The sequence below is a fragment of the Pseudoalteromonas sp. GABNS16E genome (assembly GCF_028598715.1).
Taxonomy (GTDB): domain Bacteria; phylum Pseudomonadota; class Gammaproteobacteria; order Enterobacterales; family Alteromonadaceae; genus Pseudoalteromonas; species Pseudoalteromonas atlantica.
Map to the genome: position 1 here is coordinate 115,344 of NZ_JAQREZ010000001.1, position 57,671 is coordinate 173,014.

50 protein-coding genes (2 of these 50 cut by a window edge) are annotated in these 57,671 nt (G+C 42.0%); 20 read left to right on the top strand and 30 right to left on the bottom strand.

Going from position 1 to position 57,671, the window contains the following annotated elements; genetic code table 11:
• On the bottom strand, window positions 1-127 hold the 5' end (the start) of the coding sequence (locus PSI06_RS00505) for a cysteine hydrolase family protein (RefSeq protein ID WP_273602917.1). Its footprint begins 470 nt before the window's first position; the window shows 127 of its 597 coding nt (coding positions 1-127); the start codon lies at window positions 125-127; the stop codon falls past the left edge of the window.
• A gap of 51 nt (window positions 128-178) precedes the next feature.
• Window positions 179-1,180 (bottom strand): response regulator, encoded by a 1,002-nt coding sequence (locus PSI06_RS00510; RefSeq protein WP_273602916.1) that lies wholly within the window; start codon window positions 1,178-1,180, stop codon window positions 179-181.
• 261 nt (window positions 1,181-1,441) lie between these two features.
• On the opposite strand from PSI06_RS00510, the gene PSI06_RS00515 reads away from it, so the two are divergent.
• From PSI06_RS00515 to PSI06_RS00525, 3 genes are all read left to right on the top strand, one after another.
• Window positions 1,442-1,705, top strand: coding sequence for a GrxA family glutaredoxin (locus PSI06_RS00515; protein WP_004587283.1), 264 nt, complete (start codon window positions 1,442-1,444; stop codon window positions 1,703-1,705).
• A 162-nt stretch (window positions 1,706-1,867) separates the two neighbouring features.
• On the top strand, window positions 1,868-3,685 hold the full coding sequence (locus PSI06_RS00520) for a DEAD/DEAH box helicase (RefSeq protein ID WP_004587284.1): 1,818 nt from the start codon (window positions 1,868-1,870) through the stop codon (window positions 3,683-3,685).
• A gap of 387 nt (window positions 3,686-4,072) precedes the next feature.
• Window positions 4,073-4,408, top strand: a complete 336-nt coding sequence (locus PSI06_RS00525) for a hypothetical protein (protein ID WP_248531111.1) — start codon at window positions 4,073-4,075, stop codon at window positions 4,406-4,408.
• An 80-nt stretch (window positions 4,409-4,488) separates the two neighbouring features.
• On the opposite strand, the gene PSI06_RS00530 is transcribed toward PSI06_RS00525, so the two are convergent.
• From PSI06_RS00530 to prmB, 8 genes are all read right to left on the bottom strand, one after another.
• A complete protein-coding gene (locus tag PSI06_RS00530) occupies window positions 4,489-6,045 on the bottom strand; it encodes an AbgT family transporter (protein ID WP_121637194.1) in 1,557 nt (518 codons plus the stop codon).
• Between the two features lie 151 nt (window positions 6,046-6,196).
• Entirely contained in the window at window positions 6,197-6,472 is a 276-nt protein-coding gene (locus PSI06_RS00535) for a YfcL family protein (RefSeq protein WP_004587288.1), read from the bottom strand.
• Window positions 6,473-6,476: 4 nt separating this feature from the next.
• On the bottom strand, window positions 6,477-7,607 hold the full coding sequence (locus PSI06_RS00540; RefSeq protein WP_273602915.1) for an ATP-NAD kinase family protein: 1,131 nt from the start codon (window positions 7,605-7,607) through the stop codon (window positions 6,477-6,479).
• The gene (locus tag PSI06_RS00545) at window positions 7,597-8,151 is read right to left on the bottom strand and encodes an elongation factor P hydroxylase (RefSeq protein WP_273602914.1); all 555 of its coding nucleotides are present in this window, start codon (window positions 8,149-8,151) and stop codon (window positions 7,597-7,599) included. Before PSI06_RS00545 ends, PSI06_RS00540 begins: the two co-directional genes overlap by 11 nt.
• Window positions 8,152-8,252: 101 nt before the next feature.
• Entirely contained in the window at window positions 8,253-8,900 is a 648-nt protein-coding gene (locus PSI06_RS00550) for a glutathione S-transferase family protein (RefSeq protein ID WP_273602913.1), read from the bottom strand.
• Between the two features lie 119 nt (window positions 8,901-9,019).
• Window positions 9,020-9,397 carry a DUF4112 domain-containing protein gene (locus PSI06_RS00555; RefSeq protein WP_024031891.1) on the bottom strand — a complete coding sequence of 126 codons (378 nt, stop codon included), beginning with the start codon at window positions 9,395-9,397 and terminating at the stop codon, window positions 9,020-9,022.
• 119 nt (window positions 9,398-9,516) lie between these two features.
• Complete coding sequence (gene aroC / locus PSI06_RS00560; protein ID WP_273602912.1) at window positions 9,517-10,614, bottom strand: chorismate synthase; 1,098 nt, start codon at window positions 10,612-10,614, stop codon at window positions 9,517-9,519.
• A gap of 58 nt (window positions 10,615-10,672) precedes the next feature.
• The gene (prmB, locus tag PSI06_RS00565) at window positions 10,673-11,608 is read right to left on the bottom strand and encodes a 50S ribosomal protein L3 N(5)-glutamine methyltransferase (protein WP_273602911.1); all 936 of its coding nucleotides are present in this window, start codon (window positions 11,606-11,608) and stop codon (window positions 10,673-10,675) included.
• A 151-nt stretch (window positions 11,609-11,759) separates the two neighbouring features.
• Here prmB and smrB point away from each other — a divergent pair, with 151 nt between their 5' ends.
• Both smrB and PSI06_RS00575 read left to right on the top strand, forming a co-directional pair.
• The gene (gene smrB, locus PSI06_RS00570; RefSeq protein WP_024031888.1) at window positions 11,760-12,317 is read left to right on the top strand and encodes an endonuclease SmrB; all 558 of its coding nucleotides are present in this window, start codon (window positions 11,760-11,762) and stop codon (window positions 12,315-12,317) included.
• A gap of 15 nt (window positions 12,318-12,332) precedes the next feature.
• Entirely contained in the window at window positions 12,333-13,265 is a 933-nt protein-coding gene (locus PSI06_RS00575) for an AEC family transporter (protein ID WP_273602910.1), read from the top strand.
• A 6-nt stretch (window positions 13,266-13,271) separates the two neighbouring features.
• On the opposite strand, the gene PSI06_RS00580 is transcribed toward PSI06_RS00575, so the two are convergent.
• Both PSI06_RS00580 and sixA read right to left on the bottom strand, forming a co-directional pair.
• Window positions 13,272-13,622, bottom strand: coding sequence for a RidA family protein (locus PSI06_RS00580; RefSeq protein ID WP_004587297.1), 351 nt, complete (start codon window positions 13,620-13,622; stop codon window positions 13,272-13,274).
• A gap of 15 nt (window positions 13,623-13,637) precedes the next feature.
• A complete protein-coding gene (sixA, locus tag PSI06_RS00585) occupies window positions 13,638-14,108 on the bottom strand; it encodes a phosphohistidine phosphatase SixA (RefSeq protein WP_004587298.1) in 471 nt (156 codons plus the stop codon).
• 183 nt (window positions 14,109-14,291) lie between these two features.
• On the opposite strand from sixA, the gene PSI06_RS00590 reads away from it, so the two are divergent.
• Together PSI06_RS00590 and PSI06_RS00595 are read left to right on the top strand one after the other, a co-directional pair.
• Window positions 14,292-17,015, top strand: a complete 2,724-nt coding sequence (locus PSI06_RS00590) for an insulinase family protein (protein ID WP_273602909.1) — start codon at window positions 14,292-14,294, stop codon at window positions 17,013-17,015.
• A 55-nt stretch (window positions 17,016-17,070) separates the two neighbouring features.
• The gene (locus tag PSI06_RS00595; RefSeq protein ID WP_273602908.1) at window positions 17,071-19,329 is read left to right on the top strand and encodes a sensor domain-containing protein; all 2,259 of its coding nucleotides are present in this window, start codon (window positions 17,071-17,073) and stop codon (window positions 19,327-19,329) included.
• 393 nt (window positions 19,330-19,722) lie between these two features.
• Here the strand turns inward: PSI06_RS00595 and PSI06_RS00605 are convergent, their stop codons facing one another.
• The 3 genes from PSI06_RS00605 to yjgA form a co-directional block, all read right to left on the bottom strand.
• Window positions 19,723-21,051 (bottom strand): IS4 family transposase, encoded by a 1,329-nt coding sequence (locus tag PSI06_RS00605; protein ID WP_273604968.1) that lies wholly within the window; start codon window positions 21,049-21,051, stop codon window positions 19,723-19,725.
• Between the two features lie 172 nt (window positions 21,052-21,223).
• Entirely contained in the window at window positions 21,224-22,597 is a 1,374-nt protein-coding gene (hemN, locus tag PSI06_RS00610) for an oxygen-independent coproporphyrinogen III oxidase (RefSeq protein ID WP_004589314.1), read from the bottom strand.
• Window positions 22,598-22,709: 112 nt separating this feature from the next.
• Complete coding sequence (gene yjgA, locus PSI06_RS00615) at window positions 22,710-23,243, bottom strand: ribosome biogenesis factor YjgA (RefSeq protein WP_004589315.1); 534 nt, start codon at window positions 23,241-23,243, stop codon at window positions 22,710-22,712.
• A gap of 144 nt (window positions 23,244-23,387) precedes the next feature.
• Between yjgA and pmbA the strand changes: the two genes are divergently transcribed.
• The 3 genes from pmbA (at window position 23,388) to PSI06_RS00630 (ending at window position 27,663) form a co-directional block, all read left to right on the top strand.
• A complete protein-coding gene (gene pmbA / locus PSI06_RS00620) occupies window positions 23,388-24,737 on the top strand; it encodes a metalloprotease PmbA (RefSeq protein WP_029773391.1) in 1,350 nt (449 codons plus the stop codon).
• Window positions 24,738-24,854: 117 nt separating this feature from the next.
• Window positions 24,855-25,337 (top strand): DUF721 domain-containing protein, encoded by a 483-nt coding sequence (locus tag PSI06_RS00625; RefSeq protein WP_004589317.1) that lies wholly within the window; start codon window positions 24,855-24,857, stop codon window positions 25,335-25,337.
• 250 nt (window positions 25,338-25,587) lie between these two features.
• Complete coding sequence (locus PSI06_RS00630; protein ID WP_004589318.1) at window positions 25,588-27,663, top strand: M13 family metallopeptidase; 2,076 nt, start codon at window positions 25,588-25,590, stop codon at window positions 27,661-27,663.
• A gap of 154 nt (window positions 27,664-27,817) precedes the next feature.
• Here the strand turns inward: PSI06_RS00630 and PSI06_RS00635 are convergent, their stop codons facing one another.
• The 4 genes from PSI06_RS00635 to PSI06_RS00650 form a co-directional block, all read right to left on the bottom strand.
• Complete coding sequence (locus PSI06_RS00635) at window positions 27,818-28,885, bottom strand: phosphotransferase enzyme family protein (RefSeq protein WP_273603429.1); 1,068 nt, start codon at window positions 28,883-28,885, stop codon at window positions 27,818-27,820.
• A 5-nt stretch (window positions 28,886-28,890) separates the two neighbouring features.
• On the bottom strand, window positions 28,891-29,289 hold the full coding sequence (gene mutT, locus PSI06_RS00640) for an 8-oxo-dGTP diphosphatase MutT (protein ID WP_273603430.1): 399 nt from the start codon (window positions 29,287-29,289) through the stop codon (window positions 28,891-28,893).
• A 60-nt stretch (window positions 29,290-29,349) separates the two neighbouring features.
• Complete coding sequence (secA, locus tag PSI06_RS00645; protein ID WP_273603431.1) at window positions 29,350-32,058, bottom strand: preprotein translocase subunit SecA; 2,709 nt, start codon at window positions 32,056-32,058, stop codon at window positions 29,350-29,352.
• Window positions 32,059-32,489: 431 nt separating this feature from the next.
• On the bottom strand, window positions 32,490-34,517 hold the full coding sequence (locus PSI06_RS00650) for a methyl-accepting chemotaxis protein (protein WP_029773386.1): 2,028 nt from the start codon (window positions 34,515-34,517) through the stop codon (window positions 32,490-32,492).
• 116 nt (window positions 34,518-34,633) lie between these two features.
• On the opposite strand from PSI06_RS00650, the gene PSI06_RS00655 reads away from it, so the two are divergent.
• On the top strand, window positions 34,634-35,404 hold the full coding sequence (locus tag PSI06_RS00655; RefSeq protein ID WP_273603432.1) for an NADP-binding protein: 771 nt from the start codon (window positions 34,634-34,636) through the stop codon (window positions 35,402-35,404).
• Here the strand turns inward: PSI06_RS00655 and hutH are convergent.
• The 3 genes from hutH to hutC all read right to left on the bottom strand — a co-directional run bounded on the left by hutH (window position 35,382) and on the right by hutC (window position 39,386).
• Window positions 35,382-36,935 (bottom strand): histidine ammonia-lyase, encoded by a 1,554-nt coding sequence (gene hutH, locus PSI06_RS00660; RefSeq protein WP_273603433.1) that lies wholly within the window; start codon window positions 36,933-36,935, stop codon window positions 35,382-35,384. The two genes, PSI06_RS00655 and hutH, sit on opposite strands and share 23 nt — an antisense overlap.
• A gap of 2 nt (window positions 36,936-36,937) precedes the next feature.
• Window positions 36,938-38,611 (bottom strand): urocanate hydratase, encoded by a 1,674-nt coding sequence (gene hutU, locus PSI06_RS00665; protein WP_024032171.1) that lies wholly within the window; start codon window positions 38,609-38,611, stop codon window positions 36,938-36,940.
• 67 nt (window positions 38,612-38,678) lie between these two features.
• On the bottom strand, window positions 38,679-39,386 hold the full coding sequence (gene hutC, locus PSI06_RS00670) for a histidine utilization repressor (RefSeq protein ID WP_024032172.1): 708 nt from the start codon (window positions 39,384-39,386) through the stop codon (window positions 38,679-38,681).
• A gap of 111 nt (window positions 39,387-39,497) precedes the next feature.
• Between hutC and hutI the strand changes: the two genes are divergently transcribed.
• Complete coding sequence (hutI, locus tag PSI06_RS00675) at window positions 39,498-40,745, top strand: imidazolonepropionase (RefSeq protein ID WP_273603434.1); 1,248 nt, start codon at window positions 39,498-39,500, stop codon at window positions 40,743-40,745.
• A 122-nt stretch (window positions 40,746-40,867) separates the two neighbouring features.
• Window positions 40,868-42,532, top strand: coding sequence for a GGDEF domain-containing phosphodiesterase (locus tag PSI06_RS00680; RefSeq protein ID WP_273603468.1), 1,665 nt, complete (start codon window positions 40,868-40,870; stop codon window positions 42,530-42,532).
• Window positions 42,533-42,670: 138 nt separating this feature from the next.
• Here PSI06_RS00680 and PSI06_RS00685 read toward each other — a convergent pair whose 3' ends face one another.
• Both PSI06_RS00685 and rraA read right to left on the bottom strand, forming a co-directional pair.
• On the bottom strand, window positions 42,671-43,717 hold the full coding sequence (locus PSI06_RS00685; RefSeq protein WP_273603469.1) for a formimidoylglutamase: 1,047 nt from the start codon (window positions 43,715-43,717) through the stop codon (window positions 42,671-42,673).
• A 77-nt stretch (window positions 43,718-43,794) separates the two neighbouring features.
• Window positions 43,795-44,292 carry a ribonuclease E activity regulator RraA gene (gene rraA / locus PSI06_RS00690; RefSeq protein ID WP_273603435.1) on the bottom strand — a complete coding sequence of 166 codons (498 nt, stop codon included), beginning with the start codon at window positions 44,290-44,292 and terminating at the stop codon, window positions 43,795-43,797.
• A 202-nt stretch (window positions 44,293-44,494) separates the two neighbouring features.
• Here rraA and PSI06_RS00695 point away from each other — a divergent pair, with 202 nt between their 5' ends.
• From PSI06_RS00695 to PSI06_RS00705, 3 genes are all read left to right on the top strand, one after another.
• On the top strand, window positions 44,495-45,034 hold the full coding sequence (locus PSI06_RS00695) for a phosphatase PAP2 family protein (RefSeq protein ID WP_024031314.1): 540 nt from the start codon (window positions 44,495-44,497) through the stop codon (window positions 45,032-45,034).
• Window positions 45,031-46,068, top strand: a complete 1,038-nt coding sequence (locus PSI06_RS00700) for an MJ1255/VC2487 family glycosyltransferase (RefSeq protein ID WP_126005648.1) — start codon at window positions 45,031-45,033, stop codon at window positions 46,066-46,068. The genes PSI06_RS00695 and PSI06_RS00700 overlap by 4 nt, the downstream gene beginning before the upstream one ends.
• An 89-nt stretch (window positions 46,069-46,157) precedes the next feature.
• Window positions 46,158-48,038, top strand: coding sequence for a methyl-accepting chemotaxis protein (locus PSI06_RS00705; RefSeq protein WP_138577699.1), 1,881 nt, complete (start codon window positions 46,158-46,160; stop codon window positions 48,036-48,038).
• A 31-nt stretch (window positions 48,039-48,069) separates the two neighbouring features.
• Here the strand turns inward: PSI06_RS00705 and PSI06_RS00710 are convergent, their stop codons facing one another.
• From PSI06_RS00710 to priA, 5 genes are all read right to left on the bottom strand, one after another.
• On the bottom strand, window positions 48,070-48,444 hold the full coding sequence (locus PSI06_RS00710; RefSeq protein WP_273603436.1) for a gamma-butyrobetaine hydroxylase-like domain-containing protein: 375 nt from the start codon (window positions 48,442-48,444) through the stop codon (window positions 48,070-48,072).
• Between the two features lie 62 nt (window positions 48,445-48,506).
• A complete protein-coding gene (gene hslU / locus PSI06_RS00715; RefSeq protein ID WP_121636881.1) occupies window positions 48,507-49,835 on the bottom strand; it encodes an HslU--HslV peptidase ATPase subunit in 1,329 nt (442 codons plus the stop codon).
• An 11-nt stretch (window positions 49,836-49,846) separates the two neighbouring features.
• Entirely contained in the window at window positions 49,847-50,365 is a 519-nt protein-coding gene (gene hslV / locus PSI06_RS00720; protein ID WP_004589336.1) for an ATP-dependent protease subunit HslV, read from the bottom strand.
• A 79-nt stretch (window positions 50,366-50,444) separates the two neighbouring features.
• On the bottom strand, window positions 50,445-50,972 hold the full coding sequence (locus PSI06_RS00725) for an SPOR domain-containing protein (RefSeq protein ID WP_273603437.1): 528 nt from the start codon (window positions 50,970-50,972) through the stop codon (window positions 50,445-50,447).
• Window positions 50,973-50,983: 11 nt separating this feature from the next.
• On the bottom strand, window positions 50,984-53,170 hold the full coding sequence (gene priA, locus PSI06_RS00730) for a primosomal protein N' (protein WP_273603438.1): 2,187 nt from the start codon (window positions 53,168-53,170) through the stop codon (window positions 50,984-50,986).
• A gap of 232 nt (window positions 53,171-53,402) precedes the next feature.
• Here priA and rpmE point away from each other — a divergent pair, with 232 nt between their 5' ends.
• Both rpmE and PSI06_RS00740 read left to right on the top strand, forming a co-directional pair.
• Window positions 53,403-53,618, top strand: coding sequence for a 50S ribosomal protein L31 (rpmE, locus tag PSI06_RS00735; protein WP_004589339.1), 216 nt, complete (start codon window positions 53,403-53,405; stop codon window positions 53,616-53,618).
• 519 nt (window positions 53,619-54,137) lie between these two features.
• Complete coding sequence (locus tag PSI06_RS00740; protein ID WP_029771819.1) at window positions 54,138-55,379, top strand: malic enzyme-like NAD(P)-binding protein; 1,242 nt, start codon at window positions 54,138-54,140, stop codon at window positions 55,377-55,379.
• Window positions 55,380-55,440: 61 nt separating this feature from the next.
• On the opposite strand, the gene metJ is transcribed toward PSI06_RS00740, so the two are convergent.
• Window positions 55,441-55,761 carry a met regulon transcriptional regulator MetJ gene (gene metJ / locus PSI06_RS00745; protein WP_004589341.1) on the bottom strand — a complete coding sequence of 107 codons (321 nt, stop codon included), beginning with the start codon at window positions 55,759-55,761 and terminating at the stop codon, window positions 55,441-55,443.
• Between the two features lie 268 nt (window positions 55,762-56,029).
• Between metJ and metB the strand changes: the two genes are divergently transcribed.
• Entirely contained in the window at window positions 56,030-57,277 is a 1,248-nt protein-coding gene (gene metB, locus PSI06_RS00750) for a cystathionine gamma-synthase (protein WP_024032534.1), read from the top strand.
• A 6-nt stretch (window positions 57,278-57,283) separates the two neighbouring features.
• Window positions 57,284-57,671, top strand: partial view of a bifunctional aspartate kinase/homoserine dehydrogenase II gene (gene metL, locus PSI06_RS00755; protein WP_273603439.1) — the 5' end (the start) only. 1,958 nt of this gene lie beyond the right edge of the window; the window shows 388 of its 2,346 coding nt (coding positions 1-388); its start codon is at window positions 57,284-57,286; its stop codon lies beyond the right edge, outside the window.

Sequence of the window (57,671 nt, forward strand, 5' to 3'; positions counted from 1 at the left end):
ACGTGTTATTTACCACGCCGGTTACTCTTGATGACTCTTCAACCACTTGGTATAAAATGCCATCAGGCGAAAAGTAATCATTTTGAAAACCAATGAGCAGCAAAGCTGTTTTTGATAAATCGTTCATAACGTCCTCCTAAACGGGCCTTTAGGCAGCTTGCCAAGGCTTAATAAACTCTTATAATACAGCTTTTGTTACCGGTTTTTGAAGATAGTGCGTCACCCCTTTTTCGAACAACTGAGCAATTTGCTGCTCCTCAGTAATGCCCGTTAAAATAACTTTTGGCGTGTTGTCGTTTGGGGTGTTTTGTTTAATGAGCTGCTGAGCCACATCACTGCCAAACATACCTGGCATACGCTCATCTAACAGCAGTAAATCGAAAGGTTCTTGCTGGGCAATAAGTAAGGCACTTGAGCCATTTTCTGCACAGGTTACTGCGCAGCCAAGCATTTCAAGCATGACTTTGGTCGCCACTTGGCTTGGCAAGCTGTCATCAGCAACCAATACAGATAATTTGCTGTGGGTATTTAAATTATTAACCGCATTTACTAAGTCAGTATCAAAAAACGGCCACGCCAATACAGGTTGAGAAATAGCGTGATGGCTTTGCAGCTCACTGAGCGCATCAAATGCGCAAATTTTTATACTCTGAGACGCCCCATTATTTAAAAAATCACTCGCAAGTTGCTCTGCAGATAGGTGACGCGCATCTTCAATTTTTAAAGCGTTGGTGTGGTTGCTGTCGGCGACTTTTAAACCATAGTTTTGCGCACTTAAATTAACTAGGTAATGAATGCTTTGCTCTAAGTCGTCTTTACTATTGGCTGCGCTAATAAACTCTTTGTTTGTATCTACCGATGAAATTGGCTCACGAGTTGCAGGTAAACCGTGTATATCAATGGTGTGCATTTCAGGATTCGAATCTACCCAGTAATTTAAATTAATACCCTGTAAATTGGCCTCTACTGTTAGCACAAAATGGCTTTTAGCGGCTTTTAGCGAAGGTAAAATAAACGCTTCACACTGGATAATCATTTGCTCAGGAGACACCTGTAAACAAATATAATTACACTGTAATTTGTTGATGAGTGTAATTGCCACATTTGTGTTATCTGCTTTGCAAAAGCGGGCAATTACCCCTTGAATAATTTCTAAAACATGGCTGTTATTACTCATCATCGTTCCTAATAAGAATGGCTCTGTAGTTAAATATCAATTTACATGCCACTTGCAGCGTCTTTACTAATACGATGAATTCATTAGATTTAAAAATTACACAACCTTTGCATAAATGCGCTTTTGCAAATTGCAATTCAAAATGCATGGCAAATGAGTAATTAAGCGAGTTAACAGTAAAACAGAATTAACCAATCGATTTTTTGCGCTTTAAATTATTAATTAATCGTTTAATATGAACCCAACTAAATTGAGGAGAGTATTATGCTTACAGTAATTTTTGGCCGCGAAGGCTGCCCATTTTGTGTACGTGCTAAAGATGTTGCCGAGCAACTATCAAATGAGCGTGATGATTTTAAGTTTCGTTACATCGATATTATCAAAGAAGGCATTAGCAAAGCGGATTTAGAAAAGTCTGCAGGAAAACCATGCCCAACTGTGCCACAAATTTTTGTAGATCAAACTCACATTGGTGGATTTACTGAATTTGAAGCTTACGCAAAAGAAAATCTAGGCCTATATAAATAACGCTTTGTATATAGCTTGTTAACCAGCTTAAAAAATCAAATATTTAACCTGGTTAAATTTCGACCAACATCAACCACATACAAATTAGTTGTAATTTATACAAGCAATTGCCTCGTATTTCCTATACAATGCGCGCCTCTTTAAATTCGTTGAGGCGTATTAATGTCAGAACCAGTCACGTTTGAATCTCTAAATCTTTCTCCTGCAATTTTAAAGGCAGTTGAAGAGTTGGGTTACAAGACACCATCTGAAATCCAAGCTCAATGTATACCGTTATTGCTAGAAAGAAAGGACGTACTGGGACTAGCACAAACGGGTACAGGTAAAACTGCAGCATTTGCACTGCCGTTACTAAACAATATTGACCCGTCTGTGAAACAGCCACAGATCCTTGTACTCACACCAACACGTGAGCTTGCGATCCAAGTTGCTGAGGCATTTGAACAATATGCAAAAGGTACTCGTGGTGTTGAAGTATTAGCACTGTACGGTGGCCAAAGCTACAGCATTCAATTAAGCGCACTTCGTCGTGGCGCACAAATTATTGTTGCTACTCCGGGTCGATTAATCGATCACATAAACCGTGGCACTATCAAGTTTGATGCTTTACAAGCACTTGTACTTGATGAAGCCGATGAAATGTTACGTATGGGCTTTATCGATGATGTTGAAAACATCATGGAAAAAACACCGCGCGAAAAGCAAACATGTCTTTTCTCTGCGACCATGCCTAAGCAAATTCAAAACATCAGCAGCAAATATATGAATAACCCTGAACAGGTTCATATATCTGCGCGTAACTCAACTGTATCATCTGTTGAGCAAGTGTTTTGGAATGCACACGTACATAAAAACAAAGCCATTGTTCGTTTCTTAGAAGCAGAGCAATACGAAGGTGCTATTGTTTTCGTACGTACACGTAACGACACTGTGCAACTTGCTGAGTTACTAGAGCGCGAAGGTTTCTCTGCTGCGCCACTTAATGGTGACATGAACCAGCAAGCACGTGAACGCACGGTAGATCGCTTAAAAAGCGGTATGCTAAACGTTGTTATAGCAACAGACGTAGCAGCACGTGGTCTTGATGTAGACCGTTTAAGCTTAGTTATCAACTACGATATTCCACAAGACTCAGAAGCCTACGTTCACCGTATCGGCCGTACAGGTCGTGCTGGTCGTACTGGTAAAGCAATTTTATTTGTTAAGCATAACGAACGTTATTTACTTAAAAATATTATTCGCCATACTAAGTCTGAAATTGCACAGGTTGAGCTACCTACAGCTAAAGTAGTTGAAGAAAAACGTATTAATGCGTTAAAAGAAAAGCTTACGCTTGCTCTTGAAAACAAAGACATTACGTTCTTCAATGAAGTTGCTGCTAGCATGGCACAAAAACTAGACTTATCTTTAGAAGACCTAGCGGGTGCATTACTGTGTTTAGCACAGCAACAGTCGCCAATTAAAGTTGAAGAAGTTAAGATTCAACCTCGCAACGAGCGTAATACACGTAACGAGCGTGGCGATCGTAATGACCGTCGTCGTAACGAACGTGGTGACCGCCCTGAGCGTAAACCTCGCGAGCGTAACAGCCGCGATGCAGGCCCTATGGATACTTACCGTATCGAAGTGGGTCGTGAGCACGGTGTACAGGTTAAAAACATTGTTGGCGCGATTGCTAACGAAGCTGATATCTCAAGCAAGTTTATTGGTGACATTCGTCTACACGACAGTCACAGTACGGTTCAATTACCGCAAAACATGCCTAAAGATGTACTTGATCATTTCCAAAAAGTGTTTATTTGTAAACGCCCAATGGGTATGACACTAACACAAGATCAAGGCCCAGCTGAGCCACGTGGTGAACGCGCTGAGCGCCCAAGTGGTGATAAAAAGCGTAGCTTTAACAAAGACAACCAACGCGGTGATAAGCGTGGCGGTCCTCGTAAAGAACGTCGCCCTGTGAGCTTCACATCTAACTAAGCTTTATAGCTTACGTTATTAAAAACCTTGCCACGAAAGTGCCAAGGTTTTTTTGTTTTAAAGCCACTGCTTTTGTAAAAAATAAAAATTCTGTAAACTAAGAAAAAACTATAATTCACGGATGAATTAAAATTGAAAAAATATTATGACAACTTGCTCTTTGCAGCAATAATAAGCTTTCCAATACTGAGCATTGCCATGCTTATGTTAATGGGTTTTACCGATCCGCCATTTATCGAAAATAAAATTTATGAGGCTATTTTTTATATAGCGCTGCCTATTTTTTGCGGGGCATCATTTATCTATCTCCATGTACTTGTAATCAAAAAATATAGACGTTGCAGTGACTATAGAGAGCACCTTAAAGATAGCTTTTCAGATACAAAAATGAAGTTATCATTAATCTTCATCTACCCATTACTCCCTTTGTTAATCTATGCAACTCTCTATTTTTTACTCTCAGCCCCCATTGAGTTATGGGCTTACTACACGCAAGGCGATTATTGGTATAAGGAATATATCCTCACTGATGTACAAGAATGTGGGTCTGATTATGAAGATAGTTGTACTCGTTTATACTTTAAAGACCCTACAACTAACAAAACGCACGACTTTAGATGGTACGACGATAAGTCTACAATAATGAATAACAAAAACGATTATGTGTATATTGTTGGTGAGGCGAGTTTATTTGGCTATATAGTGAGAGAATTAGAAAGGTAATTAACACTACTTTTTACATTGCTGCATTTTTATATAAAAACCTCACTCCAGTGAGTGAGGTTCATAAATTAAGGTTTAAGTTAAGGTAACGCCGGATAAACGTAACTCGCATCTAACCCTAACGGAATACCGAGTGCCCAATACCCTAGCAAGAAAATACTCCAGCCAATCATAAACGCGATTGAGTAAGGGATCATAAGCGCGATAAGCGTGCCTATACCGGTATCTTTTACGTACTTTTGGCAGTACACCACAACCAATGGGAAATACGGCATAAGTGGGGTAATAATGTTTGAGCTAGAGTCTCCGATTCTGTAAGCCGCTTGGGTTAAATCGGGTGATATACCTAGCTGCATTAACATTGGTACAAAAATAGGTCCCAGTAATGCCCATTTTGCTGAGCTTGAGCCAACGAACAAGTTTACAAAGCCGGTTAAAAATATAATACCCACAACCGTTACGGCGCTGGGTAACTCCATTGCTTTTAAAAGCTGCGCCCCTTCAATGGCCATTAATGCCCCTAAGTTAGACTTAGAAAACGCAGCAATAAACAACGCACAAAAGAACGCCATTACAATGTAATAGGCCATGCCACTCATCGCGGTACTCATCGCATCTATCATATCTTTTGAGGTTTTAAAGGTACCAACGGTAAAACCATACACGGCACCGGGTATCCAAAATAATAAAAAGATTAAAGGCACGATAGATTGCATCAGGGGCGATCTAAAATTAGTTAGTGAGCCATCGGCACTGCGCATTGCTGAATCGGCAGGAGCGGATACGAATGCAAGTAAAGCAAGTCCTGCAATCATTACGCTACTGGCTATAAAAAAAGCGCGTTTTTCATCACTTTTAGCTTCATCAAACGCGGGTAAGTTTTGGGTGTCTTCATTAAGTGCTGTGTTTTTTAACCGAGGCTCTATTATTTTGTCAGTGATATACCAGCCTAATAACACAATAAATAAACTCGAAGCAGAAGTGAACGCCCAGTTATTAAGGGGGTTAATCGACATATCGGGGTTAATAATTTGCGCTGCACTTTGGGTAAAGCTTTGCAGTAATGGGTCTATTCCTGATGGGATAAAGTTAGCGCCAAATCCACCACTCACACCAGCAAATGCGGCTGCAATACCCGCTAATGGGTGTCGCCCTGCGGCAAAGAAAATAACACCCGCTAATGGGATCACTAATACGTAGCCAGCATCGGTTGCTGTATGGCTTACAATAGCTACTAAAATGACTGAAGGGGTCAGCAGTTGCCTTGGGGTAACTTTAAGCATTAGCTTAAGGCCTGTATTGATATAACCCGAGTGCTCAGCCACTCCCACACCTAACATGGCAACCAATACCACCCCTAGCGGTGCAAAGCCTGTAAAGGTTTTTACCATGGAAGATAAAAACGAGGCAAGTGAGTCGCCCTCTAATAGGTTATTTACAACAATGGCTTGGCCTGTCCGTGGGTCTAACGCGTCAAAGCTCACCCCCGACAGTAACCACGAGCACAACCAAATAAGTAACATAGCGAATAAGAAAATAATCGCCGGATCGGGAAGTTTGTTACCAACTCGCTCCACAAAGTTTAAAAAACGCGCGATTAACCCTGTAGGTACCGCAGCTTGATTATTATTGTTCATTTAAAGCTCCCAAAATAGGTTTAAGTAACAATATACTATTAATGTGTAACAGTAAATTAACCAATAAATCTATTATGGGCACAAATAGAGCATAAAAAAACGCGGCTTCATTATCGTCGCCGCGTTTTTATAATTGTGAACTAAACAACGATTAAGCGAGGGCTTTCACTTCTTCCCAAAGCCTAACAACCAAGGTTTTATCTTCTTCGTTTAGCTCGCCATTGCGGTATGCTTTAACTAAGCTTTGCTCCACGGTTTCGTTGAGCTCATCAATAGAAATTGTCAGCTCTTCTACTTCTGCATAGCCTACTGCAAGGTCGTAATGTCCGCGCAAGTAACCACCAGCGAACAGCTCATCATCTGTTGCTTTAATTACTAAATCATCAAAGTATTGCTGCGCAGCATCAATATAATTCACTAAACTCATTGTGTTACTTCTCCTGGTTTTCATAACCGACAGCATACATAATATGGTCGTTATAGCCGGTGGTTACTTTAATGTAACCTGTTAATTCATCATCTAAAGCGCTGTCGCCGGTGTCACAAATAAGTGGACGCCCGTTCAACGCGTGTAATTTGGTTTTAGTTGCCACCACAATAATGTTTTCTTTGCCAATGGTGCGAATAAGCTCAGGGCTTAGCTGCTGATTCCCTCGACCAAAAATATGGCCTTGCCCGCCTATTAATGTAATAACTAATTGAGTAGCTTGCCCGTGCGTGTACTCAAGTAGCTGTTTAGCAGTTAAGTCTTGAGCAACTAGGGTTTGATCTTTAATTAAATCTACACCTAATAAAGTATTATCCAGCCCCATTTCTTGCATTATTGCTTCAACAGTTGAGCCACTACCCATAATGTAATAAGTGTCTTCATCCATTTCGCTCACCACATGCGCTGCAATGTCGGCAAGTACTAATTCGTCTGTTTCTTTACCACCATTTTTAACCGCTTGTACATAACGTACTTCGCTTGGTATTTGCATTTCACCGTAGCGCTTAGCTTTTACGGTGCCTTGCCTAAACGCCTCTTCATCAATATCCATTACATCGGCATCTGCAAGTGTAACTAGCTCGCCTTTTACTAGCATTTCTACTACGCGCCCTGCTGCTTTAGGTGTAATTGCATATACGCCAGAGTGAATTTTACAGCCAGCAGGTATACCCAGCACTGGTACGGTATCTTCTATGGCATGACAAATATTGCGCGCAGTACCATCGCCACCAGCAAACAGGACTAAATCTACGCCTAAATTTTTAAGTAGCTTTGCGCTAGCCTCAGTATCATCGGCGCTTGTTACGGTATTGGCGGTATAAATTACCTCAACAGTAAAGCCTAGTGCGCGTGCTGCTTTTTCGCCCATATCGCCATTTACAGTATAAATTGTTAACTGCTCTTTATAGGGTACAAGTACTTCCAGGGCTGCCTGTGTGCGGCTGTTAGCTTTGGCTTGCGCCCCCAGCTCAATTGCCTTTGCAGCAGTGTTTTCGCCATCACTGCCTTTTAAAGCAACGCTGCCACCAAGTCCTGCAACAGGGTTAATAATTAAGCCTAACTTAAACTGCATTTTGTAACTCCTGAGGGTGTTGCCAATTAAATTGTTGAGCGGTTAACGGCCACGGTGTTTTATAAAAATCACTTAACGCTTTTAATAATGCATAAGTACGTGCGTTAACTCCCTGCTCTAATAACATTAATACTTGCTGGTGTACTCGCGCCTGAAAATCAAACCGGCAAGTTTGCTCGCCGTTCAAGTTATCTACCGACACATTAAAATCAAAGCCAGCAGCGGTGCTGAGCAGCCACTCTATGGCTTGTGGTTTTATTTCTACGTTTTCAAATTCAGCTTGCTGGTGTTTATCTCGCCCATCTGGGCAGTACCAATACCCATAATCTTCAAGCTCTCTGCGTTTATTGCCAGCCACTAACCAATGCGCTATTTCATGTAGGGCACTGGCGTAAAAGCCGTGGGCAAATACAATTTGATTAAAACCATGGGTATTATTGGCAGGTAGATAAACAGGCTCATCATCGCCTTTTACTAAGCGAGTGTTATGGCTTTGATAAAAAACACTATCGAAAATAGATATAAGATCGGCTATGTAATGCATAAAAACTGATTAATTCGTCTCGGTTACAGCGCAAAATTAGCGCACTAAAAACGAGACGAATTGTACGGGCTTTTACCTTTAAAGTAAAAGTGATGAGCGAGTTATACCTCTACTCCCGCCTCATCGCACTGCACTATATCGGTTTCTGTAAGTGCTTGGGCTATCCACTTTTGCAAAACAGGGCAACGCATCACAAAATCACAATACTGCTGCGCCGCTGGGGATAAGGTAATCTGATACGTTTTAAAACGAAGTACAATGGGGGCGTACATCGCATCGGCTATACTAAAGTCGCCAAAAAACCATTCATTAGGAAACACATCTTGCTGCTGGGAAAATATCTCATCAATACGTTGAATATCTTTTAGTGCAGCACTTGATAGCGTTACTTTACGTGTGGCTCTTATATTCATCGGCATTTCGTTTCTCAGTGCCATAAAGCCGGTATGCATTTCAGCGCTTAATGCGCGCGCTGTAGCTCGCTGAGTAATATATTTAGGCCACCCTGCTCCCGATAAATAGGCATCGTTAATATATTCACAAATTGCGAGCGAGTCCCACACTTGCAAATCACCATCAATTAACGCCGGCACTTTTTGAACGTGGAAGTGTTGTTTTAGTTCGTCGTAAAAGTCACTGGTGTCGAGCACAAGCTGGGTTTCGTCAAACGGAACATCAAATTTACTCATTAAATACCATGCGCGTAATGACCAGCTAGAATAGTTTTTATTACCGATAAATAATTGCATTTTGTATATACCAAAGTGAATAGGCTTCCCTACCTTACTAGGTGATTAAACAACCAACAACACTTTGTTTTTTATTCTTAATGCTAAATTTAAAGCCTCTAAAATAAACAGTATTACTATCAATTAGCTAACTGCGCATTTAAATGTTTTTTTAATAAACGGGTATTGCGGGTGTTGGCTTTAAAAAAAGCATCAAATATATCGCCAAAAAATGGAACTAAGCCGCCTACAAAATCAATCAGCATATTAATGATCATCTTCGTTTTTATGCGTTTACTTACGCCTAAACGCTGCGCCTCTACCAGTACATAGCTTGATAAAATAAGCCCTGCGGCATCACCTATAACGGGTATTAAACCAATCACAGCCTCTAGGCCAATATTAAATTTAGTAAAAGGGATACCAATGCTGCTGTCTGTAAGCTTACTAAAGCGCTCTAGCCTTGCTATAGCAGCTTGGGTTTCAAGGTGTGTGTTATCGTGCTTATTATCGTTCATGGTTACTCTCCTCCTTAAAACAGTATATAGCGCAAACTTGAACAACCCCTGAAAGGCTTAAAAGCAAATTACAGGCACAAAAAAACGCGGTACTCCGCGCTTTTTTAAAATATTAACGGTTAAACAGAGCCGTTAATTGGTCCATGTTCGTGGTTAACATGTGGGTTTTGCCCGCGCTGGCGCAGTAAATGGTCCATTAAGGTAATGGCCATCATTGCCTCAGCAATAGGAATCGCACGAATACCAACGCACGGATCGTGGCGCCCTTTGGTGATCATCTCTACTGCTTCGTTTTCAGTATTAATGCTTTTACCTGGAATAGTGATACTTGATGTAGGCTTAAGAGCAATTGAAGCGATGATATCTTGCCCTGTAGAAATACCAGCAAGTACGCCACCCGCGTGGTTTGAGGTAAAGCCTTCTGGGGCTAATTCATCACGATGCTCTGAGCCTTTTTGCTCTACCACATCAAAGCCATCGCCAATTTCTACACCTTTAACGGCATTAATACTCATTAGTGAATGCGCAATCTCAGCATCTAGCCTATCAAATACAGGCTCACCTAATCCTACCGGTACGTTGCTAGCCACTACTTTTACTTTAGCGCCCACTGAGTCACCTTGCTTTTTAAGGTCTCGCATGTACTCATCAAGCGCTTCTAGCTTACTTGCATCAGGGAAAAAGAATAGGTTGTTTTCAACTTCATCCCAGTCGTAACTTTCGGCTTTTATTGGCCCAAGTTGGCTTAAACATGCTTTTACTTCAATACCATGAAACTGCTTTAAGTATTTTTTAGCAATTGCGCCTGCCGCTACACGAATTGCGGTTTCACGCGCAGAAGAGCGACCACCGCCGCGATAATCGCGCAGGCCGTATTTGTGCCAGTAAGTGTAATCGCCATGACCTGGGCGAAACACATCTTTAATTTTACCGTAGTCTTTTGAGCGCTGATCGGTATTTTCGATAAGTAAGCCAATGCTTGTGCCTGTGGTTTTACCTTCAAAAACGCCTGAAAGAATTTTTATCTGATCGTCTTCTCGGCGCTGCGTTGTATAGCGGCTTTGCCCAGGTTTACGACGGTCTAAATCAATTTGTAAGTCAGCCTCTGTGATCTCAAGGCCTGCGGGAGTACCATCTACAACACCGCCTAGGGCAACGCCGTGGCTCTCACCAAAGGTGGACACTTTAAACAACTGCCCTATGCTATTACCTGCCATTAACTTTCCTCATTCCTAATGACTACAAAAGTTGCCGAGCATACGCTCGGCCTAAAATTTATTTTGCAAAATACGTATCAAGCTGCGCTTTGCTTATTACAAATACACCTAAGCCGCCTTGCTCAAACTCAACCCACTCAAATGGTGCGCCCGGATACAAAGCATCCATATGTACCATAGAGTTACCAACTTCTACAAATAACAAACCGTTATCAGTTAGATGATTGCTAGCATGCTCTAAAATAGTACGGGTAACGTCTAAGCCATCATGCCCAGATGCTAAACCAAGCTCAGGCTCATGATGAAATTCTCGTGGTAAATCAGCCATGTCCTCAGCATCAACATACGGTGGGTTGGCTACTATTAGGTCATATTTTTGCCCTGGTACACCACTAAATACATCTGACTGAATAGGCAGTACGCGGTCACTTAGCATATAGTCGTTTATGTTTATATCTGCTACTTCAAGCGCTTCATACGAAATATCAACCGCATCTACGTGCGCCGTTTCAAACGCCTGAGCAAGCGCAATAGCAATACAAGCAGAGCCTGTGCATAAATCTAAAATACGGTTAACGCTTTGCGGCTGTTCAAGCCACGGTGAAAACTTATTAGCAATAAGTTCAGCAAACGGCGAGCGCGGAATAAGCACACGCTCATCAACATAAAATGGCATGCCCGCAAACCAAGCAATGTTTGTTAAATAAGGAACCGGAGTGCAGTCGTTTATACGCTCTGCGATTAACCCTGCTAGGCGGTTTTTTTCTGTGCTTGTTAACCGCGCATGCATTAACTCTTTGGGGGCATCAATAGGTAAACTTAGTGCAGGCAGTAATAAGCTAACAGCTTCATCCCACGCGTTATCTGTGCCATGTCCAAAAAATATTCCACTACTTGCAAATTGGCTTGTAGTCCAGCGTAACCAGTCATGTAACGTTGACAGTTCTGCAACAGCTTCATCAAGTGTTGCTTCTTCTATTTGTAAATCACTCATATTTTTTACCTGTTTTAGCTAACTGACTGTTTTGAGTCTTTGCGACGATTGCATTGCCTAACTGTGCTGAGCAAATTACAATTGCCCCTCACCTTTATATTGTACCGCCTTTTGCGCTGCGTTTTTACGTTTTTTTGTTTAGGTAAAATTTATGAAAAAAGACATCTCATCACAATCGTCCCTAAGCAATGACGACATTGACCTTTTTCGCCAAACAATTACAGGCGCTAAGGTGTTTAAACAAGATACCCATAGGTTTGATACAAAACCTAAGGTGTCACAAGCGAAGCAATTTGCCCAGCAAAAAAAACAGGTTGAGTCTGAATTTTTCTTCTCTGACGAATATATTCCCGATATAGACACAAATAGCACCATTAATTACGTGCAAAATGGCCACGACTCTTTTTTAGCAAAACAGTTGCGACGCGGCGACTTTGCGCCCGATTTAACACTCGACCTGCACGGGCTTAATAAAGAACGTGCAAAAGATGAACTTGCGGGACTTATTCACGAGTGCAAAAAACAGCATTATTACTGCGCGTGCATAGTTCATGGCATTGGCGAGCGTGTTTTAAAACACAAAGTACCGCAGTATTTGGTACAGCACCCCGATGTAATTGCCATGCACCAAGCACCGCTAGAATATGGCGGGCGCGGTGCCGTGCTGATTTTAATTGATTTACCACAAAGCGATGAGTTTAGACGCTAATTAAAGGAAGAATACGTGCAAATTTTTTCGATTATTTTTCCCTTAATTTTTATTGTCGCCCTGGGCTACACCTGTTGTTATTTTAAGTTTTTTAATCAGCAGCATATTGCCGGCTTAAGTAAATTTACTTTTTATGTGAGCTTACCCGCCTTTTTAATGCTCAATATGTCGCAAATAAATTTGCATCAAAGTATTAGCCTAGAAGCATTTTTAAGCTTTTATATTCCTGTATTAGCGGTATTTGCTTTGGGCTTACTTATTGATAGGTACTATTTAACTAAACAAGCCAATGCTGGAAATTATCAACAGCATAGTGTGTTTGGTCTTGCCGGTAGTTATTCAAATATGGTGTTAGTGGGTATACCCATTGTTATTGCTTCACTTGGCAAAGACATGATTGCTATCGCCTTTATGATCATCACATTTCATAGCACGCTGCTTTTTGCGTTAACTTATTTAATAGGCGCGAAAGGAAACACAGCTGACTTCTCGTGGGCAAAATTTGCTAAAAACATGGTCCTTAACCCTATAGTGTTAAGTATTGGCTGTGGATTACTTTTAAATGTGTCGGGAATTACATTATTTGCGAATTTAGCCAATGCCTTAGAGCTAATCGCCAGCCCTGCTATTGCATGTGCTTTATTTGTGTTAGGCGCTAATTTGGTGTTTTATAAGGTGGCAGCAAATTGGCAGCCGGCCCTTATTTCTTCACTATTAAAAATACTGATTTTGCCTGCTGCTGTGTGTGTAGCAGCTACGTGGGTGTTTGTACTAGATACGCAAATTCGTAACGTACTGGTATTGCTAAGCGCCTCGCCTGTTGGCGTTAATGCGTATTTAATTGCAAGCCAATTAAATACGCATCAAGTTACGCTCGCCGGTGCAGTGGTGCTTTCAACGGTGCTTAGTGTTGTAAGCTTTTCGTTTTGGCTTGCAGTGCTTTTATAAAATCGCTTATTTAAGTGCCGCCACTACCGAAATTTCTACTAATAGCGCATCGCGCGCCATTTTAGCTTCAACACAGGCGCGTGCTGGTGCATAACCTTCTGGCACCCATGCATCCCATACAGCATTCATATCGGCAAAATATTCCATGCTCTTAACGTAAATAGTTGCGCTTAGCATATGCTTTTTAGAACTCCCCGCCTGCTCAAGTAAGGCCTCTACTTTGTCGAGCATAGTTTGCGTTTGCTCTGTAATGTTTTGCTCTGCATCGCTGCATACTTGTCCGCATAAATAAACGGTACCATTATGTTTAACTATACGGCTCATGCGCGCACCCGTTTCAAGGCGTTCTATACTCATTGTTATCTCTTTTCTCTATATGTTGGCAGGCGCGTTAATATTTACATATTCACTGCGCTGTGATGTTTCGTCATACTGAATTACAGCAACTGCTGCGGTGTTAAAAATAGGCATATTACCCGGGCTGAGCTGATCAACTATATAGCTCACAATAGGCATATGGGCGACCACTAACCAGGTATTACACTGAGGATGCATGGCAATAAGTGTTTCTAAATAATCAGCTGCTATTTGTGGCTTTCCCTCGGGGATTATGTCGCTACAGGTTTCACTAAATTTAAATACATTGTTTTTTTCAACTTCTTTAGCCGTTTGCTGCGCGCGCGAGTAAGGACTTACCAATAACGCATCAACAGAAAAGTGTTTGTGTAGCCATAAGCCCATTTTTTCTGCTTCTGCATGGCCTTTCGGAGTTAGGTTTCTTGCTGCGTCGTTAGCTTGCATCGGTGTCGCTTCGCCGTGGCGCATAATTAAGATTGTTTTCATAAAAAATCAACCGATTAATGAATATAAAACAGTAGCCAGTTTGCCCATTTGTCCGCTATATTAACTATTATTCCAAAGAATAATTCTCTCATGATATTCAGGTAAATCTTTTCGCTATTTTTTCGCTGTCCTGAAGCTATCATCTGTTGTTAACAAGTAAACGTCTAGTTTCAGGAGCATCATTTGAATATCAGCCGCAATGATAACAGAGCATACCGCGCCATTACACTCGACAATGGGCTAAAAGTATTATTAGTGCAAGATAAAGATTCAACTAAAGCCGCTGCTTCTATGGCGGTTAACGCTGGCCATTTTGATGATCCCCTTGACAGGCAAGGCCTTGCACACTTTTTAGAGCATATGCTTTTTTTAGGTACCGACCAATACCCTGATTCTGGAAGCTTTAATAATTTTGTGTCTCAATCGGGCGGGAACACCAACGCCTGGACCGGCACTGAGCACACGTGCTATTACTTTGATATTAATAACCAAGCCATTGAAAAAGCCCTTGCGCAATTTAGCCGTTTTTTTATTGCCCCATTATTAAACCCAGCTGAAACCGAAAAAGAACGTAATGCCATAGAGGCTGAGTTTAAATTAAAAATAAAAGATGATGGGCGTCGTATTTATCAGGCTCATAAAGAAACCGTAAATCCAGCCCACCCCTTTGCTAAATTTTCGGTGGGTAATTTACATACTCTCGCCGATAGAGAGCGCTGCATTAGTGACGAGTTAAGAGATTTTTTTAATAAGCACTATCAAGCGCAGTGGATGACACTGGTAATTTGTGCCAACGAACCGCTTGATACACTCGCGCAGTGGACACATCGTTATTTTAGTGGCATTAATGGCCATAAAGGTGCGCTTAAAGCCCCTATTGAGGAGCCATTATATCGCGCGCAAGATATTGGCAAAGTACTGCACATTGAACCACACAAGCACATGCAAAAACTCATTATTAGTTTTGCTATGCCAAATATCGATGACTTTTATCGCCACAAAACCGTCAGCTTTATAGCCCACTTACTAGGCTACGAAGGCGCAGGCTCGTTGTACTCTATTTTAAAAGAGCAAGGGTGGATTAACGCACTTTCTGCCGGCGGCGGTATAAATGGCAGTAACTTTAAAGATTTTAACATTAGCATGGCGCTTACCGATGAAGGCATTGAATACTTTGAAGACATAATAGAAATTGTGTTTGAGTATATTTGCCTAATCAACGATAACACCGACAAACTACCGCGCCTGTATCAAGATAAAAAAAACCTGTTACAAATTGCGTTTGATAACCAAGAAAAATCGCGCTTAATTGATTGGGTAAGTAACCTAAGCATTAATATGCAGCACTACGACGAAGCTAACTATGTGCAAGGCGATTACTTAATGGAGGGCTTTAATAAAGCCACTCACGAAATGGCGATGCAATGGCTTACCCCGCATAATATGCGCTTAGTACTTATACATCCAGGCGTAGAGGCAGAGCACACCACCGCGTGGTACAACACCCCTTACAAAGTTGAGCCAATTTCGCCGCATTGGCTGGAATCGCTTGCGCACATAAATAAACCGCTGAGCACTATGTTGCTGCCCACAGCAAACCCCTATTTAACAAAAGAAGTGGTGTTATACGAAGTCGAAAAACCTCAAACCAAGCCTTTACTGTTAGTTAAAGAGCCTGGGTTTGACTTTTGGTTTAAACAAGACAACACCTTTAGAGTGGCCAAAGGTCATTTTTATTTAGCAATGGAGTCGCACTTTGCAGTAAAAGATGTAAAGCACATGGCATTAACGCGCCTTTTTAGTGACTTATTTATGGACAGTGTTGGCGAGCAATTTTACCCCGCAGAATTGGCAGGTTTAAGTTATCATTTAACCTCTCATCAAGGCGGGCTTACGTTGCACACTGCTGGGCTATCGACTAGTCAGCTAGAGTTGGTGGAGCAATTACTTGATGCGCTGTTTAATGTTGATATTTGCGCACGCCGCTTTGCCGAATACAAAAAGCAACTGGTAAGGCACTGGCGTAACAGCAACCAAAATAAACCCGTGAGTGAATTATTTAGCGTGTTAGGTGCCAAAATAATGCCATGGAACCCACAACCCGATGAGTTAGCCACTGCACTTAAAAATACATGTTTTCAGCAATTTAACGAATTTAGAGCCGACTTTTTTAAAGCCTTACATGTTGAGTCGTTTTTACACGGTAATTGGCAACAAACAGACGCGAAGGTATTTCATAAAAAAGTGGCAGAGCATTTAAAAAACGCCACGGCTATTGAGGATTTAACACGCCCGCTGTACGAGATAGACCAAGTGACTCGCTGCGAACTTGAACTGTCATGCAGTGATAACGCCATGGTCATTTACTACCAAGCACAAACTGCAGAAGTGGATGAAAAAGTTAAATTAATGGCACTTAATCATATAATTAACCAAGACTATTTTAACGAGCTGAGAACCACACAACAGCTAGGTTACTTAGTTGGCTCTGGCTATGCCCCATTTAACACCCGCGCCGGTATTGCTTTTTATATTCAATCACCAAAATTTGAAGCTCAGACTCTACTGCACAGGCATAATCATTTTGTAAGCCAGTTTATTGCTAACCTAGACTCCCTGGATGAAACAACATGGCAGCAGCATAAACAAGGTTTGACAACTCATATTGCTGAAAAAGATAAAAACTTACGGTTACGCTCACAGCGCTTTTGGCTTGCAATAGGCAATAAAGATCATGACTTTCATATGCAAAAACGCCTGCTAGAGGCACTGCACGCCCTCAGCCTAGAAGAAATGAAAAGCTATGCCATAGCTACTTTTTCTAAAGATAGGCCAAGGTATGAGTTATTAAGTAGCGCAAAAGTAAATAAATCGCAAAAAATGCCCCTTTGCTCGCAATCTCTTTGACTCTGTAAGTGGCATGATTTAAATTATCATTTGTTAATTAGTAGTAATAAAACAAATGATAAAAATAACAACAATAAAATGTGGTTTTTACTGGTTGCTGCTAAGCCTAGCACCCGCAGCGGTTGCCTTTGAACACGCCTTTAATATAAATACCAACACCGTTTTAATTATTGCCAGTGCCCTACTTGCGCTGGCTTTGCCATACCTATTATTTGTAATTTATAAATTAAAGCGCTCTCGGTTACAGCACAGCCTCTCGGAAAAGCGCTTAAAAAGCACGGTTGAAGGCAGTGGCGATACGCTTTGGGATTGGAATATAAAAACTGGCGAAGTTATTCGTATTAACGATAAATACATGATGAATTCAACAACGTTAATGGGTTTCCCGCCAAACAAAAGCTTGATCCACCCACACGATATTGCCTCAGTAGAGCATTTATTAAAAAAACACTTTGCTCAAAAGTCTGCTTTTTTTGAAGCCACTTACCGCATTAAAGACACCTTTGGCCATTGGCACTGGGTATTAGACCGCGGAAAAATAATAGAAAAAGATGCCAACTTAGCGCCACTGAGAATGACCGGCACAGTGCGTGATATTTCAGTGTTAAAATCAACACAAGAGCGCCTCAATTTATTTGCTAAGTGTGTAGAATCACTCACTGATGCACTTGCTATATATGATAAAAACTTTAACTTAGTTGATATTAACCCCAGCTTTTTAACGCTTTTTGGTGGCGTTAGAGAGCAATATCTCAAAAAGCCTTTTAATTTACCTGGTTACGATAAAAGCTACACAGAAAACGTTAAAAATATAGTACGAGAGCGGGAGCGAATTCAACAAGAGGTAAAACTGCGCAATAGTGAGCGAGTGTTACTGCCCATAGAGATTTCTATTGATGAGATAAAAAACGAACAACACCAAATAACAAACTATGTAGTGGTTTATTCAGATTTAACCGAACGTAAAAATGCACAATCGCAACTGCATAATTTATCAAATAGAGACCGTACGACCAGTTTACCTAACAGAAATTTATTTTTTACCGACCTACAAAAGCTAGTAAAACAAAATACCCACCATGCCCTTTTGGTATTTGATTTAGATAATTTTAAAAAAATTAATGATTCATTAGGCCACCAGCTAGGCGACAGCCTGTTAGCAAAACTGGCTATGCGATTAAATAAATTAACCCGTGAGAATGATGTTTTTTACCGCTTAGGGGGTGATGAATTTGCCTTAGTTATGGCAGATACTAATGATATCCATGTTATTACTCGCATGGCAAAGCAATTTTTAGCTGCAATTGCGACCCCATTTAAAATGGCAGGCCACGAGCTCGCTATTACCTCAAGCGTAGGCATAGTGTTATTCCCCGAAGATGGCAGTACCCCAGAGCTGCTATTAAAAAACGCAGATACCGCAATGTATCATGCTAAAAAGAAAGGTAATAGTTACCTGTTTTTTAATGACACCATGAACCGCCAAGCGGTTAAACGCTTACAAATAGAAAACCTAATGCGCTTTGGTCTAAAAGAAAACCATTTTGAAGTGTATTACCAACCAAAAATGAATATTCGCACAGGTAAACTTACCGGAATGGAAGCATTAGTGCGCTTTATAACCCCTAAAAAAGGCGTTATTAGCCCCGGTGTATTTATTCCTATTGCAGAGGAAACCGGGCAAATAATAGAAATTGGTGAAGTGGTTTTAAACAAAGCGTGTCGCGATGTAAAACAATGGCTAGACGATGGGCTATTTAGCGGCCGAGTTGCAGTTAACTTATCGGCTAAGCAGTTTAGCTTGCCAGATTTAACGACCCGTATTGACGTGATATTGCAAAAAAACGAGCTACCTTCTTACTTTTTAGAGCTGGAAATTACCGAAGGCACGGTAATGGACGACCCACAAGAAGCCATTGCAATTATGCGCTCGCTAAGTGCCCGTGGTATTCATTTAGCCATGGACGATTTTGGTACAGGTTATTCATCTTTAGCGTACTTAAAACAATTTCCGCTGAATACCTTAAAAGTAGACAAAGCATTTATTGATGACATGAAAACCGAACGAGGCCGCAACATGGTTGACTCTATCGTGACAATTGCGCAAAACCTCGATTTACATGTGGTTGCTGAAGGTGTGGAGCAAGCAAGCCAAATTGACATACTCAAAACGCTAAATTGTGAAACCGTACAAGGCTTCTTCTATTCAAAACCGCTTTCAAAAGATGAGTTTACGGCCTTTTTGAAACAGCAACAAAGCAACTCTACGCCAAGCCTTATTAGTGCTAATAACCATTTAGCGCAAATAAGGTAAAGTTACGGGCGCCATATACACGCACCAGCTCCTACGTTGCGTATAAAAGCACGCCTGTAATGCAAACCAAATAAGCACCATGCGCCAGGTCCGATTAGCGCCCCTAATAAAATCCACCGTTTAATTGGCATACCTTTTTTAATCGCTTGAACATAAATGGCCAAAGCACATAGAGCATTAATAAAAACGAAAAGCAAACATCACCCCAACTGAGCTCAAAAGCAAAGCCGCGCATTTTAACGGCAAATAACACACTTTTAAAGCAGCAGGCTTAATAAGCCAATGAGTCGCCATTTAGCTATCAGTGCATATAAATTAAGTATTGATGCAGATTACTATTACCTAGTTTAAAAATTTAGCCATAAAAAAAGCCGGCATAGCGCCTAATGCCAGTCAGTTAAGCTGACTGGTATTTTTCTTTTTGGTGGGGTATTTACTTGGTTTGGGTTTGACCCTTCGAGGGTAAAATCTATCTTCCCGCCTCGTCGGAAGCTCGTAATAAGTTAGCTGATTGATAAGGTTCTCATACAGCACAGGGAGTTTTCCTGGGCTTGTAAGTCCCGTTGTAAGTAAGAATGCCACAACCGCGCTTGAGCACCCACTGAAGCTTAGCTGATTTGGCCAGATACCTTTACGTGTAGCCGCTTCGGTCATAGCCACTCTTATCAAGTTGTAAGCAAGCAGTAATCCCCACAATTCTTGCTCAACCATGTCTGGGCGTTTGCTTCTAAGCGTGTATTCACTGTTCAGTAGCGTTTGTTTCATTTCACGATACCCTAACTCAATTTCCCAGCGGTGACTGTATAAGTCTACAATTTCGTCACTGGGGTAACGCATGACATCGGTAAGCGATGTAAGAATTCGGCACTCTTTTCCTTTCACTTTTTTCGTAATTAGCCGCGCCTCAATCTCCTCCGGCAGCTCGGGGAACTTTTTTCTCGCTTGTGGTGTGGCTCTCAGCCTTACCTGTTTATCTACACGGCTATAACTTTTTATTACATCAAATTGGAGCCCTTTTCTTGCCGGTATCATCCAGTGCCTCTCTTCTCCAGCGAGTTGCCATTGATGGAGTAAGCCTAAGGAATAAAAACCACGGTCAAACAGGGTCAGTGAATGATTAGGCGTATCGCTAATTAGCTGCTCTGCTAGCACCATTTCATTCGATTTGTATTTATCAAACGCGCTATTAATGAGTTGGTGGCTTGTCAGCTCCATTTGGCACACCATGCGGATTTGAGGAAATGCCGTGTGGCCATACTGAGTACTACCAGAGCCATACTTTTCACGGTTTTGAGCAGTATCAGTCGTTCTCCACACAACCCCATCGACACCGAGTAAATTTAGTCCATTCCATGTTTCGAATTTACCTTGTTGATACCAATGCTTAGCCATCTTCTTAAAGGATTGTTCGACAGCGTTGGTTCCTAGGCGCTGTCGAGCCTGAACCATCGCACTGGGTGCAACAAGCGGTGCTTTACCTGGAAGTGCAATATCCATCTTAGTCGCAATATTCCACACTGACTCTTGCCTAAAAAGACTCATCCCCATTACGCACCACATCACAGGTTCAAGAGGTAAGCGACGCTTTCTGACGGTTGCGACTCCCGCTTCAACAAAAGCCTCAACAATAATAGATGGATCTAGAAGTGATGAGAGTTTTTCAAATGAATGAAATTGGGTGCTGGTATTAAATGCGGTGTCTAAAGCTGTTTTAATATTCATAAAAAATCCGATGGCAAATGCTCATCGGATTCTTACATCTATAAAAGATCGGTCAACCGATCATTAAAATATCTCTTAACTGATCGGCATTAGACTCAGGTCTGCTTTTTTTATGCCTGCTTATCGACACGTTTTTACCACCTCAAACGTGATAAGCGAATTGGTATACTAATTAAATCACTCGTGAGAAACGGGTTTTACTTATTTGCTTTTGTAAGTGAGCATCAAAGCACATACATATAATACGAATAAATAGATTTCCGCGAGGCGTGACGCGTATTACCTTATCGTTTATATGCACCATGTCATCGTCTATTAAAGGCTTTAGCGCTAACAGCGCATCCGCAAAATACTCATTAAAATGTATAGAATGCTTTTTCGCAAATGCGTGCGTGTCTAATTCAAACTGGCAAATAAGTGATTTAATAGCCTCCGCGCGTATTACATCATCGTGCGTTAAATGCATTCCTTTATGTATAGCACTGCCGGCTTGCGTTTCTATTTCGTGATAATAATGCTTAAGCACTTTTTGGTTTTGTAAAATGGCCGTGCCAATTTGCGAAATAGACGAGACCCCTAAACCTAATAAGTCGCAATTACCGTGAGTAGTATAGCCCTGAAAGTTGCGATGTAACTGCCCTTTATTTTGTGCGACTGCAAGTTCGTTGTCGGCTTTTGCAAAATGATCCATACCAATAAACTGATAGCCTGCAAAGGTCATTTGCGCCAAGGTGTTTTTAAACATGGTTAGCTTGTCGTGGGCACTGGGTAAGTCAGCCTCTTTTATTTTACGTTGCGCTGCAAAGCGCTCTGGTAAATGTGCGTAATTAAATACAGAGACTCTGTCTGGGCATAAGGCAATTAATTGCGCTATTGTTTTTTCAAAGCTTTGGGGTGTTTGTTTAGGTAGGCCATAAATCATATCTGCATTTATAGACTTAAAGCCAAGCTCGCGGGCTTGGGTTATCAGTGCTTTAACGGTATCTACTTGCTGAGTGCGGTTAACCGCTTGCTGTACCTCATCGTTAAAATCTTGAATACCAAAGGATACGCGGTTAAAGCCTAAAACCCGTAAGTGTATAAGCATATCTTTAGCAAGGGAACGTGGGTCTATTTCAATGCCTCGCTCAGTGTTGCGGGTAAAGTGAAAGTGCTGCTCTAATAAGTTAATTAAGCGCGTCATTTGCTTTACAGTCAAAAAGGTTGGCGTACCACCCCCTAAATGCAATTGCTCCACTGTGTAGTGTTTAAATAAAGGGGCATGTGCTGCTATTTCTTTTGTTAAATAATCTAAATATACATCGGCTTTAGACTGATGGCGTGTGATCACCTTGTTACATCCGCAGTAATAGCAAAGCTCACTGCAAAATGGGATATGAATATACAAAGAAAGTGAGCGACTAGATGATGATTTTATAGCGCTAACAAGGTCTTGTTGCTGATACCCCTCGCTTAAAGATAAAGCGGTAGGGTAGGAGGTATAGCGGGGCCCTGACACGTTATACTTATTTATAAGAGTTTGATCCCATTTTGGAAGCTTTATCATCACGCGCACCTTATGTATTAATGAGGTGTTGAGTATAAAAAGCTTTTAAGGGAGGGGTTTTGATCTACAACAAAAAAGGTGCCTAAGCACCTTTTTAAAAGAGTATTTTTTGTTAATACGTTATGTTGTGGGCATCTTTTAAGTATTGAAACAATTCTTTATAGCCTTTGCCTGGCTTTTCAGCTTTAACTTCTTTAGCGGCGTTGCGTACCAATTGGCGCATTTTTTGGCGCTCAAGGGTTGGGTATTGCTCAATAGTTTCGTTAATTAAATCATCGCCTTGCTCAATTAAGTCAGTACGTAATTGCTCAATTTTTTTAATTAAAACCTCAGCTTGGTTATTTTTATTAAGCATTACGTCAATAATGGCTTTAATTTCTTCAACGTTTTCTACTGTGCGTAGCGTTTTAGCAATGTAATTTAAGTGGCGGCGGTACGCATCGCTTTTATTACTGATTTTATCAGCAACTACCATGGCTGCTTTCAAATCGTCATTGAGTGGTAAGCGTTCGCGTTGCTTTTTCCCCATTTTAGCAATTTCAGAACCTAACTGATGAAACTCTTGCGCGTCGCGCTTTAGTTCACTTTTTGATACGTAAATAATTTCTTCTTCAATTTCAGCAGGCTTGCCTTTTTTCTTCGCCATGGGGTGCTCTTAAGTAAAAATAACTTTTGCCATTATACGCGATTCTTTTAGTGATTAATATTAGCTGATGTGGTGCAGTGAGTGTGTTAGCATTTAAAGATAAGAAATGCGTGCAATATTGCCTTAAGGCTCAGGACTTAATTTATGAAAAGCCAACAACACGATCCAATTTATTCTCAAATCTCTCAAGTAAAAGATGCCGTAGCTGAAGTGCTCGAGCATGCTAAAAAATTGGGTGCCACTGCCGCAGAAGCTGCTATGTCTAGTACATCGGGTTTATCGGTAAGCACACGCATGGGTGAAGTAGAAACCATAGAGTTTAATCAAGATGGTGGTTTAGGTATCAGTGTTTATGTAGGGAATAATAAGGGCTCGGCGTCTACTGCTGATCTAAACCCAAAAACACTGCGCACGGTAGTAGAAAAAGCCATTGATATTGCCAAATTTACCTCAGACGACCCTTTTAATGGTATTGCCGATAAAGAACTACTCGAGTTTGCCCCTAAGGACCTTGATTTATATCACCCGTGGGATGTAAGCCCTGAGCAAGGTATTGAGCTATGTCACGCTGCAGAGCAAGCCGCTTTAAATGCTGATGAGCGTATTGTTAATTCAGATGGTGCAAGTTTTTCATCGCACCAAGGCTTACGTGTGTATGGTAATAGCCATGGTTTAATTGCTGGTTTTCCACGTACGCGCCACAGCATTAGCACGATGGTAATAGGCAAAGAAGGCGAGCACATGCAGCGCGACTCTGCTTATACTGTTGCTCGCGATCAGGGCGGACTTAACGACGCTGCTGCGGTAGGCCTAGAAGCCGCCACCGAAACTCTGGCTAAACTAAATAGCCAAAAGCTGGGTACTATGAAAGTCCCTGTTATTTTTAGAGCCGATATTGCCAACTCATTGTTTGGCCATTTAGTGTCGGCAATTGGCGGCGGGGCGCTTTATCGTAAATCGAGCTTTTTACTCGACAGCCTAGGCACTCAAGTATTTAGTAAGAGCGTTAATATTGCTGAGCGTCCTCATATATTAAAAGGATTAGCGTCGTCGCCTTTTGATAGCGAAGGGGTAAAAACGATTGACCGTGAAATTATTCAAGGCGGTGAGCTGCAAACGTACTTATTAGCAAGTTATGCAGCGCGTAAACTAAATATGGCTCCAACAGGCCATGCAGGCGGTATTCATAACTGGTTAGTTGAGCAAACGCACAACGATTTATCGGCTTTATTAAAAACCATGGGAACAGGCTTATTAGTTACCGAGCTGATGGGGCAAGGCGTAAACACCGTTACGGGTGACTACTCGCGTGGAGCAGCTGGTTTTTGGGTAGAAAACGGTGAAATTCAGTACCCTGTTAGTGAAATTACCATTGCCGGAAATTTAAAAGACATGTTTAAAGGTATTTCGGCCATAGGGGGCGATATTGAGCGCAGAGGCGGCATTCAAACCGGCTCAGTACTTATAGAGCAAATGCAAATAGCAGGCGCTTAATAGCAATTAGCAATAATACTTAATTAAGCGAATTGGTATAATATAAAAGCACATATTAAAGCCGAGCATTTAAACGCTTGGCTTAAACGTGCTTTATTTAAATTTTTGAGGTGTTGAATGGCTAAAGATAGGTACGCACCAAAACCCCTGACTGACATTATGGCAGGCCTTAATAATCGCTTATCGGCCTATGCAGGTAAAAGCCAAGCGCTTGATAAGCAACAGGTGTTGCTTAAAGAGTTTTTAGGCCCAAAGCTTGCTGAAAAATGCCGTGTGAGTAATTACCGCGATGGCACGTTGATGATTGAAGCTGTATCGGCGGCAATTGCCCTTAAACTTAATTATTTAAAAATGGATATGCAGTCGCATTTTAGAGCGGCAGGCATGGCAGAGCTCGGACAAATTAAAATTGTTGCAAACCCTCAAGCAACAGCGCGCTTAAGCCCAACTGCAGATAAACCCGGCCCCGCAGGTAAAGCACCTGGCAATTCAAGAAAAATGAGCCAGCAAACTTCAGATTACCTTAATGCCATTGCCGCATCAGCGCCACCTTCGCTGAAAGAAAAGCTAGAGCGCCTTGCTCGCCATGGTAAAAAATAACTCCCAAAAGCGCGATTATGGTTGTTGGTAGGGCTATTTTGTTACCTCGTCTCATAGAAAATACTTTGTTACATATTCTATTTTATTGTTTCTTTAATGGGGTTTATCATACAAATTCGGCGTGTTGTTTTAACCGCCTAAATATTAATTTCATTAAGTGAAAGCATCGCAGGGCGCTTTTATTTTTTCTCTGGCATGCAATAGTTTAATGAAATAGATATTTTATTCTTTACTAACAAACGGAATAATTATGAAAAAAGTAACTATTACCGCTGCAAGTATCGCACTTGCACTGGGCCTAGTAGGTTGCGGTGAAAAACAACAAGAAGCGCAAGTGGCCGACACCGCTGCCGTTACAGCACCGGCAGAAAAAACGCTTGAGCTAGGTGTAAACCTTGCCAATATGGATGAGTCGGTTCGTGCACAAGATGACTTTTATTACCATGTGAATGGACAGTGGCTTGCTAAAACAGAGATCCCTGGCGATAAATCGAACTACGGCTCGTTTACACAGTTATACGACGAGTCGCAAAAAGCGATGAAAACAGCGCTTGAAAGTGCCGCTAATAATAGCAGTGCTAAAAAAGGCAGCGATGAGTACAAAATTGGCGCTTTTTACAAAAGCTACATGGATAAAGACACACGTGATGAGTTAGGTATTACACCTTTACAACCTTCACTTAATACCATTGATAGCCTAGATTCAAAAGCTGATCTTGCTCCTTTAATGGCTAAAATTCAACAGCAAGGTGCGAGCTTACCATTTGGCTGGTTTGTAAATAACGACGCTAAAAATTCAAGTGAATACGCGCTGTACTTATCGCAATCTGGACTTGGCTTACCTGATCGTGATTATTACTTAAAAGATGATGAAAAATTTACTAAAATTCGCGCATCTTACGAGCAATACATAACCGATATTTTAGCTAAATCTGGCGTTGAAAATGCCGCTGATGCTGCGAAAAGCGTTATCGCATTTGAAAGCGCTTTAGCTGAGGCGCAATGGAGCCGAGTACAAAGCCGTGATGCAACTAAGTCATACAATAAAATGACTGTAGCTGAGGCAAATAAGCTAACAGGCGACTTTGATTTAGCTGCATTTTTCAATAGTGCTGGGGTAGATACCTCAGACATTATTGTACGTCAGCCAAGCTACTTAGAAGGGTTTGCTGATGTGTACAAAGAAACAGATTTAGCAACGTGGAAAAACTACTTAAAGTTTCATTTTGTAAGTGGTTACGCGCAGTTACTGAGCACTGACTTGGTTGATCTTAAATTTGATTTTTACAGCACCACATTACGCGGCGTAAAAGAGCAAGCGCCACTTTGGAAAAAAGCGGTTGATGCATCTAACAGCGTACTTGGCGAAATTTTAGGTAAAGTATACGTAAAAGATAACTTCCCGCCTGAAGCAAAAGCACGTATGGAAGAGCTGGTAGATAACGTTATTAAAGGTTACGGCGTTGCAATTGAAAACCTTGAGTGGATGAGCCCTGAAACCAAGCTTGCAGCCCAAGAAAAGCTAAACAAATTTACCCCAAAAATTGGCTACCCAGATAAGTGGAAAGACTACTCACAGCTGAGCATTAACCCTGATGAATTAGTGGGTAACTACATACGTTACAGTCAGTGGGCTTATAGCGACATGATTGCTAAATTAGGCAAGCCAGTGGACCGCTCTGAGTGGCACATGACGCCACAAACAGTTAATGCTTACTACAATCCTGTAAATAACGAAATTGTATTCCCAGCTGCTATTTTACAGCCACCGTTCTTTAATTTAGAAGCCGATGACGCTGTAAACTACGGTGCAATTGGCGCAGTAATTGGCCACGAGCTAGGTCACGGTTTTGACGACCAAGGTGCTAAATACGATGGTGACGGTAACTTACGTAACTGGTGGAGTGAGTCTGACCTTAAACAGTTTGAAGAGCGTACCGGCGCGTTAGTAGCGCAATACAACGAATATAAACCATTTGAAGATGCGGGTGTTAACGGCGAGCTTACCCTTGGCGAAAACATTGGCGACCTAGGTGGTTTAACGGTGGCTTATAAGGCGTATCAATTATCGTTAGGTGAGAACAAAGCGCCCGTTATTGATGGCTACACCGGCGATCAGCGTTTCTTTATGGGTTGGTCACAAATTTGGCGTCGTAAGTACCGCGATGAAGAGCTACGTAACCGCTTAATGACAGACCCGCATTCACCAAGTCACTACCGTGTTATCGGTATCTTGTCGAACATGCCTGAGTTTTACCAAGCGTTTGACGTAAAAGAAGGCGACAAAATGTATATCAAACCAGAAGACCGCGTAAAAATTTGGTAATTGATAGCCTGTTAGTTAACCTGAATCTGGTTAAGAGATAAATTACCCCGCATTTAGGTTGATAAATAAAAGCCAGTAAGTGTTTAGCTTACTGGCTTTTTTATATTTAAATACTGAGTACTAATACCAATGCGCAATAATACTTAATTCAGGGCTACTGCATGAGTGTTTTGTGCATCCAGCTTTGATTACTTAAAATATTTTTATACAAAGCAAGCTGGTTTTGCGCACGTTCTAAATTATGTTCTGCATGGGTGGTTTTAAAGTACACGTCGTTATTTAAGTAATCAGTTAAAAACCGCACACTGAGCATTAACGGCATAACTTTAGCGCCAAGCAGCAAACTTGCTTGCTCTTTGTTGCTAATAGCCGATTTAAGGGGGGCAAGGTAGCCTTTAACAAGCGCAGTAAATACCTCTTTGCGAATAACCACTTTATCAAGATTAATCGAATCTTCTGGCTCAGCGCAGCAAAATGTGCGCACCATGTCTCCAAAGTCATACAATAAAAAGCCTGCCATACACGTATCTAAATCGATAACTGCTTTTGCTTTATATGTATTGCTGCAATACAGCATATTATTTATTTTAGTGTCGTTGTGGCACACCCGGGTGGGCAAATCGGCTGTTACGTCAGCGAGCTCTTTTACTAAATGCTGTTGTGCAATGCAGTAGTCAATGTCGTTTTTACACTGCTGCAGCCGCTCTTTAGTGGCGGTGCTAATAGCTGTATTAAGCTGCTCAAAGCGCATAGCTAAGTTATGAAAGTCAGTAATAACAGGGTAGAGGCTTGATGCGTTAAAATCGAGCAAGGCACGTGTAAAGGTGCCAAATGCAAATGCGGCTTGCTGCGCGTGATGGGGCTCTGTAACCACATCTTCGCTAATACTTTGGCTAATAAAATTAAGCACACGGTAGTACGCGTTGTTAATTGTAATAAGGTATTCACCTTGGCAAGTACTTATATGCTTAACAATGTCGAGCGGGTAAGTATTTGCTTGTTGTTTAGCGCTTAGGTGCTGCTCAATTAACTGTGCGTTATTAACCAGTTGTGCTGGATTTTTAAATACATAAGTATTGAGCTTTTGAACAACAAATTGCTGCGCAGCATTAGTTAACAGCCACGTGGTGTTTATATGTCCGCTGCCTAAAGAGCTCACCTGAGTAAGCTCAGGGTTTAGCGCTAATAGCTCACTTAATTTATTTTGTATTGCTGTATTCATGTACTTTAGGCGTATCGCGCTTGTATTTTTTCGATAATCTCGGCGTTAGCAGCAGGGAACTCATAGTTACTAAGCTCATTAATAGCGGCCCATTCACTTGGTTGCCCTTCGGCGCCATGTGCTTCACCGCTAAAGTTACTCACAACGTGAATATCAAGTTTTACACATTTATCGCCATAGTCATGTTCAATCACCATCAGTTGGCTAGAGCTGTGAATGGTAATGCCAACTTCTTCACTTAGCTCACGTTTAAGTGCAGCAAATACGCTCTCGCCAGCTTCTACTTTCCCGCCTGGAAATTCCCATAAGCCACCTTGATGTTGCTCATCAGCGCGCTTGCAGATAAAGATGGCGTTATTTTTTTTTATTACGCCTACCGCTACATTTACAATTTTTGTTGTCATGTTTTTTCTCCATAAAAAAAGCGACGCTAGCGTCGCTTTTTAATTACATACAATGCGTCGTTACTTTAATTTACCACAACATTGCTTAAACTTTTGTCCTGATCCACACGGACACGGATCGTTACGGCCAACTTTAGGCGCTGTTCTTGCCATTACAGTTGCGCTTTGAGGTGCTTCACCGCCTACATGTTCAGCTTCTTCGTGTTGGTACTCGCGAGGGGCATTTTCACTTTTACGGTGTTGCTCTTCTACTTTTTCAACATCTTCTTCGGCACGAACTTGTACTTTACTTAAAATGCCCACTACATCAACTTTTAAGTTTTCAAGCATTTCGGTGAATAGCTCAAACGACTCGCGCTTGTATTCTTGCTTAGGATTCTTTTGTGCATAGCCACGTAAGTGAATACCTTGGCGTAAATGATCCATTGCAGCAAGGTGATCTTTCCAGTGCTGATCAAGACTTTGAAGCATAATCGCTTTTTCAAACTGACGTAGTACAGAGTCGCCAACTTGCTCTTCTTTTTGCTTGTAAGCTTGCTCAACCGCTTGCTCAATACGCTCACGAAGTTTTTCTTCGTATAGTTTATTGTCATCTGCTAACCACTGCGTGATAGGCAGCTCAATCAGGAAGTCTTGTTTTAAGCGCTCTTCAAGGCCTGGTATATCCCACATTTCAGCAAGGCTTTGTGGTGCAATGTATTGATCAATAACACCGGCAAGTACATCACCACGGATTGCTGTAATGGTTTCTGAAATATCGCCTTCTTCAAGCAGCTCGTTACGTTGAGAGTAAACAACACGACGTTGATCGTTTGCTACATCATCGTACTCAAGTAATTGCTTACGTACATCAAAGTTACGTGCTTCTACTTTACGCTGAGCGTTTTCAATTGCGCGGTTAACCCAAGGGTGCTCAATGGCTTCGCCGCGTTGCATGCCTAGTTTACGCATCATGTTAGTCATGCGCTCGCCGGCAAATATACGCATTAGCGCATCATCCATCGATAAGTAAAAACGGCTAGAGCCGGCATCACCCTGACGACCAGCACGGCCACGTAATTGGTTATCTATACGGCGCGATTCATGACGCTCAGTACCAATAATGTGTAAACCGCCAGCTTCAATTACTGCATCGTGGCGAATTTTCCACGCCGCTTTAATTTCAGCAATTTGCTCATCTGTTGGGTTTTCTAGTTTTTCAACTTCGCTGTTCCAGTTACCACCAAGCACAATATCGGTACCACGACCAGCCATGTTGGTTGCAATTGTTACAGTACCTGGTAAGCCTGCATCCGATACGATGTCAGCTTCTTGCGCGTGGAATTTAGCATTAAGTACGTTATGCTTAATTTTTTCTTTGCGTAAAAACTGCGATAAATACTCAGAGCTTTCAATCGAAATAGTACCTACAAGCACAGGCTGTCCGCGCTCTTGGCAATCTTTAATATCGGCTAAAATAGCTTCGTATTTTTCTTCTTGTGTTAGGTAAACTAAATCGGCGCGATCATCACGGATCATCGGCTTATTAGTTGGCATAACAACCGTGTCTAGGCCGTAAATAGATTGAAACTCAAATGCTTCAGTATCGGCTGTACCAGTCATACCGGCTAAGGTTTCGTATAAACGGAAGTAGTTTTGGAAAGTAATTGAAGCCAGTGTTTGGTTTTCGTTTTGAATTTTTACACCTTCTTTAGCTTCAACAGCTTGGTGTAAACCTTCAGACCAACGACGACCTTCCATTGAGCGCCCTGTGTGCTCATCGATAATAATGACTTCGTTTTCTTTAACAACGTAATCAACATCTTTTTGATAAAGCTTATGGGCACGAAGTGCTGCATACACGTGGCTCAGTAAGGTAATGCTTCCGGCAGAGTAAAGCGAGTCGCCTTCTTCAATTAAACCACGCTCAGTAAGTAGGTGTTCTACTTTAATTTGACCGCGCTCAGTTAAATGAACTTGCTTAGACTTTTCGTCAATTGTGTAATCGCCATCGCCTTCAATGCCTTCTTCGTCTTCTTTTTCTTGAAGCTCTAAAAGCGGCACAATTTTATTGATTTCGATGTATAGCTCAGAGCTATCTTCAGCTGGGCCTGAGATAATAAGTGGTGTACGCGCTTCATCAATTAAGATTGAATCCACTTCATCCACTACTGCATAAAACAATGGACGCTGTACGCGCTCATCAATGCTAAATGCCATGTTGTCACGAAGGTAGTCAAAACCAAATTCGTTATTTGTACCGTAGGTAATGTCAGCAGTATAAGCTTGCTTTTTCTGTTGTGGCATCATGCCTGGTACGTTACAGCCCACAGTTAGGCCTAAGAACTCAAATAACTCGCGGTTTGTTTCAGCATCACGTTTAGCAAGGTAGTCGTTCACGGTAATTACGTGCACGCCTTTGCCTGTTAAGCCATTTAAGTAGGCTGGAAGTGTGGCTGTTAGGGTTTTACCTTCACCGGTACGCATTTCTGCAATACGACCTTGATGTAAAACCATGCCGCCTAATAGCTGTACGTCAAAGTGACGCATGCCATTTACACGCTTTGACGCTTCGCGTACCACAGCAAATGCTTCTGGTAGAATGTCGTCAAGGCTTTGTCCGTTATCGTAACGTTCTCTAAACTCAGCTGTCTTAGCTCTTAAATCTTCATCAGAAAGCGCTTCTAATTGCGTTTCTAGCGCATTAATTAGCGCGACCGTCTTTCTTAGGTTTTTAATAGTGCGGTCATTGCGACTACCAAAAATCTTGGTAAATAAATTAGATATCATGATAAAACCGTTACAATGTATTCTTTGTTAACCGAGTGTCGGCTAACCCATTTTTTACAATTGGTAATTAATATGTACTTTTACATAACCTGTAGAACATATTAATTAGCAATTTTGTATTAAAGAGCCTCAAAGCACTGTTTAATACGTGTGCTACTATACCAGACTCTGCCAAACAACAAACTATCTCAACTAAAAGATGTGTATTAAAAACAGAAAAATTTGATCTGATGCGTAAAAACCACTTTAACTGATTTAATTACGCTAAAAAATAGCAGCAAGTTGTGAAGATATGGTGTTAAAAAATTTAAAAACAAGAGTGCTAGGGCATGCGGGCCTTGGGTGATTGAAATTCATTCAATCCACAATGCTCAACACGCCCTAGGTGGGTTAATTTTATACTTAGTTACCCACCTTATTACGCTATGTATTTAAAGCTTAAACTGATTAACCGTTTTGTTTAAGGCAACAGCAAGGTCGCTTAAATCGCGCGCTTCATCTGCTAAAATGTGTGCGTGATCAGCTGTGCTGTTTACTAAGCCATTAATTGCTGCAAGGCTGGTATTAATGTCCTCTGCGACAACGGTTTGTTGCTCGGTTGAAGTGGCAATTTGGTGGCTTTGGTCTTGCACTTTAGTTACCGACTGAGCAATGTTTTGTAATGAACTTAGTACTTCTTTTGTTTGCGATACTGAGCCTTCAGTTTGCTCTTGCCCTTGTAGCATCATTACCGACGCTTGTTGGGCAATTTGCTGTAAGCGAGAAATCATATTACGAATATCGTCTGTTGATTCTTGCGTACGGCTTGCCAGTGAACGTACTTCATCAGCAACTACCGCAAAACCACGGCCATGCTCACCTGCACGCGCAGCTTCAATGGCGGCATTTAGAGCAAGTAAGTTAGTTTGATCGGCAATGGAGTTAATTACATCCACCAATGCACCAATGTTATTACTTTCTTGCTCAAGCCCTGCTACCACTTTAGACGCTTCACCTATGTGTAGCGCAAGTTCGGTCATCACACGTTGTGCTTGAGTTGAGCGGTCAGCCCCTTCGGCAGTAATAGCTTGTACTTCTTCGGCGGCGCTGTTGGTATGCTGTGCGTTACGCGATATTTCAAGTACAGTGCTGGCCATTTCGGTCACGGCGGCACTTACGCTGTCTACTTGTTGTTTTTCTTGCTGTATTTCGGTGTTGGTTTGAGCAGACACGTTTTTAAGTTGCGCTGCGGCATTGGTTAACTGCTCAGCTTGTGCGGCTGTTTCTAGCATCATGGCGCGCAGCTTATCAATGAATGTATTCATGTGATTGGCAAGCTGGCCGACCTCATCCTGGCTGGTAATATTAATCTTTTGGGTTAAATCGCCTTCGCCCGATGCAATATCACGCATTATATTAGTTAAAGTGGTAATAGGCTGCGAGATCATGTGGGTCGCCCATAATATCATCGCTAGAATGATCACTAAAATAATCACCACTGCGGTGGTTGTGGTGGTAACCGCCTCATTAACGGGGGCTTCAATCATGCTGGTTGGGATCAGTATACCTACATACCAATCAAGATAAGGTTGCTCTAGTTGTAAGCGATGATACACCACATAATACTCTTCTCCTTTTAAGGTCACCAATTGGCTGCCTTCGAGGTTATTACGCATTTGTGCATTAAGCTCTGTAAAGCCTGAAGTATTATTAAACTGGCTTTCAAGGCCATCTAGCCCTTCTTTACCTTTAGGGCCTTCGTCGGTGTTAGACAGCTTATGGCCGGTAGCATTTGAAAAGTGTACAACCTTTTGATTGCCATCAAGTAAAAAGCCATAGCCTTGACCGTTAAAGCGAATACCTTCAACCATATCGTTGATTTTATTAAGCTGTAAATCAACGCCGCCCATACCAATAAGTTTACGCTGTGCGTTGTATACCGGCTGTTGTACAACTGCTGAGGCAACCCCAGTGGTTAAATCGACCGATATAGGGCCTACGTAAAGTTTATTAATTTGCAGGGCTTCTTGCCACCAACCACGTTTATAGGCGTAGTAAGGTTGACCATTGTAATGGCTGGTACGCTCGTTTTCTTTAAAGTATTCACCGGTGGTTGCTGATGCGAAAAACGCCGACAGTACATTTTCGTCATTTGAGCTAATGCGTACAAAGTCTTGATTAACTTCATTGTAGCCGGGGGCATTTTTAATCGGCTGGTCGCGAGTATCCCAATTTTCAAAAAAATTAACTAAATGCGGGTTATTAACAAACGTAGAAACCAGCTTGCCATACTTTGCAAAGTAGCTTTGCATTGAAAGTTGTTCGCTTTGTAGGTAGCTTTGAGCTTCGCGCTCAATGTTTACTCTGGAAAGGTTAGCGATGTGATTTACAAAAAATGTTGAAGCAATAATTAGCAAAATGGTGATGGTGCCACCAATCAATAATAATATTTTCTTCCGTAATGATAAATTATTTAGCATAAGTGCACGTATTATTGTTTTTTAGTAGGTTATATCTAATCATATCTTACTTTAAATCTCTATGAAGTTAGATAAAAAGCACCAATTATGCGTTTAAAATGAAGGGTTATGCAAAAATGGAAGCAAAAGCTAATAAATTAGTAGTATTAGGCGCAGGCTGGTTGGGTCATGCTTTGTGCCTACAAGCTAAACAGGCGGGTTGGCAGGTACAAGGTACGCATAGAAGTGATGAGCACACAGACGATTTTCAGCGTCAATTTGTACTGATTGATGGGCAACTAATACACCAAATAGATTTACACGATGCTTACTGGGTGTGTGCAATCCCCCCACGAAGCAGACACAGTGAAAGTAACTACCCAGAAACACTAAGCGCTGCACTTTCACTTTCTAAACAATTAAATGCAAAGGGCTTTATTTTGTGCTCATCTACCGGTGTGTACGACCAAGAGCCGGGTGTTTACACTGAAAGCAGTGAAATAAGTTGTACCAATGAGCGACAAATAAAACTATACGATGGCGAAGAAAAGGTGCTTGAGCAAGATGGTAAAGTACTGCGTTTAGCAGGGTTATTAGGGCCTAACCGCGAGCCAGGGCGCTTTGTTGCTGGGAAAGAATTAAATTCATCGAGCCAGCAGGTGGTTAATATGGTCCATCAACAAGATGTGATAAACGCCATTTTTGCGGTAATAGAAAACTATAATTCGGGGCAAAATATTTATAACGTGGTAAATCCATCGCACCCAACTAAAGCGAATTATTATGCACAAAAGTGTGCAGAGCATGGCGGCGAAATGCCAACCTTTACCAGTAATGAAAGTGCTGAGCGCAAAGTACTTGGCTCAGCAATTGAAGCGTTAGGCTTTAGCTATCAGCATGGAATTTAAAATGCGATGGTAGTGGGTTGTGGTGAATAAAGTCGCACAATGCCCCATGTGCTAAAAGCGTATTGGTTGCGTCTATATCGGGGGCAAAGTAGCGGTCTTTATCGTAGTAACTTACATGCTCGCGCAGCAGAGCTTTTGCTTTTTCTACTTGCGGTGAAGGTTTAAGTGGGGCTCTAAACTCAAGCCCTTGAGCAGCTCCAAGCCATTCAACTGCTAATACCCCGCGGGTGTTATTGGCCATTTCCTTTAAGCGCCTTGCTGCAAACGTGGCCATAGAGACATGATCTTCTTGATTTGCTGATGTTGGCAGGCTGTCTACCGAGGCGGGATGCGCAAGCGATTTGTTCTCGGAGGCAAGCGCAGCCGCGGTTACTTGGGCAATCATAAAACCTGAGTTAACTCCACCGTTTTCAACTAAAAAAGGTGGCAGTGTAGAGAGGTTTGAATCAATAAGTAGCGCGATTCTTCGCTCTGCCAGCGCGCCTATTTCGGCAATCGCAATGGCTAAGTTATCAGCTGCCATAGCAACGGGCTCTGCATGAAAGTTACCACCGGATATAATATCGCCCACATCGGCAAATACCAGCGGGTTATCGGTAACGCCGTTTGATTCACATAACAACACTTCTGCGGCGTGGCGTATTTGTGTTAAACATGCGCCGAGTACCTGAGGTTGGCAGCGAAGGCAGTAAGGATCTTGTACTTTTTCGCAGTTTACGTGAGATTGGCTAATTTGTGATTTAGTACTAAGTAGCTCTCTAAATACACTGGCCGTATCAATTTGGCCGCGTTGGCCCCGTATTTCGTGAATGCGTGCATCAAAGGGCGCACGGCTACCCATTGCGGCTTCTATGCTAATAGAGCCTATAACACAGCTTTGTGCATATAAATCTTCTGCTTGGAAAAGCCCTTGTAACGCAAACGCGGTAGAGGCTTGTGTACCATTTAACAGTGCCAGTCCTTCTTTTGCGCCTAATGTAAGAGGTGAAAGATTGGCAATTTTCAGCCCTTGAGCAGCACTTATAATTTCACCTTTGTGGCGCATGTTGCCTTCACCTAATAGTGGAAGGCACATATGAGCAAGAGGCGCTAAATCGCCCGAAGCACCCACAGACCCTTTTTGTGGCACGCACGGGTACACTTCACTGCACAGTAGTTGCATAAAAAATGCGATCACCTCTAGGCGTATCCCTGAGTAGCCCCGAGACAAAGAGTTTACTTTTAAGGTCATCATTAGTCTTACAGTGCTGTCGTCCATGAACTCCCCAATACCGGCAGCATGCGAAAGTACAATACTGCGCTGCAGTAGCTCAAGCTCGTCATCTGCTATTTTTGTATTGGCTAATAAGCCAAAGCCGGTGTTAATACCGTACACCGTTTGGCGTTTGTTTATTACGTTTTGAACAGTTTGTGCGCTGGCCGCTATTTGTGTACTGGCGCCATCGACTAAGTTAAGTGTGACAGCAGAGTCATTAATTTTTCGTAGGGTGCTTAAATCTAACTGCCCTGGTGTGAGAGTGTGTGAAATCATGACTATTCCTTGTTTAGCATAGGGAGATCTAGGTGGTGCTCTTGCGCGCAATTTTTAGCGATGTCGTAGCCTGCATCAGCATGGCGCATAACGCCGGTAGCAGGGTCGTTCCAAAGCACACGAGCGATGCGTTGCGCGGCTTGTTCACTACCATCAGCAACAATAACCACGCCTGCGTGCTGGCTAAAGCCCATGCCCACTCCGCCGCCATGGTGGAGCGACACCCACGTTGCGCCACCCGCAGTATTAAGCAAAGCATTAAGTAACGGCCAGTCAGAAACGGCGTCTGAGCCATCTTGCATACTTTCGGTTTCACGGTTGGGGCTTGCTACAGAGCCAGAGTCGAGATGATCGCGACCAATTACAACCGGCGCTTTAAGCTCGCCATTTTTAACCATGTCGTTAAAGGCCAGTGCAAGGCGAGCTCGGTTTTTTAAACCAACCCAGCATATACGCGCTGGCAAACCCTGAAATTGAATGCGCTCACGCGCCATATCAAGCCAGTTATGTAAGTGGGTATCTTCTGCAATAAGCTCTTTCACTTTTGCATCGGTTTTATAAATGTCTTCGGGGTCACCCGAAAGCGCTACCCATCTAAATGGGCCAATTCCTTCACAGAATAACGGACGGATATAAGCAGGCACAAAGCCCGGAAAATCAAACGCGTTGGTAACGCCTTCTTCAAATGCCATTTGGCGAATGTTATTGCCATAGTCGGTAGTGGCAGCTCCGGCTTTTTGAAGTGCTAGCATGGCGTTTACTTGCACTGCCATAGATTGCTTAGCGGCTTTAACCACTGCCTGTGGGTTTTGTTCACGCATTTTTGCTGCGTGTTGCATGCTCCAACCTTGCGGTAGGTAGCCGTTGAGTGGGTCGTGCGCTGAGGTTTGGTCGGTCACTATATCAGGGGTAATATTGCTGTTTGCCAGTGCAGTAAAAATATCGGCAGCATTACCTAATAAGCCTACCGATAATGCCTTACCTTTAATGCAAGCATCGGTAACTAGCTCAAGCGCGTGCTCAAGTGTCGTGGCTTTTACATCAACGTAGCCGGTTTTAATTCGAAAATCGATACGGGTTTCGTCGCATTCCACAACTAATGCGCTAAAGCCTGCCATCGTCGCGGCGAGTGGTTGTGCGCCTCCCATACCGCCAAGGCCTGCTGTTAAAACCCATTTACCTTTTGCATTACCGCCAAAGTGTTGCTTTGCCATTGCTACAAAGGTTTCGTAAGTGCCTTGCACTATGCCTTGTGAGCCAATATAAATCCAAGAGCCCGCGGTCATTTGCCCATACATCATTAAGCCTTTTTTATCGAGCTCATTAAAGTGCTCCCAATTTGCCCAATGTGGCACCAGGTTAGAATTAGCAATGAGAACGCGCGGCGCGTTTTCGTGGGTTTTAAATACGCCCACGGGCTTACCCGATTGCACAAGCAGGGTTTCGTCGTTTTCGAGCCTATCAAGGGTTTCAATTATTTTATCAAAGCTTGGCCAGTCTCTTGCCGCACGGCCAATACCGCCATATACCACTAACGCGTGAGGGTGCTCTGCCACATCAGGGTCTAAATTGTTCATTAACATGCGTTTAGCGGCTTCTGTTTGCCAACTTTTAGCGCTAATTTTATCGCCATGAGGCGCGCGGATTTCTCGGTGTGTGTCGAGCCGGTTGTTCATGAATTTCTCCTGTTGTATATACAAGATGGTCAGCTACAAAAAAACGCTCTTGAGCGTTACGTTGTTATTATTTTTTAAATGTTAAGTGCCCGCCCAAACGGTATTTACTGCCCGGTGATACTAAGCGAGCAAAGCTCACTATGCCTTTTGTAGACCAAGTACGACGAATAACCTGTAAGCAGGGTTCTTCGTTATACAGGTTAAGCCATTGGCACATTTGCGAGTTAGGCATAACCGCTTCCACTGTGTGGCGCGCTTGTGTGAGCGGCGCTACGCTCGATAAGTATTCATGCGGTGTGAGGGCGCTAAAGTCTTGTTGTAAATAACCCGCGGCTAAAGCTGGGTTTACAAATCGCTCTTCAACTTGCAGTGGTTTGTCGTTCTCATTGTGTACAAGCACACTGCGATACACCACGCTATCTACTTCAACGCCAAGCGCAATAGCTATGGGTGCTACCGCATTGATTGATTCAAGCACTTGCACACTACAGCTGTATTGCCCGTTACGTTCTTTTACTTCATCGGCTATGTTTTTAATTTCAAGTAGTGATGACTGCGATTTAAAACTTGCTACAAACGTACCTAACCCTTGGCTGCGCGTTAAAATACCGGCATCTGTTAATTCGCTCAGTGCACGTCGTGCGGTCATACGGCTTACAGAAAATTGGCTGCTAAGCTCGTTTTCTGAGGGGACACGTTGGTTTTCTTGCCATGCGCCATTTTTTATTTTATCGACAATAAATTGTTTTATTTGTGCAAATTTAGGTGTGGTCATTACTATTATTAGCTGTACTTAAAATAAACTATTTAATAAAGATGGCATAATTATCTTGTATATACAAGGTGTATTGTTAGACTGTATTTTAAGCACGTTAGGGAGCTAAGTATGCAAAATAAAACAACGGGTTACACCTTAGAAGATCTCGACTTATTATTAACTGATGCCAACATAGCAACCATGGATAGCACAATTGATGCACCTTATGGGGCTATAGAAAATGCGGCACTGGCGATTAAAAACGGCGAAATTGTATGGTTAGGTGAGCAATCAAACTTACCCAGTTTTGATGCCTTTGCTACCCCTACATTAAGTATTAAAGGGCAATGGTTAACACCTGGGCTTATTGATTGCCATACACATTTAATATTTGCAGGCTCCCGAGCTGAGGAATTTGAGCAGCGCTTACAAGGTGTAAGCTATGAACAAATAGCTGCACAAGGTGGCGGTATAGCCAGTACCGTTAAGGCCACTCGCGAGGCAGATCATGAGCAGTTATTTGTTGATGCAAAAGATCGCTTAAACACTTTACTTGCCGAGGGCGTAACGACTGCTGAGATAAAGTCGGGATACGGGCTTGATGTTGAAAACGAAATAAAAATTTTAGAAGTGGCGCGTTTGCTTAATGAGCATCATCCTATTGATATTAAAACCACGTTTTTAGGTGCACATGCGCTACCCCCTGAATACAAAGGCCGTGCAGATGAATACATTGATTTAGTATGTACGCAGATGCTTGAGCAGGTAGTGGCTAATAACCTTGCCGATGCTGTGGATGTATTTTGTGAAAATGTAGGCTTTAGTCTTGCACAAACAAAACAAGTGTTTGATGCAGCTACAAAACATAACTTGCCGGTAAAATGCCATGCTGAGCAGCTTTCTAATCAGCAGGGCGCACAGCTGGTGGCTGAGTATAAAGGCCTTTCAGCTGATCATATTGAGTACCTTGATGAAAACGGCGTAAAAGCCATGGCAGAGGCTGGCACTGTGGCTGTTTTATTACCTGGGGCTTTTTATTTTTTACGAGAAACACAGCTTCCTCCCATCGATTTGCTGCAAAAATACAATGTGCCTATTGCTATTGCCAGTGACTTTAACCCAGGAACCTCGCCTTTATGTTCTGTGCAATTAATGATGAACATGGCATGTACTTTATTTAGGCTCACCCCTGAGCAGGCTCTTGCGGGAGTAACCCGCAATGCAGCGCAGGCATTAGGTTTGAAAGACAGAGGCGTGCTAAAGGTTGGTGCAAGGGCTGATATTGCGCACTGGCAAATAAGTCACCCTGCACAATTAAGTTACCAATTTGGCGTAAATAAACTGTTAAATCTATGGATTTTGGGTAGAATTAATTAGTTTGTATTATTTTTGTCCATATTTAACATGCTTTTATTAAATTTTATTGCTAATGGAGTGGCGTAAGCTTGAGTATTTTGACTGACAGTAACTTTCCAATATTTTTTAGCGGCGCGCTGTTAATGGCGATGGTCGCTACGTTATTTGCGGTTAAAAATACCAGTATTAAATTTAGTTACTTATGTACAGGCGCTGTCGGTTTAGCCATTTTAAGCAGCGGTGCTGCTTGGTTAGCAATATTGCTCGCTTTTGGTTTTTGCTTTCATTTATGGCAAGCGTTTGAGCGTAATAGTTGGAGCATGATTATCACAAGCGCCGTTTCAGGGTTGCTATTTGTGGTGTTGTTTTCAGCGCATTTACTCATGGACGTGCCTCTATTTTGGGTGGTGGTGGCTATTATTCTGCTAGCGGTTGTAGGGCTAATGAGCGAGGAAGAAGAGCCCAAAGTTGAAGATTCGCATAACATTAATGAGCCTGAGCCGTACCAAGATGACTCTCCTCTTGCTGCATTTGCAGATAAACAGCAGTTACGCCAGGGTTATTACAGCTGGTGTAAAGAAAAACAGCTAGAAGCAGCACTGGTGATTATTCGTCTAGAAGGGTTTGAGCAAGTTAATCAGCACATAGGCAGAGATTTTGGGGATTTGCTTTTGGCACAATCGGCCAACAGAATAAAAGACTTACTAAATAACGACAATGTGATTGATTTAGGAGGCCAAGAAAAATTGGCGCATTTAGGGGGTCTTAACTTTGCCTTTATTTGCAGCTTAGCTGTGCACAAACATAGCCATGAGCACATCATTGAGCAAATTATTGGCGCAACACTTAAACCGTTTAACGTTGCTAATTGTACCGTAGAGGTAAAAGCAAGGGCGAGTTACGTTAATTGCGATGAGCAAGACGCTAACTTTGATAACTTAGTATCGTGTGCATACTTAGCCCTTGATAGTCAGCCTAAAAAAGCGGTGGTTGTGTACCATCAACAAATGATGGTTGAGCAACTTGAGCAGCAAGCCCGTTTAAAAGAGCTGGCTAATATTGATTTTGTAAGCGAGCTTGAACTTTATTTTCAGCCTATTATTCGCAATGACGACGGCCAAATTGAGTTTTTAGAGCTTCTGTTGCGTTGGCAGCACCCTCAACAAGGTATTTTATCAGCCCACCGGTTTATTGATGATATTCATATTGCGGGTTTAGCTTACCCACTGGCTAAGTTTGTTATAGAGCGGGCCGCAGAGCTTGCCATGGCACTTCGCATAGAGGGGATTGCTATACCGCTGAGCATTAACTTATTTGGCCCCGAAATGCTTAACGAAGAGTTTGTTGAGTTTGTAGATAGTGTGGTGAGTGAGCACAACTTACAACACGGAGATTTAATTGTTGAATGCCCGCTGCATATATTCACAGATTTAGATAATAAGGGCCGTGCGATGATTGCCCGATTAAATAATATAGGCTTAAAAATATGCGTTGATGGGTTAGGCGATAACCCCATTGTTCTTTCTAAGCTGCCAAATCTAGCTGTTGAATACATTAAGGTAGCGCCATCGCTTACTGCAGATTTTAGCAATCAAAATAATATACGCAGCCTAGTAGGCGGTATGGTTGAAATGCATAACCAACAAAATACCAAGGTTATTTTTGAGGGCGTTGAAACCTTAGACCAATTAAAGTTTGTAAAAAGTTTAAAAGCGCACGCAGCACAAGGTTATTATTTTGGCCACCCGTTAAGCAGCATTGGCTTAATGAGTTGGCTAAAGCAGTGGCAGGCTCACCAAACTCAATAAGTTATGCCCAGCTGCAATAATTATTTTGTAAGGGGAACTCAGCAATTCGCTGCGATAGAATTACTCACCATTTTTAGCTAAGCCAGTAACGTAATTCAGCTGCCTTATAAATGCAGCGGTTAATTAAGCTAATTAAAATTAACGCGTTTTTGCATGTAAGTAGGCATTAACTAATGCACTAATAATTTGCCCACAGCTTTGCATACCTGCTGTTAACCCAGCTGGGTGATTTAGCGGTGCAGCTTCACACAAATGTAGGTAGCGGGCAGTGCTGTGTTTTGCTGTTAAATACACATAATGCTCAGCATCACTGACGCTAAAGCCGCAGCATGTATACGCGCTGGCCGGTAAAAATGAAATACTGTCTAAGTCGAGTTCAATACCAAGTGGCGCATTATTAAACGCTGCTAAGGCGTGCTGTACGGCATCGGTTAGTGATATTTCTCGGCGTACATTAATAGCTTGATAGCTGTGAAAACTACATTGATTTTGCTCGATTAAGTCAAAAATGGCTTGGTTATTTTTTTGCTCATGCAGGCCAATAATATGATATTGCTGCAATGCATTTTTCTTCAAAGCATAGCTAAAGCCATTGCCGCTGTGGCGACCTTCGCAAGGCCGTAAATCTGCATGGGGATCAAAATTTATAGCGTTAACTGAAGCCCCACTATGTTTGCTTAAAGCACTGAGTATGCCAAAGCTATTATTGTGCCCACCGCCGATAATAATAGGCTCAAGGCCCGCATTAAATATAAGCGTTAATACCGCCTCTACTCGCTCATCTATTGTTGCGCATAGTTTACGTAGTTGAGCCAGCTCTTCAGTATGCTGGTTATTTAAGCCTTGGGCTTGCACCATTACATCATTAACGTCAATTTCGCCTAACAGCAATACCTGCTGGGTCGCGTTAAACTGGTTAACTGGTTGGTTCAAAAAGTATTGTAAAAAAGCGGGCCAAGCTTGATGTGAGCCGCCATTGCCTAAATTAGCGCGAGGGCCTATATCTTCACATATACCAATTAATACGTAGCGAATACCAAATTGCGCTGCATCGTTAAGGGCTTGTTGTACATTTACATGGGTGTCTAATAGAGCAACAGACTGCCAGGTTTTTGTTTCGTTAACGCGTGTGGAGCAGTAGGGTTTAACGGCGTTTTCATCATACACTTTTAAGGTAGGGTGCACTGTGTTGAATCCGTATTGAGCAGCAAAAATTATTCGTGGTGGCGTAAGCAGTGCTCTGTTGAGCACTGCTTGTTACTTTATTCTTCGATAACTTCTAGTTCAAGTTCTTCTGCTGATAATACAATGCCAGTACTATCTGCATAGATAAAATCGTCATCAAAAAACGACACACCAGCAAAGTTAACGCCAATACCATCTTCACCAGCGCCTTCGCTGTCGGCGGCCACAGGAATTGATGCAATCGCTTGAATACCTAAATCAATTTCTTCTAACTCATCTACATGACGCACAGCACCAAATACAATAATGCCGTTCCAGTTGTTATCAAGCGCAAGCTCTGCAAGTTCAACGTCGATAAGGGCGCGTCGTGTTGAGCCACCACCATCGATAAGTAGTACTTGATCAGTACCGTCTTGTGAGAGTATTTCACGGATCAGTTCATTATTTTCAAAACATTTAACCGTTTTAATTCGGCCGCCAAACGTGTGTCGACCACCAAAGTTGATGAACATCGGTTCAAGCACGTCAACCACATCGGCAAAAAAGTCACATAAGTCAGAAGTGCTGTAATCCATTATTTTATCCTCAAAGGGTACATAAGTTACCCTCAGTATACCCTCCTTATATGCAATAACAACGACTTAATAGCAGTAAATTTATTCAAAAAATGCCGAAATTAGAAATGGCAACAATAGTGTCTTAAAAGCGTCACTCAATTGTTATTTTCTGCCACTAAGCTTTAACTATGGTTAGATATTGTGCAGCTAAGGGTAAATAATGAACGACAATAACGTGCTTAAAAAAATGGCTCAAATGGATGAACAACTCTTTTTAACTCTGTTTAATTATAATTCACCCAAATGGCTGAAGACGGCTGCGCTTGGTTTATCTAAAAGTGGTAATGGTGGTTTATATTTACTTATGTGTGGCGCCATTTGGTGGTTAAGTACCAATGAGCAGCATCAGTTATTGCCAATATCGGTGTTACTGGGGTTTGCAATTGAAAGACCTATTTATTTTTTAGCAAAACGTAGCTTTGGCCGAATCCGCCCCTGCGATTGCTTAGTCAGTAATGCGTATATTGTGCCTAGTGACAAATTTAGTTTGCCTTCGGGACACAGTGCAGCAGCATTTTTAGTTGCGGTAATATTGAGTCACTTTTTTGCAGAGTATGCGTGGCTTTGGTTTAGTTGGGCATCGGGGGTGGCGGTTTCTCGCGTAGTATTAGGCGTACATTTTCCGGCAGATATAATAATAGGCGCCGTTATTGGCAGTTCATGCGGTTTATTTGCGCTAGCTTTGGTGGTGCCTGTATGAAGATATTATACGGCATACAAGGCACAGGTAATGGCCACATTACGCGCGCCCGTGTTATGGCAAGTTGTTTTAAAGAGTTAGGTATAGATGTAGATTACGTTTTTTCAGGACGCCCTGAAAAAGACTACTTTGATATGCAGGACTTTGCTGATTACAAAACGTTTCGGGGGTTATCGTTTAGCACTAAAAACGGCCAAGTAAAAAGCTATCAAACATTAAAAAATGCCCGAGTGTGTAAGTTAGTTAACGATATAAAATCATTTAATGTAAAAAAATACGATTTCGTCTTAAATGACTTTGAGCCTATTTCAGCTTGGGCAGCAAAGCGTGCAGGCGTGCCTGTAGTTGGTATTAGTCACCAGGCAGCCTTTTTATCTAATAGCGTGCCTATGTTTGGTCGCGGTTTATTTAGAAAATCTCTCATTAAGCACTACGCGCCAGCAAGCACCTATTTAGGCGTACATTGGCAGCCCTTTGCAGATAATATTATACCGCCCTTTATTGCAAACCATGACCATGGCAATCCTGTCGCCGTTATGAATAAAGTGCTGGTGTATTTACCCTTTGAGAACCTCGACAACATTATTGATTATTTAAAGGACTTCCCAGAAAAAGAGTTTTACTGTTACCACCCGCATGCGCAGGATAAATCCCTTGGGCATATTCATTTGCGCACTCCTTCACGAGCGGGGTTTTTAAACGACTTAGCAAATACCAGTGGCGTAATTGGTAATGCAGGCTTTGAGCTGGCAAGTGAGGCCTTAAAGCTTGGGAAAAAATTATTACTTAAACCTCTCGATGGTCAGTTTGAACAAGATGCAAATGCACAAACATTGCGGGCGATGAAAATGGCTCATGTAATGAATTATTTAAACCCGCAAGCGCTGGATGATTGGAATAGTGCCCCGCAAAACAAACAAATTAATTTTCCCAGTGATCCTGCCCCTTTGGTTAAATGGCTACTTAATAAACAGTGGCATGACACTCACTCATTGCATAAAGATTTATGGGGTAATGTTAATCTAAAAGCATGAGTTATATGTATAAAAAGTTAATAAAAAACTTAATGTAAAGCGCCAGAACGTACTACACTATTAGTGCATATTAAATATAGGTGTTTTCAATGAATTTTTTACAAAACTTAACCATTAAAAGGCGTTTGCAACTTAATGCAGTGGTAGTCGGTCTGGCAATGGTCATTTTGTTGTGTGTGGTAATTTATGAGTCACGCGTAACACTCAATCTGAATAAAACAATTCAGCTTGCAGAAGAGCTCAACGTACATGCACTAGAGCTTAGAAAGCATGAAAAAAATTTTCTTTTTTACAAGCAGCAGGAAGCACTTACATCATTTGATAAGGATTTTAAACAGCTAAGCACTAAAATCAAAAAGCTGCAGGAGGTAATGCAACAGCAGGGCATTACCACAGCGCAAATTGAGCATTTTCATACGCTTATTACTAACTACAATAACAGTTTTTCAGAGGTTGTTAGGTTACAGCAACAGATAGGTTTAAACCCTAAAGATGGGTTATATGGCAAGCTCAGAACTGCAGTGCACGAAGTTGAGGTGCTATTAAAAGAGCAAGATAACTTTGAGCTTTTATCGGCAATGCTACAGCTGCGACGCGCTGAGAAAGATTTTATGCTGCGCTTTGATGCAAAATACTTAACTCGCTTTAACGAACTTATTAGTACGTTTAAACAAAAAATTACCCAAGCTGATTTGCAAAGTAGTTATAAGTCGCAAATAAGCCCTTTAATAGATACGTATCAAAGTGCTTTTCAAAATCTTGTAAAGGCACAAACGCAGTTAGGGCTCGATTTAGACTCTGGTGCACTAGGCGTTATGCGTATTAACGTAGAAAAAAGCGATCAGGTTGTTGGTCAAATTGTTGAGTCAACCAAGCTGGAAGTTGAGAAAAGCGTTGACCAAGCGCAGTTTATTGCCATCGTTGTATTTGTTATTTCGGGGATTATAGTGTTGGCGCTGGTGTACTTTACTAGCCACTCAATTATTGTGCCTATTGAGCGGGTATATCACACCATAAACGACATACGCCGTAATAACGATTTAAGCGTAATGATAGAGCAAACAGGTAATGATGAAGTTACCATTATGACCTCGGACTTTAATAGTTTAATAGGCGATTTTAAAAACCTCATAAACGAAGTGAATACCGCGCTTAATACGTTAAATGTGGCAACAGAGCACTTATCTGAAAGTACCTCTGCAACAAGTTCAGGCATGCAAGAGCAGTTACACGAAGCGGATATGGTTGCCACTGCGGCTACGCAAATGCAGGCAACGATTCAAGATATTTCTCATAATACCGAAGCTGCCGCTAAAAAAGCAGAGTCAACCAATTTAAGCGCGCAGCAAGGGCGAAATGAAGTAGACTCTACGGTTAAGCACATACGCGATTTATCTTCGTCGTTAGGTAACGCATCAAGTGTGGTATCGCAACTTGAAAAAGACGGTGAAACCATAGGCTCAGTGCTCGATGTAATCAGAGGCATTGCAGAGCAAACCAATTTACTGGCATTGAATGCCGCGATAGAAGCCGCTCGTGCTGGTGAGCAAGGGCGAGGCTTTGCTGTTGTAGCGGATGAAGTACGCTCGCTTGCGCAACGTACACAAGAGTCTACCAGTGAAATTGAAGGCATTATTAATACGCTTCAGCAGCGCACGCAAGAGGTAGTAAGTATTATGCATCAATGTCGCTCGCAAGGTGATGAAAGTGCTTCACAAGCTATTAAAGCGGGTGATTTACTCGGTGCTATTACCGAAGATGTGCAAACCATAATGGAAATGAGTACTCAAATTGCCGTTGCTATTGATGAGCAAAGTCAGGTGGCATCAGAGGTGAACAAAAATGTAGTACGCATCAGAGACATTGCCCAAGATGCCTCTGAGCATGCAGTTAATAATGCGCAAACCAGTGAAGAAGTCTCTGAACAAGCGCGCGTATTATTTGCGGCTATTGATAAATTTAAAGTGTAATACAGTGTAGCGTTTAAAAAGCCAATAAGGTTTAGGGAACAAACTTTATTGGTACGCTATCTTTGTTTTTTTCGTGCTCGGCAAGACGCGCTTGATATTTATCCCACAAGGTTTCGTGCTGCGCTTGTAGTGTTTCAAAGTAGCTCCAGCTAAATAGCCCGCTGTTATGGCCATCATCAAAGTCTAATCTAAGTGCGTAATGCCCCACCGGTACAATCTTTTTTATACCAACATGTTGTTTATTAAGTACCAACTTCATTGGTTCTGCACCATGCCCTTGCACTTCGGCCGAGGGAGAGTGAACGCGTAAAAACTCGCAGCTAAATACAGCCATACTGTCATCATCAAAGTAAACATCTAGGTTTTTACTCACGCTATGATAATGCACTTTTGTTACGTGTTTCATTTTATATGTCCCATTAAAAAGCCCCCAATATGGAGGCTTTTAGTATAGTATTTTTGCCTACCTTATAAAATAAAGCGGCTTAAATCTTCATCTTCAACTAATGCGCCTAAATGTTTTTCTACATAAGCGGCATCAATAGTAAGGGTAGAGCCTGCTTGTTCAGATGCATCGTATGAAATTTCTTCCATTAGCTTTTCCATTACCGTATGTAAGCGACGAGCACCAATGTTTTCGGTTTTCTCGTTAACCTGCCAAGCGGCTTTAGCAATGCGCTCTATTGCATCATCGCTAAACTCAACATTTACTTGCTCAGTTTTAAGCAATTCACGTTGCTGCTCAGTAAGTGAAGCATGTGGCTCGGTAAGAATTCGTTTAAAGTCATTAGCACTTAGTGCTTCAAGCTCTACACGAATAGGTAAACGACCTTGTAGCTCAGGGATCATGTCTGATGGTTTAGCCATTTGGAACGCACCTGATGCAATAAATAGCATGTGGTCGGTTTTCACCATACCGTGCTTAGTATTAACGGTTGAGCCTTCAATTAATGGAAGTAGGTCGCGTTGTACACCTTCACGGCTAACATCTGGGCCTGACGAATCGCCACGCTTACAAATTTTGTCTATTTCATCAATAAACACAATGCCGTTTTGCTCTACTGCAAAAATAGCCTGCTCTTTTAGCTCTTCAGGGTTAACTAATTTAGCGGCTTCTTCTTCGGTTAATAACTTAAAGGCTTCTTTAATTTTTAACTTACGCTTAGTACGTTTGTCGCCACCCATGTTTTGGAACATGCTTTGCAGCTGGTTGGTCATATCTTCCATACCAGGAGGCGCCATAATCTCTACATTTGGCTGTGCTTGCGCTAGATCTATTTCTATTTCTTTATCATCAAGCTGACCTTCGCGTAATTTTTTACGGAATGTTTGACGAGTAGATGAGTTGTCATCGCGCTGTGTTTCACCGTATTGATCTTTAGCCGGTGGTAAAAGTGCATCTAAAATACGCTCTTCTGCTGCTTCTTCTGCGCGGTGTTTAAACTTTTTAGTTTGTTGCTCTCGGGTCATTTTAATTGATACATCAACTAAATCGCGAATGATAGTCTCTACTTCTTTACCAACATAACCCACTTCAGTAAATTTAGTCGCCTCTACTTTAATAAAAGGCGCATTAGCGAGTTTAGCTAAACGGCGGGCAATTTCAGTTTTACCGACACCTGTTGGGCCAATCATTAAAATGTTTTTAGGGGTTACTTCGCTGCGTAAGTCATCGTTTAGTTGCATACGGCGCCAGCGATTACGCAGGGCAATAGCCACGGCTTTTTTAGCATTAGCTTGACCAATAATATGCTGATCTAACTCGTGTACAATTTCTCTTGGGGTCATAGCAGACATAATGGGTCCTATTATAATTCTTCGATTGTTTGGAAGTTGTTGGTAAATACACAGATGTTGCCAGCAATGGTCAGGCTTTTTTCTACGATATCGCGAGCGCTTAAATCGGTGTTTTCTAATAGGGCAGTGGCTGCTGATTGAGCAAAGTTACCACCGCTACCAATGGCAATTAAATCGTTTTCTGGCTGCACTACATCACCATTACCGGTGATAATTAGTGAAGCAGTTTCATCTGCAACCGCAAGGAGTGCCTCAAGCTTGCGTAAAGCTCTGTCACTACGCCAGTCTTTGGCCATTTCTACAGCGGCTTTAGTGAGGTTACCTTGGTGCATTTCTAGTTTGCTTTCAAAGCGTTCGAAAAGGGTAAAGGCATCAGCAGTACCGCCGGCAAAACCAGCAATTACTTTGCCATTATAAAGGCGTCGAACTTTACGGGCGTTGCCCTTCATTACGGTATTACCAAGTGAAACTTGGCCGTCGCCACCAATTACTACTTTATTGTCGCGGCGTACACTTACGATAGTGGTCATGTTATTCCTCATCATCAAGCTGCGGGGGCAGCTTGTAAAAAACGATTATGATGAGGTTATATGGGTGAATGGACTAATTTCAAGTCCAGCCCCAAATTCCGCAGCTAACAACATGCACTCGCTTGAGTTTGTTTTTGTCGCTTTCGGCTTGGCGCTTTGTTTTATAAGGGCCTAAACGCACTTTATACCAAACACCATTAGTACCTGTGGTCTTTTTAATTTCAGAAATTAAGCCCGCAAAGGCAATTTTAGCTTTGAGGGTTTCGGCTTGTGCGTGTGTTCTAAACGACCCACACTGCATAACATAGGGGCCTTTTTGCTCAATTTCTCTTACTTCAACTTGGATCTCGTGCTCTTTAATTTCTTCAATGAACTTAGGGGCGCGAGGTTTAGCTATTTCTACTTTTTCAGCTGTTTTAGGGTGCGCCTGCTGCTCAACAAGCTCAGGGTCGGCGTTATTTTTAATAAACCATAAGCCGTAAGCAAAGCAGCCTACAAGCAAAACAGTAATAACAACTAAAAGTATAGGAAATGGTTTTTTAGCAGGGGCTTGCTTGGTGTTTTTTCTACCCGCTGGTTTTTTATTAATATAATCGTGCTGTGCCATTTGGCTTTAACCTAAATCATGTCTATAGGGTCAACATCAAGGCTCCAGCGCACTTTTTGTGCAAGTTTGCTGGTGCTTAAATAGTCGACCATTTGCGCAAGATACTGATGCAATACTTTGCGGTCTTGCGCTTGAATATGCAATTGAAACCGGTACATACCCGCCACTCTTTCTAGTGGGGCAGGAATTGGACCGAGCAATTGTATACCAGATACACCGTTAACAGGAACCAAATCCGTCAAAAAATCGACAACGAGCTTAATACTGTGCCCTTGTGCTCTAACTATAGCCATATTAGTAATGGGTGGAAGGTCGGCATCATCACGCTCACTTAAAGCAAAGCGGGCAAAATCTTGGTAGCCATTATTTACTAAGTCTTGCAATAAAGGGTGTTCAGGAAAGTGGGTTTGCAGTAATACTTGGCCTGGCTCACCAGAGCGACCTGCGCGCCCAGCAACTTGAGTTACCAGCTGGGCTAAATGCTCTGTGGCTCTAAAATCGCACGAGTACAAACCGCTATCTACATCTAATATAAGCACTAAGCTAACATCGGCAAAATGATGACCTTTAGCCAACATTTGTGTGCCCACTAAAATACGCGCCCCGCCTTGGTTTATCACCTCTAAGGCTTTTTCTAAGCTCCCTTTACGGCGGGTTGAATCGCGGTCGATGCGGGTTACGGGTGTATCGGGGAATTCACTCGATAAAAACTCTTCAATTTGTTCGGTGCCTTTACCGTTAGGAAAAATTTGTGTGCTACCGCAATCAGGACACTGGTGAGGTACTGGGTGTTGCTCCCCACAGTGGTGGCAAATCATTTGGCCAATGGCTTTATGAAAGGTTGCGCTGGTGCTGCAGCGATTACACTCACTCAACCACCCGCATTCGTGACAAATTAGCGTAGGAGAAAAGCCACGACGATTTAAAAACACCATAACTTGCTTACCACGGTTTAAATGTTGGCGCATAGTGGCAAGACTTGCGTGTGCAATACCGGCTTGGTCGGGCTGGCCTTTCATATCGAGCAACATAAACTGATTATCGGTCGCAGTTTGTGCGCGCTCTGTAAGGCTTAAAAGTTGGTATTTGTTGTTTATAGCTTTGTGCAGTGTTTCGAGCGCAGGGGTGGCACTGCCTAAAATAAGCGGTATTTTGTGCTGAAATGCCCGATAAGCGGCTAAATCGCGTGCGTGGTAGCGTAAGGTATCTTGCTGTTTAAACGATGAGTCATGCTCTTCATCAACCACTATCATTCCTAACTTTAAAAAAGGTAGAAAAATACTCGAACGGGTACCTATTACAATAGCGCAGCTGCCTTTTTCGCAAAAACGCCATGTTTGCAAGCGTTCGTTATCGGTTAGGGCAGAGTGCCATAGCATAATTGGCGTATCGGGAAAGCGACGACGAAATCGGTTAACAGTTTGTGGCGTTAAGCCTATTTCAGGCACCAAAACTAAGGCTTGCTCGCCACGTTTAAGGACTTCTTCTAGGCATTGTAAATACACTTCGGTTTTACCACTGCCTGTTACACCTTCTAATAAAAAGCTCTTAAAGCCAACACTTTGATTTATTGTAGTGCACGCTACGGCTTGCTCTTTATTAAGTACTGGCTTGGTGCCGACTGTGGGCGCAACGCTTTGCCATTGATTATCATGCTCAATGCTTTGGGTTATAAGCTCTTTATCTATTAAGGCATCTATTGTTTTTTTACTAAAGCCGAGCGCTTTTAGCTCGGTTACCGACGACTTACCCGATTGCGCGAGTTGCTTTAGTAAATTTAACTGAGTTTTCGCTTTTAACGATGGAACCTTTGCGCCTTTTTCGGTAAGGCTAACCATGTTAATGCTGGTTTTATCTGGGTTTTCACCTTGGCGAAGCGCACCTGGCAGTGCAATGTGTATGGTTTCGCCGAGCGGATAGCAATAATAGCGTGCAGTAAAGCTAAGCAGTTCTAAATGCTGTGATGATAAAATAGGGGTTTGGTCAATAACCTCAGTAACCGCTTTAATTTTGTTCTCTGGCACGTCGGTATGCGTTTTAAGTGCAAGAACAACCGCTACTTTCTTTTGATTGCCAAAGGGTACTAAAACACGCATCCCTGGCATAATAGGCGCCGAGGGCGAGATGAGCTGTTCATCTATTTTATAATCAAAGGTGCGTGGCAACGGAACTTTAATAGCAACTTCAACAAAACGCATAACAACTCATGTGATAAAGGGTAATAGCTTAATGTACTAAAAATAAGGCTAAAAACCTACATACAAATGGATGCGGTAGCGCTGGTTGGTTACTTTTTTGGCAAAAAGCGTAATTAAAGCTTGTGCGGGGCAAGCTAGTTGGATAAAATCCGCGGCCTATAAATTTGTTTTAACGACGTATGGTGCCAGACTTCGGGTTTGGAGAGCGATGCGGCCTTAACTAGAGGTTCCTATGAAAGAAGGTATTCACCCTAAGTACGAAGCAATTTCTGCAACATGTTCATGCGGAAACAAATTCGAAACTCGTTCTACTCTTTGTAAAGACATTCACCTAGACGTATGTTCTGCGTGTCACCCGTTTTACACTGGTAAGCAAAAGATTTTAGACACTGGCGGCCGTGTTGATCGCTTCAACAAGCGCTTCGGTGCACTTAGCAGCAAGAAGTAATTATTGCTGTTTAGTAAAAAAAGCACCTTCGGGTGCTTTTTTTGTGCCTAAAATTCATCATTTTTACTAAAAAATCACCGATTGTTGCCGTACTATGTGTGCATAACTATTTCCTGTTCTTATTCTGAATATGCATAAACCTTTGCAGACAAACTCACAATTCTTCTCTATATTTTTATACGTTAATTTTTAACCAAGCTGCTAAAAGTGCTTATCGTGGCGATATTTGTTTTTAACGGTGATAAACGCGCCATATTGGTGCATTTTACTATTTTAATATTCTGCTATTTTACAAAAATATTGGCAGGGCAAAATGAACCTCAAAAAGCACTTTTTGAATGAATTTTTATTTGTTTAATATTGATAACTTTTAGCGAAGTTGCTGATAAATCACTTAAAATTAACGGATATAGCATATAACAGGATAGACCTGATATTGCTTGGAATTTAAAAATAATAAGAGTATCTTAGCCCCATACTCCCTCTCACTTAACTTAAATTGCAGGATACCATCGCGTTATGTCAGATTTTCGTGAACAAGCATTACACTACCACTCTCACCCCGTTCCAGGCAAAATCAGCATTGAGCTAACAAAACCAGCCGAAACGGTGCAAGACTTAGCATTAGCATACAGCCCTGGTGTTGCAGAGCCTGTGCGCGAAATTGCAGCAGACCCAGCCAATGCATATAAATATACCGGTAAAGGTAATATGGTTGCGGTGATCAGTAATGGTACGGCAATTTTAGGTTTGGGTAATTTGGGGCCTTTAGCCTCTAAACCTGTTATGGAAGGTAAGGCGCTTTTATTTAAACGTTTTGCTGGCTTAGATTCTATTGATATTGAAGTTAAGCATCGCACCACCGAAGACTTTATAAATACAGTGGCTAATATTGCAGACACGTTTGGTGGTATTAACTTAGAAGATATTAAAGCGCCAGAGTGTTTTGAAATTGAAAAAGCACTTATTGAGCGTTGCAGTATTCCGGTTTTTCATGATGACCAACACGGTACCGCTATTGTAACTGCGGCAGGTATGCTTAACGCCTTAGAAGTGCAGGGCAAATCAATAGAAGATGCCATTATTGTATGTTTAGGTGCAGGCGCTGCAGCGGTTGCTTGTATGGAGCTGTTAATTAAGTGTGGTGCACTGCGCGAACATATTTATATGCTAGACCGCAAAGGGGTTATTCATACTCGCCGCGATGACTTAAACGAATACAAACAGCTTTTTGCTAACAATACAGATAAGCGTACTCTACAAGATGTAATTGCTGATGCTGATGTGTTTGTAGGTGTATCGGGTCCTAACTTACTTGCACCTGAAGATCTAAAACTAATGGCTGATAAGCCAGTGGTGTTTGCATGTTCAAACCCAGATCCTGAAATTGCACCTGAGCTTGCGCACAGTGCACGTAAAGACTTAATTATGGCAACGGGGCGTTCTGATTTCCCTAACCAAGTTAATAATGTTTTATGTTTCCCGTTTATTTTCCGTGGTGCACTTGATGTACGTGCAAGCGCAATTAACGATGAAATGAAAATAGCGGCTGTTGAAGCTATTCGTAGTATTGCTAAAGAGCCAGTGCCTGAGCAAGTATTAAAAGCAGCGGGTGTAGAAAAGCTCGAATTTGGTGCAGACTACATTATTCCTAAACCTATGGACCCGCGTTTATTACCACGTATAGCCAAGGCGGTTGCTATTGCTGCTGTTGAGTCGGGCGTGGCACAAATTGACTTACCGGAAAATTATATGGCGTAATATATAGCGCTGAAACAAAAAAACCTCAGCATGCTGAGGTTTTTTTGTTTAAAAAGACGTTTTATTCTTCGTCTAAAATAGGCACTTCTAAACCCATTTCTTGCATTATTTTTTTAACTTCTTCAGGTACTTTTTCTGCGTTATCTTTACGTAGGTCATCATCATTAGGTAATGGCTGGCCTGTAAAGGCATGCAAAAACGCTTCGCATAGTAACTCGCTGTTTGTTGCATGACGCAGGTTGTTTATTTGACGACGTGTACGCTCATCAGTTAATACTTTTAATACATTTAGCGGGATCGAAACGGTGATCTTTTTAACTTGCTCTGATTTTTTCCCGTGTTCTGCGTATGGGTGAATATACTCACCATTCCATTTAGCCATAAGATGTATCGTTGCCTCAGATTATTAATTTCTCACACGGCGTTAAAAGCGTGTAAATATGCGTGAAATTCTATCGTTTTAAAAAAGATAGTCAAATAATAGATAGCAATCTATCTTAATAAGCTGTCTGTAATAGTAAATACAGCCTCATTGAAGTTTTACGCGTCTGTTATTTTTAGCCATCTAGAGCTTTAAATGCTTTGACTTATTATAATGGATAACTTACTCTTTTAGACGTCTAAACATCCAAATTAATCAGGTGACGAATATGAGCGAAAAAAACAAAGCAACCATTGCTGTACGAAATGGGGTTGATGCCGATAAACATCATGGCGCCGTTGTACCGCCAATTTATTTATCGACGACTTATTCGTTTGCCGATTTTGATACTAAGCGCGCATACGACTATGGACGCAGTGGTAATCCTAATCGCGATATTTTAGCTGACACTCTAGCAGAGCTTGAAGGTGGCGCACGCGGAATTATTACTGCTACGGGCATGGCAGCAGTGCACTTAGCCACACAGTTATTAAATAACGATGATACATTGGTTATTCCTCACGATTGTTATGGCGGCAGCTACCGTTTATTTACGTCGTTAGAAAAGCGCGGCTTGCTTAAACTTAAAGTGCTTGATTTAACTAAACCAGAAAGCCTAGAACAAATTTTAACCATTAAACCTAAATTAATTTGGATAGAAACACCAAGTAACCCTGTGCTGCGCCTAACGGATATTAAAGCCGTGACGGATATAGCAAAACAGTGCGGTGCATTAGTGGCCGCCGATAACACCTTTTTATCACCGGCATTACAAAACCCAATTAAGTTTGGCGTAGATATTGTTGTGCACTCAACCACTAAATATATAAACGGCCATTCTGATGTTGTAGGCGGTGCAGTTGTTGCTGCTACACAAGAGCTTGGTGATGAGCTTGCTTGGTGGGCCAATAACATTGGTATTACCGGCGCACCATTTGATAGCTATTTAACGTTACGTGGTTTACGTACTTTAAATGTGCGTTTAAAACAGCACCAAGAAAATGCCCTGGCAATTGCTAAATACCTAGAAAGCTCTGAGTATGTTAGCCAAGTTTACTACCCAGGCCTTGAATCGCATCCTCAACATGCGCTTGCTAAAGCCCAACAGCTTGGGTTTGGTGGTATGGTTAGTTTTGATATTAAAGGCGATGTGAATGATGCTGCGGCGTTTTTAACAAGCCTTAAAGAATTTAGCTTAGCAGAATCGTTAGGTGGGGTTGAGAGTTTAATTTGTCATCCTGCGACCATGACTCACGCAGGTATGGAAGCTCAAGCACGTTTAGAGGCGGGTGTGGGCGATACGCTAATTCGTATTTCGGTCGGTATTGAAGATGTAGAAGACCTACTGGCTGATTTTGAACGTGTATTTAACTTAGTTAAACCTGGTCAAAATAAAAATGTAGGGCGTGTTGGTAAAGCTGCAGGCAATGCCAATGGTGATGTAAAGCAGCAGGCTGCTCATCCAGCTTTGTGGTGATTGAGTATGGTAAACAGTGTACATAAATTTGGCGGCTCGAGCTTAAGCTCGGGCGAGCGCTATCAAAGTGTGGCAAAAATAATTATTGGCCACACACAGCCTGGCGATTGCGTGGTTGTATCTGCTGCGGGTAAAACCACCGATACATTGGTATCGCTGTGGCAAAGTTATCAACAACAAGATAAGCAAGCCGTTGCTGATATTTTGCTGCAATTGAGTAATCACCAAACGGCATTAATTGAAGAGTTATTAAAAGCCGATGCTAAACACACGGCTTTAGCTGTGTTAGCGCAAGAGCTAAGTGATGTAGCGGAGCAAGCCAGCAAGCAGCAGTTGCAAGAGGCGGCCTTACTGGCGCATGGTGAGCTGTGGTCTGCGCGATTATTGGCAGCCT

Coding starts and splice junctions, on each gene's coding strand:
- hutI (WP_273603434.1), top strand. CDS start 39,498: ATGCAAAATAAAACAACGGGTTACACCTTAGAAGATCTCGACTTATTA.
- hutC (WP_024032172.1), bottom strand. CDS start 39,386: ATGACCACACCTAAATTTGCACAAATAAAACAATTTATTGTCGATAAA.
- PSI06_RS00535 (WP_004587288.1), bottom strand. CDS start 6,472: ATGAGTTTAGTGAATTATATTGATGCTGCGCAGCAATACTTTGATGAT.
- PSI06_RS00550 (WP_273602913.1), bottom strand. CDS start 8,900: ATGCAATTATTTATCGGTAATAAAAACTATTCTAGCTGGTCATTACGC.
- PSI06_RS00705 (WP_138577699.1), top strand. CDS start 46,158: ATGAATTTTTTACAAAACTTAACCATTAAAAGGCGTTTGCAACTTAAT.
- prmB (WP_273602911.1), bottom strand. CDS start 11,608: ATGAGTGATTTACAAATAGAAGAAGCAACACTTGATGAAGCTGTTGCA.
- PSI06_RS00520 (WP_004587284.1), top strand. CDS start 1,868: ATGTCAGAACCAGTCACGTTTGAATCTCTAAATCTTTCTCCTGCAATT.
- hslV (WP_004589336.1), bottom strand. CDS start 50,365: ATGACCACTATCGTAAGTGTACGCCGCGACAATAAAGTAGTAATTGGT.
- PSI06_RS00630 (WP_004589318.1), top strand. CDS start 25,588: ATGAAAAAAGTAACTATTACCGCTGCAAGTATCGCACTTGCACTGGGC.
- PSI06_RS00710 (WP_273603436.1), bottom strand. CDS start 48,444: ATGAAACACGTAACAAAAGTGCATTATCATAGCGTGAGTAAAAACCTA.
- PSI06_RS00605 (WP_273604968.1), bottom strand. CDS start 21,051: ATGAATATTAAAACAGCTTTAGACACCGCATTTAATACCAGCACCCAA.
- secA (WP_273603431.1), bottom strand. CDS start 32,058: ATGATATCTAATTTATTTACCAAGATTTTTGGTAGTCGCAATGACCGC.
- PSI06_RS00545 (WP_273602914.1), bottom strand. CDS start 8,151: ATGCATTACATAGCCGATCTTATATCTATTTTCGATAGTGTTTTTTAT.
- hutU (WP_024032171.1), bottom strand. CDS start 38,611: ATGAACAACCGGCTCGACACACACCGAGAAATCCGCGCGCCTCATGGC.
- PSI06_RS00655 (WP_273603432.1), top strand. CDS start 34,634: ATGGAAGCAAAAGCTAATAAATTAGTAGTATTAGGCGCAGGCTGGTTG.
- mutT (WP_273603430.1), bottom strand. CDS start 29,289: ATGACAACAAAAATTGTAAATGTAGCGGTAGGCGTAATAAAAAAAAAT.
- rraA (WP_273603435.1), bottom strand. CDS start 44,292: ATGGATTACAGCACTTCTGACTTATGTGACTTTTTTGCCGATGTGGTT.
- PSI06_RS00635 (WP_273603429.1), bottom strand. CDS start 28,885: ATGAATACAGCAATACAAAATAAATTAAGTGAGCTATTAGCGCTAAAC.
- metJ (WP_004589341.1), bottom strand. CDS start 55,761: ATGGCTAAATGGAATGGTGAGTATATTCACCCATACGCAGAACACGGG.
- PSI06_RS00695 (WP_024031314.1), top strand. CDS start 44,495: ATGAACGACAATAACGTGCTTAAAAAAATGGCTCAAATGGATGAACAA.
- hutH (WP_273603433.1), bottom strand. CDS start 36,935: ATGATTTCACACACTCTCACACCAGGGCAGTTAGATTTAAGCACCCTA.
- PSI06_RS00680 (WP_273603468.1), top strand. CDS start 40,868: ATGGCGATGGTCGCTACGTTATTTGCGGTTAAAAATACCAGTATTAAA.
- yjgA (WP_004589315.1), bottom strand. CDS start 23,243: ATGGCGAAGAAAAAAGGCAAGCCTGCTGAAATTGAAGAAGAAATTATT.
- priA (WP_273603438.1), bottom strand. CDS start 53,170: ATGCGTTTTGTTGAAGTTGCTATTAAAGTTCCGTTGCCACGCACCTTT.
- PSI06_RS00515 (WP_004587283.1), top strand. CDS start 1,442: ATGCTTACAGTAATTTTTGGCCGCGAAGGCTGCCCATTTTGTGTACGT.
- PSI06_RS00525 (WP_248531111.1), top strand. CDS start 4,073: ATGAAGTTATCATTAATCTTCATCTACCCATTACTCCCTTTGTTAATC.
- PSI06_RS00740 (WP_029771819.1), top strand. CDS start 54,138: ATGTCAGATTTTCGTGAACAAGCATTACACTACCACTCTCACCCCGTT.
- metB (WP_024032534.1), top strand. CDS start 56,030: ATGAGCGAAAAAAACAAAGCAACCATTGCTGTACGAAATGGGGTTGAT.
- PSI06_RS00580 (WP_004587297.1), bottom strand. CDS start 13,622: ATGAGTATAGAACGCCTTGAAACGGGTGCGCGCATGAGCCGTATAGTT.
- aroC (WP_273602912.1), bottom strand. CDS start 10,614: ATGGCAGGTAATAGCATAGGGCAGTTGTTTAAAGTGTCCACCTTTGGT.
- sixA (WP_004587298.1), bottom strand. CDS start 14,108: ATGAAAACAATCTTAATTATGCGCCACGGCGAAGCGACACCGATGCAA.
- rpmE (WP_004589339.1), top strand. CDS start 53,403: ATGAAAGAAGGTATTCACCCTAAGTACGAAGCAATTTCTGCAACATGT.
- PSI06_RS00595 (WP_273602908.1), top strand. CDS start 17,071: ATGATAAAAATAACAACAATAAAATGTGGTTTTTACTGGTTGCTGCTA.
- PSI06_RS00650 (WP_029773386.1), bottom strand. CDS start 34,517: ATGCTAAATAATTTATCATTACGGAAGAAAATATTATTATTGATTGGT.
- PSI06_RS00625 (WP_004589317.1), top strand. CDS start 24,855: ATGGCTAAAGATAGGTACGCACCAAAACCCCTGACTGACATTATGGCA.
- smrB (WP_024031888.1), top strand. CDS start 11,760: ATGAAAAAAGACATCTCATCACAATCGTCCCTAAGCAATGACGACATT.
- PSI06_RS00700 (WP_126005648.1), top strand. CDS start 45,031: ATGAAGATATTATACGGCATACAAGGCACAGGTAATGGCCACATTACG.
- PSI06_RS00555 (WP_024031891.1), bottom strand. CDS start 9,397: ATGAACGATAATAAGCACGATAACACACACCTTGAAACCCAAGCTGCT.
- hemN (WP_004589314.1), bottom strand. CDS start 22,597: ATGATAAAGCTTCCAAAATGGGATCAAACTCTTATAAATAAGTATAAC.
- PSI06_RS00510 (WP_273602916.1), bottom strand. CDS start 1,180: ATGATGAGTAATAACAGCCATGTTTTAGAAATTATTCAAGGGGTAATT.
- hslU (WP_121636881.1), bottom strand. CDS start 49,835: ATGTCTGCTATGACCCCAAGAGAAATTGTACACGAGTTAGATCAGCAT.
- PSI06_RS00725 (WP_273603437.1), bottom strand. CDS start 50,972: ATGGCACAGCACGATTATATTAATAAAAAACCAGCGGGTAGAAAAAAC.
- PSI06_RS00530 (WP_121637194.1), bottom strand. CDS start 6,045: ATGAACAATAATAATCAAGCTGCGGTACCTACAGGGTTAATCGCGCGT.
- pmbA (WP_029773391.1), top strand. CDS start 23,388: ATGAAAAGCCAACAACACGATCCAATTTATTCTCAAATCTCTCAAGTA.
- PSI06_RS00540 (WP_273602915.1), bottom strand. CDS start 7,607: ATGCAGTTTAAGTTAGGCTTAATTATTAACCCTGTTGCAGGACTTGGT.